Here is a 47,693-nt window from a genome sequence, read left to right on the forward strand (position 1 = left end):
TTTCTGTTGTGTATTATACTGTTTCATAGATATTCCTTTTTGTTTTTTTTAGCAATTTAAATTATAAGGAATATCTCATTTTTTTTAAACTAAAAGTGTGCAATATCTATGGAACTTAAACAAAAAGTAAAAAATAATTATGTTGCTTTTTTTCCTTTTAATCGTTATAATTTTAAAAATTCATGATTTAGATTAAAGTATTGAAGGAGTATAAAATGAGAGTTTTACTAAAAGCTGAAGAATATGAAAAAGTGCTTCCTAGATTGGCTGCTGAAATTATTGAAAAAGAGGATATGGAGAAATTAGTTATAGTTGGTATAAGAAGGAGAGGCGATTTTTTGGGTGTGAGATTAAAAAAGCTTTTAGAAGAGAAGATTAAAAAAGATATTCTTATTGGGGCAATAGATATTAATCTTTATAGAGATGATTTATCTATTCTTTCAGAATTTCCTGAAATTAAAGAAACTGATATACCTTTTGATATTACTGGTAAAACTGTACTTCTTATTGATGATGTGCTTTATACTGGAAGAACTATTAGAGCAGCTCTCAATGCTTTATTTGATTATGGAAGACCTAAAAAAGTATCTTTACTTGTTTTGGTAGATAGATTCGGCAGGGAATTACCTGTATCTGCTAATTATGTCGGAGTTGCTCTTAATGTACCGCAGGATCAATATGTATCTGTAAGGGTAAAAGAGCTTGAAGGGGAGGATTTGGTTTTACTTAAAGATAGAAATTAAAAAATATCGATATTTTTGATAATAAAAAAGGGACTTTTTTGAAGTCCCTTATTCATATTTAATCTCCAAATTTTCTAAACAGAGATGAATACATATCATAGAACTCTGTTTTGGAGAAATCATTTAAATCTTCAGGAGACATTTTTTCAACAATATTTTTGAAATATCCAAATAGTTTTTTAAATTTATTAATTTCATTTTCTGATAATAATAGATCTGGTTTATTGCTGTAATCATTAGTATTTTCATTGGATTCTTCAGATTCAAATAATTTTATAGCATGATCTAAATCTGATTGCGTAATTTCTCCATCAAAATCTTCTTCATCAGGAAGTTTATTTTCTTTTTCTTCCATTAAAATAGATTCATTATCATCACCCAAACTAAATTCTTCTTCAACAGCCACATTGTCATCTAAATTTTCCTTTTCAATAGTTTTTAATTCTTTTTCTTCAGACATATTAGTCTCCTTCTTCAAAAGTTCATCCATAGAATCAAAATGTTCTAAAGATTTAGCTTTATTATTATCTTCTTTATTATCATTTTCATTTGTTTTATTATTTATTTGTATAAGTTCTATACCGTCTTCGCTATCACCCTTTATTATGTTTTCCAACATATTTAAGTCAGAATCTTTTATTTCATCTATCTGAACATTATTTATGTATACAAGATTTTCTAATTCTTCTTCACTTACATCTTCATCTTCAAATTTATCTACATCATCTTGATACATTTCTTTTTCTTCTTCACTCAAATCTTCTTCGGCTTGATTCTCTACTTTATTCAAATAACCCTCAAACATATCTTTATCTTCATCTGATAAATCTTCTTCTTCTTCAGCTGTATCTTCTTGTGTATCAGTTTCTTCTTTTATCTCTTCTAACTCATTATCATTAACTTCAGAAACAGAATAATTATTTTCTCTATAATCATCAGTTATGCCTTCTTCGTTTTCATTGATATATCCGTCATCTATCTCTTCTAACTCATTATCATTAACTTCAGAAACAGAGTAATTATTTTCTCTATAATCATCAGTTATCTCTTCTTCATCACTTTTTGAAGATTCATTATCATTTATATCAATATCTTTAGTTATTAAATCGAGTTCATTTCCTGATAATTGTATTACATTATCATTTTTATCCATTTCTTCATTTATAAAATTTGATTCATCTATATAATCAACATTATCTATATCAGGTACTATTACATTTTTATTATTATATTGTACATTAATTTCATCTTCTTTATCTTTTAAATTATCTTCTTTTATAAGATCTACTTCTTTAGGTTCTTCATCATCTATCTCTGGTAATTCCAAATCTTCATCTACAGTTAAAGAATCATTATCCTGTATAATTATAGAACTATCATCATCTAAATCTGGTATTTTAATTTCTTCATCATCTATTTTATCTTCTTCTATGTCTTGATTATTGGTAGACTGATTATTAAAGAAATCCTGTAAATTAAACTCTTCAACACAATCAAGAATTTCTAATTCTTCTTCTGTCAAACTATCTTTTTCATATACTTCTTTCATAAGAACATTTTGTTCCTCAGAATATATATGTTCAACTACATAATTTTGATCTTCAGAAAATACAGCATTTTCCAAATCTATATTATCTTTGGCATAAAAAGTTCTTTTTACTTTTGTTCCATCTTCTGTTTCTATTAATGTATATTTATCTAATGATAATTCTTCAGAAATATTTTCTTCTTGTACTTCCTGAGAGCTTTGAGTTTCTTCTTGTGTGTTTTCTAATTCTTCAGTACTTTCAATATCTTCTTCTTTAGAAATTTCCTGCTGAGTAGGATTTTCATTAAGATAATCTTCATCTAAATGATTAATATCCAAAAGCTCTTCATCAGAATATTCTTTCATTTCTAATTCATTTTCTTCTTGTATTTCTACTTCCTGAGAGCTTTGAGTTTCTTCCTGTGTTTTTTCTAATTCTTCGGTACTTTCTTTTTCTAATTCTTTTAAGCTTTCTTCTTTACTGATTTCAAAATCATCTAAACTAATACTTTCTAATTTTTCTAAACTGCTTTCATAATCTTCTGCAATGTTTTTTTCTTCAGAAGTTTTTGCTTTTTCTTGTATGTCTTCTAATTCTTCTAACCCCTTTTCTATATCTGTTTCTAAATCTTCAACAGTTTCTTCTATATTACCTTTTTCATCTGAATCTATATTTTCTTCTAGTTCTTCTAAATCTTCTATACTAATTTTATCTTCTTCAGTTTGAACTTCTTCCTGTATATTTTCTAATTCTTTTAAACCTTCTTCTATACTTGTTTCTAAATCTTCTGTGCTAATTTTCTCTTCTTCAGTTTGAACTTTTTCCTGTATATTTTCTAATTCTTTTAAACCTTCTTCTATGCTGGTTTCTAAATCTTCTGTGCTAATTTTATCTTCTTCAGTTTGAACTTCTTCTTGTATATTTTCTAATTCTTCTAAACTTTCTTCTATACTGGTTTCTAAATCTTCTAAATCTATACATTCTTCTATATTAATTATATCATCTAAATTTATATCATCTACTTCTTCTTCATTACTTTCCAAATTCAAATTAATGTTCTCATCTACAGTATTTTCATCATTTTCTTTTTTATTTATATTAGATAAACTTTCCTCTAAATTATCCAATTCTTCCAAATTCAAACTTATTATTTCATCGGAAGAATCAGTTTTTATATTATTTTCCTCATTTGATTTATCTTTGGTTGCTGTTTCTGTATTAATTTCCTTATCTTTTTCATCTTCATCATTGTATAAGATATGGTTAATGTCTAGAAGTTCCTCATCTGTATACTCTCTCATTTCTAAACCATGAGCATTATCTTCTTTTACATCTTCATTATCATCATCTAATTCATTTTGCTGAATATCATCTTCATTTGTATCATCTTCTAATAAATCTAATAAATCATCATCACTATAATTATCAACATCATCATAATATTCTTCTACAGATTCATTATCATTATCATCATCATCATCTAAAGGATTAACTTCTTTAAAAGTACTATCTAAATTAAAATCTTCAACGGTTTTAATATCATCAAGTTCATTTTTTAGTAGAATTTCTTCATCTGTTTTTTTATGTACATCAGAATGTATTTCATTAATTATTTCAGACTGTTCAGAGGATAATTTTTCAGAATCATTAGCCTTTTCAATTTGCCCATCAGTTTTTATACCATCAGGAAATAGTTTTGACATGTCTATTTCAGAATCTGTCAATTGATTTGCAACTTCTATATCGCTGTCTGATAAGCTTAAAGTTTCCTGAAGATTTTTATATTTTTTTGTTTCTTCTTCTGAATATGTATCGCTTTCTAACTCTATTTTCTGTTCATCTTCAATGTAATTATTAATATTGGCAATATTTTCTTTTTTATATTCTTTGGATGTGATTTTTCCATATATTTTAGGACTGTCTTTATCTGTATTTCCAACTGATATTACTGGGAATTCATTTTCATTGATTTCTATAGTTCTATCTATAAGTTTGTTTATATCATACTCATTGAGTGAGATGTCTTTATTATATTCAAAAATACTAGCGAATTCTTTTTCCACTATCAGTTCTCTTCATAATTTTTTCTTATAGTTGAATATCTTTTTTGTATATTAATCGTAGTATCATTTGTTATTGGTGTGTTATAGTCAAATTCAGCAGGTAAAAAACCTAGTTCGGTCATTCCTCCGCAAAGCTCCAAAACTTTTGATACAGAAGTTCCATATTTACAAAAATATACTCCCTGATTAACAACCGCTCCTTTTACTGTAATACTAATCAATGTATTATTTGTATCTGTATTTTTATAAAAGAAATTTAATATTATACCAAATACAAATATTAATAATGTAAAAGATAAACAAAGTATTCTATCTCTCATAATATTATCGGTTATTTTATTATATAACTAAACCATTTTATTTAATGATATCATTCTTTTTATTTGTAGTCAAGATTTATACAATTAATATATAATTCTTTGTATATTATTATATAAAAATCTTTCTTTTTTGCTTGAATATTTATATATATAGTAGTATACTGTTAAAAATATTATATTTATTTCCGATAATCATGCGTAAATAAAAATTATATGGTGTTATATATATGTTTGACTTAGATGTAGTAAATGCTTTTAGCAAAGGCACAGTAATTATATTAAAAAGTTATTTCAATTCAAAAGTAGGCAAGGGCGATGTGAGAATATACAGAAATGCCAATCATGTAGGTGGGGTTATTGTTTTTGTAGGTATTACAGGAGATTTGAGTGGAAGACTTATGTTTAATATGAGTAAGGCTACTGCTTTTAAATTAGCTTCAGCTCTTAATATGGAATCCATAACTACAATAGATGATATATTTATTGCTACTATTAAAGAATTCGTTAATATGGTTGCAGGAAGTGCTATTAATGATTTATCTACAAAACATATAGATTTGGATATGACGCCTCCTGCTATACTTATGAGTGAGCAGATGTCTATGCTTGAAAAAGAAAATGATAAAATATTATCTATAAATTATAAAACAGAACTTGGTGAAATATTTATGAATTTAATATTATTCAATCAAACTAAGTGATAAATTTGTGCCTAAACTTATACAATATTCCATACTTATTTTTATCTTTTTTTTATCTTTAAAAATTATCATCACTAATATAATGATCTCCAAAAAGGCTAATGCTTTTTTGAATAAATATTTCAAAGATGAAGATAAATTATATTCTCTTAAAGAGGTATCAGATGCATTTATATTAGAAGAAGATCATTTTTTAAAACTTTTATCTACTTTAGAAAAATACAATTACTTTTCTTTTTTTAATAAGAGAGGTGTAACAATGGTAAAAGATTTCTATTCAAAATATGAGTTGAAATATTTAGTTAGGCTTTTATGTAAAAAACAAAAATTAAAGATTTAATTACATTATTTCTTTTATAAAGATATCGTTAGAAGTAGATAAATCAACTATTTCCAAGCCATCGCTTACAGTTCCATCCAAATGTTTAACTATAGAAAGTACTGGTCTTAATGGTAAATTCGGATTTTGTTCTATAACCCTTGCAATGCTTCCATTAGAAAGCTTAACTCTTGTATTATTAGGATAAAAACCTACAGCTTTTTGAAATGCTTTAACAACATCACTGTCAAAATCTTTTTTGGCAAGCGATATTATTATTTTTACGGCTTTATCAGCAGGACAAGGCACTCCATGTTCTCCTTTTGTTATTAAATTATTAAATGTATTGCAAATAGATACTATTTTACTGTATAAACTTATATCTTTATTATCTTTTTGAAAAGGGTAACCGCTTCCGTCATATTTTTCATGATGTTCCAATACTATATCTGCAATATTATCATCTAAATTATCTCTTTTTACCAATTTATATCCCTGAGTAGGGTGCTTCTTTAAAATATTCTCTTCCTCTTTTGTTAGATTTGATTTAGTAAGAAGACTTTCCTGAATAAGTACCTTTCCTATATCATGAACTAATGCCCCAAGCATAATATTAGCCATATCTACTTTAGTAAGATTTAATTCTCCTGCAGTTATTGCAGATAAAGTGGCTACATCTACAGCATGCTTATACATTGTTTCATCTTTTCTCTTTAACATAGATAGATATGAATGAGCATCTTTATTTTCTACAATAGATGAAAGCATACTATTGACTTCTTTTTTCATCGAATCAAAATCTATACTTCCCCCACTTCTTGCAGTTTCATATAATAATTTAGTTTTTTCTATGGTAATTTCTTTATTTTTTGCAACTTCTTCACTATCTATTTTTAATATTTTTTTACCGTTTTCTTCTATAACACCTCTTAAAACAGCCTTACTACCATCTCCAGATGTATTTACATGATTTTCTTTTTTCAAATCTAAAAGTTCCAATACACTAATAGTTGTAATAGAATTTCTTTTTAAAGTTTCTATGATATCTTTTGTGATTATAGTTCCAATATCTACTATTCTTTTATCATCGCTATTATATATATTACTTGCTACTTTCATTCCTTCTTTTACTTCATTTAGTGGTATAGTAATCTTTGGCATTTAAAATATCCTCATAATAAAATAATAAGTCATCATATTGTTCTATATAATATCATATAGTTGTATATTATCAAGTAAAATTATGTTAATTTATTAATATAAAAATTAATTTATGTAGTTTTACCAAATCTTATAGAAGTTACATTATATTTATTAAGTCTTAATATGAACATTGCTAATATTACAGCTAAAAAGAATGCTGATATTATAAAATAATTAGCTATTGATACACTTGTTTCATTTTTTATACTATTTAATCTTTCTGATTTTAAATTTATACTCTCATCTACAGCATTAGCAGCAGATATATTTCCGCTTTCCATTAATGAACCTTTTCTCATTCTCAAATTATCTATTTCTTGAATAATATTATCGGCTTCTCTATCTTTTTTTATTTTTCCATATAAGCTGTATCCCCAAGTACCTATTCCTATAATTGATAAAATAGATGTTATTATGATAAGTACAAATATGGCAAATTTCCTTTTTTTTATGCTTAAATTTGATATATTTAATGATTTTGATTTTATTTCTTCAATATGATCTATAAGTTCTTTAGATTCTGGGTATGTTAATCTAGCTTCTTCCATGCATGATAAAAGATTTAACATAGATTTATATCTTTCTGATCTTTGAAAACCTAAATATAATTTATCTATTTCTTTTATCTTATCTTCTACAGTATGTTTAACAGTTTTAGGTTTTAAAAAGTATGATTTTTTATTTTTTTTCTTTTTGCTATTATCATATTCTAAAGTTTCTTCATTTTCATCTTCATTTTCTAAGAGATTAATATTATCATTTTCATTATTTTCTATGAATCCTTTATCTAATTTTCTTATTCCACCTAATGTACTTTCCTGACTTACCGTATTTCCATTCTTATCTTTTACCTGAACTCTTATTCCGAATGTGTTTCTGAACATAGCTTCGGCACTTTCTACACTAGTATCTTTATTTATAACTATAAAAGCTTTTTGATTTTTTCTAGGATCTGCTATTTCAAATAGTTTAATATTATCTGATTTATGTGCACCTTTATATATACCAAGTGATATCCCAAATTCTCTATCAAAAGCATCAAGCAACTTTGATATTGACATATCTAATGTAATCTTCATAATAAACCTCATTAGTGGCTATTTTATAATATTTTACAATAAATAAAACATATAATTGTAAAAAAAGAAAAAATATATAACATAATACTTGATTTTTATTTACTATAATTTATAATCTAAGCTATTAAAAAATTAAAGTAATTGGTTTTGATAATTACATATTGCCGAGATGGCGAAATTGGTAGACGCAGCAGACTCAAAATCTGCCTGAGGCAACTCAGTGAGGGTTCGAGTCCCTCTCTCGGCACATTAAATTACTATAAATGAGTGTGCCTTATGAATTACTCATCTATAATAATAGACGATGATAATAACAGATTGAATAAAGTCAAAGCTGCTTTAGAAAGTTCATCTGTTGATGTTTTTATAGCTGAAAATTTATATGAACTTATAAGTAAAATATATAAATATAGTATAAAAAATTTGGTGTTTAATCCTAATTTAGCTTGGATTAATGTTATAGAATTTATTTCAGAACTTAAAAAACTTCCGAATTTCGATGAATTTACAATCTTTTTCCTATATGAAAATATGGGGATTGATTTAAAAAAAGAAGCAAAAAAACATAATATTATATGTATGAAATATCCTTCTCATATTAATAAATTAGCTACAAAAATAGTATCTTTATGATTGAATCATAAACTTTATAAAGAAAGTAGTACCTTCATTAATTATGGATTCTACATCTATAGTTCCATTATGTTCTGAAATTATTTTTTCTACTGTTGAAAGTCCTATACCTGTTCCTTTTTCCTTTGAAGTGAAATACGGCTCAAATATTTTATGCAAATTATTTTTTTCTATACCAATACCTGTATCTGTTACGCTTATTATAAAAAATTCATTTAAATCAATAATTTCATGATATGATGATATGTAAATAATAGAACTTTGAGATTTTTCCATAGCTTCTACAGCATTTTTTATTAAATTTCTGAAAGCCATCATCAATTTTTCCCTATCCATATTAATAAAGTAATCATGTTTACTTAAAACTACATTAAATTTTATATTACCAGTGTTTTTAAAAGATTCTAACACTTCTAATAAAGCTTCATTTATAGATTGTTTATTTTCTGATAATTTTATGGCAAATGAAAATTCAGAAAAAGATTTAGTTAAACTTGCAATAGCATCAGCATTTTTTATTATAAGCTTTGCCGATTTTTTAGCTTTTTCAACATCGATATCCGTCATATTTGTAGATATTCTTCTGTCTATTAGTTCTGCATTCATTATTATGGGCATTAACGGATTTTTTATTTCATGAGCTACTTTAATAGCAGCTTCCCTCCAAGTTTCTAGTCTTGCTCTAGTGTTTTCTCTATCTCTATGATATTTTAATGCTCTAGCCATTACATTGAATCTATGTATAAGATTTCTCATATCATGAACACCACCAAGCTTCATATCTATATTAAAATCAGCATTCGTTATAGAATTTGTAGCATTTAGAACTAAACTTATAGGTCTTGTTATAAGTCTTGATAAAGCTATACCAAATATTATAGAGAAAAAAGTTGATATACCCAATACAAATATATATAGTAAATTAAGTATCATAGAGAATTCGGTTGTGAATATATTTACAGAATTATATATTCTAAATGATTCCAAAGCATTATTTCTTATTTCTATATAATTTTTGGGCATAACTTCAGACCATACAACATAATTATTACTATATGATAATGGTATAATAGCATTTACATAGAACAATTCATTATATTCACTATTAATAAATATAGTATCAGTATTATTTAATTTATAATTAATATCAAGTGGTATATAATTGGTCGAGTTAAAAAATATTATATTGTTGCCATTATATGAATTTGATAAAAAAACTATATTATTAAAATACTCTGAATTTTTTAATATTTTATTAATATCGTTATAATCCATATTTTCAGTTTCTAAATTATGAAATATATTATTAAAATATCCTACTCCTACTTTTTTTATGGTATCAAACATAAATTCTTGTTTATCTATTATTTCTTTATTTGAAGCATCTATTATATATTCTACTGAACTATTAATATTCTGATTCAAAAATAGATTTAAATTTGTTTTGATAATATATGTAGATATTTTACTTATAAATATACTTGGAATAACAGTCATAAGTCCCATAATAAGTACTATTACCAATTTTAAATGTGATCCTTCTTTTTTCATTATAGCATCAACTATGAATTTTATTATGATAATTATCCCTATAACTATACTTGTAAATGGGAAGAATAATACAGAAAATATATAAAATTTATTTGTGATATTAGGTTCATATATAAAACTGCTTGCCCAAATAGCTGCGATTAGATTTATTATAGTAAATATGGATATAAGACTTGGGAATAATATACCATATCTATTTTTTATTTTTTGAATTAATTTTTTAATTATATTCATGATGATTATTATTTTTTTAGTATATCTTTTAATATAATTTTCATATCATCTATTTTGTTTAATTGTACTGCATTTATACCCATTTCTGCGGCACTATTAACATTATTGATATTATCATCTATAAATAGACATTCTTCTGCTTTTAAGTCAAATTTTTGCAAAAAATATTCGTATATATCTTTATTTGGTTTAATCATTTTTATATGTGCTGAAACAACCCCTCCAATACAAGTATCATAAAAGAAGTTCGTTTCTTTTCTCAGTATTTCAAATGTTTCAGATGGCATATTTGAAAGATAGTATATATCATATCCTTTATCTTTATATTTTTTTAATAGTGAAATATTATTTTTATTTTTGTTTAAACATAATGTTAAACCATTATCAAACAAATCATTTATAATTTTTTCATATTTTGGATTTGTTTTTATGAATAATTTTCTAGCATCTTCAAAAGCCAAATCGCCCTTATCCATAAGATGCCAATTTTTATTTTCAAAAGTATTTTCTATGAATTGTTTTTTATCTATTTCATCTATATTTTTATTGATGAATCCTTTCACATTAAATTCATAGAGTACATTTCCTATATCCGATATAATATTCTTAATCATAAATAAATACCTTAAAAAACTATTTTATTATTATATTTTTGCTGAAATGTTTGTCAAGTAATATTATTATTTTTATAAAACAATAATAAATATTATGTTAATTTTAATTACAGTATTGACAAATAATGAAAAAGAATTTATATTGTAATTACTCTGCTGTTCTCGTTAAGCGATGTTACATTCTTGCGCCAGTATAAATTAATGCATAAGGGATCTAGAGTGAAGCATTAATGATAGGCTCGCCGTTATCGCGATACGGTTTTGAGAAATCAAGGTCATGTTTCTGAGGAACCCACCTGACGCGAAAGCTCAGGCGCATTTATGTCGTGTACGACTCAGCGGAGCTTTTTTATTAATTCAAATAATTCATTTCCATAATAATAAAAGATTTCAAGTAAAATTTAGTTTAGCCGATAACTAATAATAGTTTTTTATATCTTTTTAGAAGATAATTATTATTCAAAGGCTATGTTATGAATGAAAATAAAAAGCAAAAAGTAATGAAAACAATTTTAAGTTTGATGATATCTTTTCTTATCATATTTATAGTGGCTATGTTCACACGTGCTGCAAGTAATACAATATTACCTGAAAATAATTCTGTAGCAATATTGATAAATGATTATTTAGATATGATGATGCAAAGAATGGATAAAATAGCGGTAAAAATGAAAATAAAAAGAAATAGTGTATCTGAATATCAGGTTAATTTGATAACTCAGTCTATATCTGATTATGTGGGTTATAATATGTATCAAACCGCTGATTCTTTAAAAGATTTTGATCCAAATAATATACCTGTAAAAAAGGAATTGGATAAATATAAAAATAGTTATTATAAAATGACAGTTGAAAATCCATATTTAAGAGGAATGACTATTTTTAATATAGATGGAAAAATGCTTTTTAATTTATATTTATCAAGAAATAAATCTTGGCCTTTAGAATTACATAATAATTTAATAAATGAAATTAAGAATAAAGGTTCTTTAGTTTTAAATGCTACTAATGAAAATGCCTTTTATATAATGGAATATATCAAAAACTCTCATGGTGAAATAATATCAGCAACTAGAAATGATTATGCTTATGTATCTGATATTGCTATGTACTATCAAGTTGCTGATAAAAGACTTTATGTAAGCGATGCTAGAAATTCTGTTTATAATGTTAGAGAGGCAGTTGGAGATAACAATATAGAAAAAGTTTCAAGCCTTATAAACAGATATGCTTATTATAAAAAACAGCCTAGTTTTATGGTTAATGATTCTCTTTCTGTTTCTATGATAGGTAAGGAATATCCTAATTATTTTGAGCTTATAGTATTAGCTTTAACTGCATTACTAATATTGATTTGTCAATTATTAATTAAAGCTGTTGCTCATTTCTTTAAATATATTATACAGATTAAAAGAAATAGAGATTATGTTGAAAGTGTAATGGGAAGTGATGAACTTATAAATAAAAGTATAGTGAATAATGAACTTCCTAAATCTAATGCTATTGAGGATATGCCACCAATTATTCAAAAGGTATATTATAAAGTGCCTGATGAGTATTTAAAAGAACATAATGAGGATAAAAAATTTAATATAGGTAATGATATATTAAATATAGTTTCTTCTATCAAAGAGGAAATAAAGATGTCCAAAAATAAATTTGCATTTTCAAAAGAAGATCTTTTAGAAGATACAAATTCTTCAGAAGAGATTAAAGAAAATACAGAGAATATAATAAAAGAAAATACAGAAGATATAGAAAGTAAAAATGATGTTCCTGTAATAGTAAATGAAAATAATGATATTGAAGATTCTAATAATATGATAGAAGATGAACAAATGAATGATGATGATATAGAAAATGCATTTGCTTCTATAAAAAGAGATTTGCAAGAAGAATATGAAATGGCTATTGAAGAAACATTTACTGATGATGGCATATATGATATTGAAGATATGATACAGGAGAATTCTATAGAAGATGATAATTTAGTAAGTGCAGAATATGAGGCGGATATAAAGGATGCAAATGAAGAGATAGAAAACATAAAATATGAAAAGTTTATGTCTATATCAAATGAGCAATTGAATAATATATCAATAAATAATCAATTTAAAACCATTGATGAAAATGATTTAAAAATCAAAAATGAATTTAATAGAAAAATAGTAAAAAATGATTTATTGTCAATTTCTAAAGATGAAGAAGATAGAAGTTCATTATTTGAAACTAAAAAAGAGGATAATTATATAAATAATGATTCTCATAATATTAGTATGAGTATATTAAATTCATACAATAAAGCTATCGATAATATAAAAAATGAAAATAAAGTTAATGAAGAATATAAAGAAAATAATTCTGCAAAAGAAGAAATAAAAAAAGTTGATAATTCAAGAGCAGATGATGTATTTGCTGCTTTTGATAAAATGCTTTCTTCTATAATAAACAAAGCAGAGGAAGATGCTAGAAAAAGTATAACAAAAAAATAATAGTTGTTTAGAGGTGATTATATGTCTGACAAACATAATAAGATATCTATCTTTGTATATGTATCTATATTAATGAATTTAATAGTTTTGGCCCTATTCATTACATTCGTATTTGGGCTTAAAAAAGATGCTTTTGATGTTGATACAAAAAAGCTTGATAGAAATGCTTTGATATGTCAGAATAGTATAGTAAATCTTGTAAAGGATTATGATAATAGACTTAATAAGATAGTAGATAGTTACCCTTTTATAAACTTATTACAGCAAGTTATATTGAATGGTATAGATGAAGCTGAGAGAGATAGAATTATATCAATATTTAGAAGTGGTAATTATCCTTTTGATACTGTAGCATTGTATTTAGCCGATGGAAAATCAGTATTTTCTTCTACTGTAAAGACTAAACCCGTTGATTTGGAAAATTATAAAAAATCTAAAGCTATTGCATTTTTTGATAAAGATTATGATGGTGTATATTTTGTAAAGCCTATAAAAAATGATAGGGGAATAGAAGTAGGGTATATAGTAGCAAGTGTATTTAAAAAAATATTTGAAAATACATCTTATAATTTGAACTTTGCCGTTCTTCCTAATGGAGTAGTTTATTATAATCCTTCCATAGATATTAATAGTATATCCATAGATAGCTTAACACAGTATATGAATAAGGATATAGGAAGTTCTGGAAATATTGAAACTGATAATAGTACATTTGCCTTTTATTCAGGTAAGGTTAAAGATATAGATAATTTTAGTATTGGTATATTGGAATTAAGTGTTCCTATAGTACAGAGATATTTGAAATATATTATATTGGTACTTTTATCATTATCTTTTATATTTTTATTAACTTCTTCTTTAATAGGGATAGCTGCACCTGTCAATAATATTAAAAAAGATGATGAAGATGATATATATGATGAAAGCGATCTTCCTATAAATAATTATGCTAATGCTAATATTGTTAATGATGAAGAATTTAATATAGATGATTATGACAGCAATATAGAAGATTTAGATGATGATAGTATTAAATATTTAAATAAAAGAGATAGAATAACAAAACAGAGTAAACTTGATTTGCCTGATATAGATGATGTTGAGGATATAAAAGTAGAAAATAATACTTCTAGTTTGGATAGTATAATAGATTATGATGATGATATCAAATTGGATGATATATTAGAAGACGGAGGAGAATCAATAAAAAATGATGATGATGATGAAGTAATTAAATTAGATGATATATCCTCTTTAGACAGTGAATTAGATGAAGCAGACGAAGAAGATGAGAATATCAAATTAGATGATTTATCATTATTAGAAAATGTCGAAGAAGCAGTAGAAGATGAGAATATCAAATTAGATGACTTATCATTATTGGAAAATGCAGAAGACGATAGTGAATCAGAAGATAGTATCGAATCAGAAGAAGTACCTAATTTAGATGATGTATTAGAAGATGAGAATGAAGAAGAATCTAATGCAGAAGAATCAGAAGAAGAAAATACAGAAGATAATTATCCAGAGATGAAAGAGTATACTGATGAAGAACTTTTAGATTCAGATCATATATTGGAAGAAGAAGAAAATAATGAATCGGAAGATAGTATCAAATCAGAAGAAGTACCTAATTTAGATGATGTATTAGAAGATGAGAATGAAGAAGAAGCTAATGTAGAAGAATCAGAAGAAGAAAATACAGAAGATAATTACCCAGAGATGAAAGAGTATACTGATGAAGAACTTTTAGATTCAGATCATATATTGGAAGAAGAAGAAAATAGTGAATCAGAAGAAGTACCTAATTTAGATGATGTATTAGAAGATGAGAATGAAGAAGCTAATGCAGAAGATACAGAAGATATAAATGAAGAAGTTTTAGATGATGAAAATGATTATGATAATAATATATCAGAAGATACTGATGATGAATTGGAGGAAGTTGTTGATGATAATAATTCTAAAGAAGATGATATTATAAAAGGTATTGATGATATTATAGATGATAATAATGAGGGGGATATTTTGATAAGTCATGGATCAATTTTAGAAGATGAGATAGTAAAAAAAGAAGAAGAATATTTCTCTTCTAGTGATGCTTTTAATTTCTCACTTAATAGAGATTTTTTATTAGGTGAAAATGAAGATGAAGAGATTGATAATAATGCAGATAGTAATGATATATCACATAGCTTTAATAATGAAGAATATGATGATGAAGAAGTTATAAAGCCTGCCAATGAAAATGATAGTTTTGATACAGAAGATTTAATAGATAAAGACTTGTATGATCCTGAAGAAGTTCCTAAAGCACCTGATGATTTTTATAGAGAGGCAGAAGAGAAAGTAAAAGAAAATATGACTGCTAGTTGGAGAAATGTTTTGAAATCTCTTAGAGGTAAAAAATTTATTAACAAGAATATGAATGATATGTTGGAATGGGTGAAAGAACAATCAGGACTTGATATTAAGCATGCTGCTATGCTTGAAAGAAGAGATGATGGAAATTATTCTATAGAAGACTCTCAAAATATATCTGATGATACAAAAAATAAATTGAATATAAATGAAAATGAGGCTTTATTCAAAAAGATATTGTCACATAAAAAAACATTGTATGTATCTGATCCTTTCGCTTCAGATTCTATTAAAAATAAATTTGGTGTTTCAGATAGAGAAGATATATCTCATATGATATTCGTACCAATAGAAAATGATGAAGGAGGATTAAAATCATTTTTTATAGGACTTTCTAGTAATTGATTTAATTAAAGAGAGGTTGCAGTAAATAGATGGAATATTTTATCGTAGTATCAGCTTTTATAGTTATAGGAATAATAGTTAGTTTAGTTTTCAGCAATGTATTGAAAATAAAAGTATTCGGCGGTTGGATTATGATGTTTCTTATAGCTACTGTTGGTGCTTTGCTTGGTTCTTACTACTTACCTAGAGTTAGTAATATACAATATATTAAAATAAATTTATCATCTGCTATTTTAGGATCTATTATATTGGTAATTCTTTTATATATATTTACTCCTAAATCTTTGAAGTAAGAGGGTATATCAATATGTTTATAAAAGAAGTTAAAGAAATAATAAAGCCAAGCATAAAAGATGAAGAGGCTATATCTAATATAAGAAAAGCAGCCGAAATAGCACAGGATTCTATAGATTTAGCTTTTAAACTTTGTATGTCTGGTGTAAGAGCTTCTAAAATTGATAAAGAAGTAGAAAAATATATAAAAAGTAAAAATGCTTATCCAGCTAATTTTGAAGTCCCAGATTATGGATTTGCCACAAGTATATCAAGCGGAAATGAAATAGCACATGGAAGACCTACTAATAATAAAATACTTGTTCATGGAGAACCTGTATGCGTTGATGTAGGAGTAAAGTATAATGGATGTTATGCTGATTGTGCTAGAACTATAGTTATAGAAGGTGGTATGGGATCAGTTAATCATAGAGCTTATAAACTTATAGAGGCATGTAAAAAGTCTTTGGAATATGCTATTTACAAATTAAAGCCTAATGTTCTTTTAAGCGAATATGGAAGAACTGTTGAAAATAAAGTTCATGAATATGGATTTAAAGTTATAAAATCTCTTACAGGTCATGGTGTTGGTTATGAATATCATGAAGCCCCTTATATATTTAATTTTTATCATCCTAATAATGATGTTTTATTAGAGCCTAATATGGTGCTTGCATTAGAGCTTATGATTACGAATGGAACAGACAAGTACGAAAAAGAGAAAGACGGCTGGACTTTATCTACTCCTGATTATTCTTTAGCTGTTCATTTCGAGCATACTGTTTTAATCACTCAAACAGGTGTTGAAATATTAGGTATAAAAAAGTAATTAATTTAATACATCATTTTACTTTACAGTTCTATATGGAAAGTTTATAAAAGATAATATATACTAATATAACATTTTTTAGGAATATATTTATGGGAAGCGTATTTGGAAATAATATTAAATTAAGTTTATTTGGGGAATCTCATGGCGAAGCTATAGGATGTGTCATAGACGGTTTTCCTTATGGTATTAATATAGATAATGAATTTATAGAAAAAGAGATGAATAGAAGAAGGGCTAAAAATGCCAAGATTGCAACAGCAAGAAATGAGGCTGATAAGCCAGAAATATTATCTGGTATACTTGAAGGAAAAAGCACAGGAATGCCTATTGCTGCTGTAATAAAAAATGAAAATAAAAGAAGTGGAGATTATTCTAATTTAAAAGTCATTCCAAGACCTTCTCATAGTGATTATACTGCTATGCTGAGATATGATGGATTTAATGATATAAGAGGAGGCGGACATTTTTCTGGAAGACTTACTGCTCCTTTGGTATTTTCTGGGGCTTTATGTAAATTGGCACTTAAAGAAAAATTTGATATTACTATAGCTGCTCATATCAAACAAATATACAATATTAAAGATAAATACAAAAATAATACTTTTCCAAGCTATGAAGATTTTATAAATAATTATGATAAAGAATTGGCTGTATTCGATGATGATGCTATGAATAAGATGCTCAAAACTATAGAAGAGTCTAAAATGAATATAGATTCAGTGGGAGGAATTATTACTGCTGCTGTATTTAATATGCCAGCTGGATTTGGCGAGCCTTTTTATTCATCTATAGAAAGTAGAATAGCCCAATCTTTATTTGCTATACCAGCAGTGAAAGGTGTAGATTTTGGACTTGGATTTGATTTCGTTAATTATAAGGGAAGCGAATGCAATGATGCTTATACTATAAAAAATGATGATAATATAAAAACTATAGAGACAAAAACTAACAATAACGGCGGAATATTAGGCGGCATATCAAACGGCATGCCTATAATAGTTAATACAGTTATCAAGCCTACTCCTTCAATATCAAAAGAGCAATTGACATTAAATATAGAAACTAAAGAGGAAGAAGTCCTTATTATTAAAGGGCGTCATGATCCATGCATAGCAGTAAGGGCTGTTGCTGTTATAGAAGCTGCTATTGCCTTTTCTATACTTGATTTATGTATAGATATGAAGGGCAGATTAATTTAATGTTAAGGAGTATATAGAATGAAAATAAATTAATTTCTTTTATTAAAAATAATAGAAAAGAATTATTAACTATTTTTATAATATTTATAACATCAAGAATATTATTCATTATTTTACTATATGTAGGTTTATATCATTTACCAAATAAAGGAACTTATGATATAAATAATATATTAGAGATATTTTATAGATGGAATGATGCTTCAATTTATATAGATATTGCTAGATACAGTGTGCATTTGTCTTATTATGCTTTTGCTCCAATATATACTATATCAATAAAATTTTTTTCATATATATTTTTAGGTTCTTATGAATTTGTGGGCTTTTTTGTTACAAATATATCATTTATATTATTTATGATACTTTTTTATTATTATATAAGTTTTTATATATCTAAAGAATTTTCTATGTATGCTGTTATAGCATTAATAATTTATCCTGCTTCAAATTATAATACTATACTTTATACAGAATCTTTATTTTTTTTAAATGTTATAATATCTTTAATAGCATATAGAAATAAGGATTATATGATAGCAGCATTATTTTGCGGACTATCAACTTTAACAAGAATAACAGGTATTGCTTTATTAGTATGATATGGTATTGACATGCTTATTACATATATAAAAGCTAAAGATTTTAGTATTAAATCTATATTAATTCTTTTAAAAGAAGGATTAAGTTTTTTGGCTGTTTATGGCTTATGTTTATGTATGCCAAAGAGGGAAATGCCTTTTATTTTTTTGAATCTCAAAAAGCATGGGATAGAGAAGTTCCTAATCCTTTTATTATACCATTTGTGATAAAATTATTAATTCATATATTTCAATATCCTTCTTTAAGAACATTTTTAGAATTTTTATTACCTATGGTAATGATTACATTTGCTATTTTTAGTATAAATAAAATGCCTATTTGTTTTACTGTATATTCAATATTTACAATTATAATGCCTTTAACTACAGGAAGTACTTGGAGTTTTACAAGACTTCCTATGGTAGCATTGGCAGCATATACATTTGTAGGCATTCAATTTGAAAAAAATAAAATCTTTAAAATAGTTTATTTTTTAATATACTTTGTTCTGTATATTATATTTTCAGGAACTATGGGGCAGTTAAGAGGAACATACATATAAAATATTATTTATGCTCTAATAATTTTTTATATGAAAACTCTATTGCAAAAGTTCCAAGAGGTGCCGTTATGAGTATTGCAAGTACAGCTATTACTAGTATAATTTCTCCTGATGCAAATCCAAGAGATAGAGGAATAGAACCTATTGCAGCTTGAACTGTTGCTTTAGGACAATATGCTAACATAGAAAATAAACGTTCTTTTTTATTTAAATTAGTTTTTATTAATGATAAAAATACTCCGAACATTCTGAAAATCAAAGCTCCGAATATAAGTACAATTCCAAAAAATCCAGCTTTTAAAGCATAATTAATATTCATAGCAGCACCTACAAGCACGAAAAGAATAATTTCAGCAGCCACCCAAAGTTTAGAGTATTTTAATGAAAGTCTTTTAGATAATTCCTCTTTTGACTTTTTTAAATATGCTCCTATACTCATAACCGCCAAAAGTCCAGAAAAACCTATTATTCCTCCGAATATATTAGATATAGAATTTTCTATGGTTACAAGTATAAAAGATATACTTAATATTATAACTACTTTGGCACTATCTCTTATATGAAATCTTGTAAAAAATTTGGATAGTATAAAAGCTATTAGTATACCTATTATCAATCCTAGAAGTATAGAAGTAGGTATTTTTATAAAGTTGAGAAGAGAAATGTTTCCATCTTTGAGTAAAGATGTAAAAGAGGCAAAAAGTACTATTACAAATATATCATCTACAGAAGCTCCAGCCATCAATAATTGAGGTATGCTTTTGTTTGTGCCGTATTTTTCATCTATAAGTTTTAACATTTTTGGTACTAATACAGCAGGAGAAACAGCGGCTACAACTGAACCCATTAAAGCAGCATCTAATATTGTAATATTAAAAAGTTTCGGAGCTATTAGAATCATTCCTATTATTTCAAGACTTGCAGGAACAAAGCACATAAGTATAGCTGGTCTTCCTACCTTTTTTAAGTCTTCTATATCAAGATTAAGTCCAGCCCTTGTGAGTATTATAATGAGTGCCAATTCTCTTAAATCTGCTGATATTGAAAGTATTGAATTATCTAGCAAATTAAAACAATAAGGTCCAAGAAGTATTCCTGTTATTATAAGTCCCAAAAGAGATGGAAGTTTTAAAAGTGAAAATAATTTTCCTAATATCATTCCACATAAAAATATCAAAGCTAAACTAAGAAGCATAAGTATGAATCCTTTTATTAGTATTTGATTTTTATATGAATTATGATATTAAAAGAAATAATATAAAAACTTATTCTGCAAATCTCTTAATAATTATATAATTCATAAAAAAATCATAAAAATTTGCAGAAGTCATCAGCTTTTATATTAAGCGGTTTAATTATTTATGATTATAAATAATTTAAGGAGACCTCATTCCTTATTTATAAATAATATTTTAACAAAAAATATTTTTATTTCAAGTTATTTTTGTAAATCTTTAAAACTCAAAGCAGTATTGGATTTTTTATCCACTTTTAAAGTCATACCCAAAACTTTTTTATAATGTTTAGCTGGTATTCCTACGCATGGTCTTAAAGCAATTAAATCTTTTTCTGTAATTACCTCTCCTCTAAGCATAGCATGATTGAGATAAATACCTCTTTTGGCATATACAAGTTCTTTTTTTTCTTGCTTACTTAATACATGTTCTTTTTTATTTGCCAAATTGCCACCAAGCATAATTAATGTTTTATCAATAGATCTTATCATTTCAGACATAGCATTTTTTTCTAAACTAATAATATGATCTCCAGTTTCTTTTTCTGGATTTACTGTAAAATGTTTTTCTATTATTTTAGCCCCCAAAGAAACGGCAATAATAGGAGCTTCTATTCCTATAGTATGATCTGAATAGCCTATTATATTATTTTTAAATATATTTTGCATAACTGATATTCTATTAAGTCTGGCATTTTGTATTGGGGTAGGGTATTCTACAGAACAATGAAGTAATGCAGTTTCATTATTTTTTAATATTTTTAGAGCTTCTTTAATATCTTTATTTAAAGCCAATCCAGTAGAAAGTATTACAGGTTTATTTGTTTTGGCAACAGCATGAAGTAAAGGTATATTATCAATATCGCATGAAGCTATTTTTATTATAGGTATATTATAATTAACTATGTCTTCAACAGATTCTACAGAAAAAGGAGTTGTTATAAACATAATTTTATTTTTTTTTGCTTCTTTTATTAGAGGTTCATACCATTCTTTTTTTAAGATAATATTATCAATACCATCGAGTGCATCATCTTTTAATTTTAATGCTTTTGTATATTCTTTTGAAGCAAATAGAGTTTTTTGTGTAAAGCTTTGAAATTTTACAGCATCGGCACCTGATTTAGAAGCTTCTTCAATCAATTTAATTGCAGTATCTAAATCACCTTCATGATTGCATCCTGCTTCGGCTATTACGAAATATCCTTTCTTATTTATTAAATCTTTTAATTTAAACATACCCATTTCCTAAATATATTATCGAAATAGAATTGACTAATTATAAGTATTTTTTAATATAAAATGTTATTATGGAGAAGTTTTTTTGAAAAAATAAAAATGAGCTGGTGATGGGACTTGAACCCGCAACCGGCTGATTACAAATCAGCTGCTCTGCCAATTGAGCTACACCAGCAAAGTGATTACTATTATACAATAATCATAAAAAAAGTCAATAGTATAAACGGAATTTTTTATATATTTTTGTTTATTATCTCTTCATAATTAGGTATAGAATCTATAGTTTATTCTATACACAATTATAGCATTCCCTAAAAAGGTATTTCCATATACTACCTTCACTTTGTAGGTGTTTTAACTATATTATTTTCTTTTTTATTAAATAAGAGCCATTTGAGTATAAAGTAATTATTATATTTTTTACATCGCAGTCAAGAATATATTCAACATGCCTATGATATTTATTTCTGTTTCATTAGGTATTAATATATCTGCAGAACTTAAAAATTCTTTATCTATCTTTACCGCAGGAGAGGGATTTAATACCACAGTTTTATTTAATTTTTTGCTGTAATGACAATATACTTTGCAATATGTAATGGTATTTACAATTGCAAAATATAATATCATAATTGTTTATTAAATCTTCTTTATATCTTCTCCTCTTATAAGGGCATTAGCATTTTTCAAAACTACTATATTGTTATCCCTTTTTCAGTTATAGTTATTAAAGCTATTTCTCTTGAGGTATTTTCTTTTATTATAATATTATCTGTATTTACATTATTTTTTGATAAAGTATATATTAATTGCTTTGCAAAACTTTATCTACAACTGTAGCTAATATACTTGCACCAAAGCCTAGTTAAGCTATTTCTAAAGCCTGATTTACTCTTTTGCATCTAAAAATCGATTCCTAATATAGTTTCTCCATCATTTGGAAATCTAGGAGTTTTTACAACTAAATCTTTCTTTATACTTCATATTACTAATACATTTTTATTCATATATAATAGTTTACTCTTCCCTATCTTTTAAACCTTCAACCATATCAAGTTTATTTATATAATGCGTACTCATAATGGATACGAATGATATAATAGTTACAAGAAGTATCATAGCAAGTATATAGCTGGATTCATATACATGCGGAACGAATGAAAATAATTTGCTTGAGAACGGTTTTTTTACCAAATATAAAATTCCATATCCCGCAGCTATACCCAATGGAATTGCAATTATAGCCTGAGTAATTGTTTCTTTAAGAGATGCTATCATAATTTCTTTTGTAGTGTATCCCATAACTTTGAGCAATGTAAACTCATATCTTCTAGTGGCAAGAGTAATAACACCAACACCATATAGAGAAGTTGCTCCAAGTAAAAATGCTATGAATATAAGTATTTGCACCAATAAATATATTGTTGCTATTTGATTTTTATAAGCTTCATATTCATCATTTCTAAAGCTATAATATGAAACTTCTTTACTATCATCTAATATATTTTTCATATTATCTTTGGTAATATCATCTTTTGTAGTTATAAAAATATTATTATAAACATCTTTAATATCAAATGTCTTTTTAGCAAAATCTTTATCCATGTAAATATAGAACATACCCTGCTGATCAACAAATTTACTTACCTTTACTCTTCTTGATATACTATTTCCAAGTGTATATAATTCTATTCCTATATAATCATTTTCTTTAACATTTAATTTTTCAGCCAAATATTTAGGAATCATCACAGTATCTTCTTTTTCATCATTATTAGGTATATCAATAGATGAAAAACTATCTTTATATATAAGAGTAGGTATATATAAACTTTCTGCATTATCTCTGAAAGCAGGATATAATCTTGATTGATAAATAGCCACTTTATCATAATACTTAATATTATTATTTGTTAGTATATCAGAATTATTTTCCCATTTTGTAGGATTTATAGTAACTGTAACATCATATAATGCAAATTTCTCATATAAATTATATAAAAAATAATCAAAAGAATTATTAAATCCTTGAGCAAATATAGTCATACTAATAGCAGCAAACATTCCCCAAAGAGAAGCCAAATATCTTGTTTTGCTTCTTGAAGCATTTTTAATTGCATATCTTGTATTAAAAGAAAATTTATTCCAAATTTTTAATTTTTCTATTAATATTTTTCCAGAACTTTTAGGAGGCTCTCCTCTCATAGACTGTGCAGGATTTAATTTTAATATTGATACAGCAGCCAATAGATTAGAGAATATACATACAAACAATATAATAAATGCAGATATAATCCATAAGTCTATATAAATATTATAAGTGAAATTAGGCATATCGAATATATTTCCTAATGCCTTGAATATAGGAGGAAGAAGTAATTTACTTATAATAAAAGCCAATAGTATACCAAAGAATGAAACTAAAAAAGAATATTTGATATACATAAACATTATAGAAAAATCTGTGAGTCCTATTGCTTTCATAATTCCTATCTGTTTTCTTTCAACTGCCACATTTCTTCTTTGAATAATATACAGAAGAAGTATAGCCATCAAAAGAAGTATAGAAGGACAAATATATGAAAATGAATCTATTTGAAGTAAAGTTTGTTCATAATTCACATAGTTTACAGATTGTTCTCTGTCTGTGAAGAAGAATATTTTTTGTTTTAATTTAGTTCTTATTAAATTTTCAATATTTCTTTTATTAACATTTTCTTTATATTTAATATATATTGAATTGTAAGGCATATAATTAAAATGTTCTTCGCTTACTTCTATAACAGCAAAGTCTTTAGCTTCGGATGCAGTACTAGCACCGTCTTTAAAAAGAAATACATAATTAGGATATGATACCAAAGCAGCTATTACAAAAGAATTTGTTTTATCATTAAAAATTAATTCTACAGTATCACCTATTTTTAACTTATTAGCATCTGCAAAATTTTTATTGATAGCTATTTCATTAGTTTCAAGGCTAGATTTACCTTCATATATAAATGGTTTATTAATAGTATTTGCAGAATTATCTGTACCATAAACAATAGCATCAACATCATCTATTTTTCCTTGAAATCTATGTTTAGCTACTACTTTATCTACTTCCTTTATATCTTTCAAAGTTTCTACATCATCATTATTAAATATACCGAATAGTACTAAATCATCTAATACATTTTCTTCAAAATAATTTTCTGCAGAAAGTTTAAAATCTCTATATACAGTTTTAACTGCAACAAAGAAAAGTACAGCCAAAGTTACTATGAATACTGCCGACATAAATATTGCAAGCTGTTTATTTATTTTTCTGAATAAAAGTTTAGTTTTTATATTTATCATTATTTATCCATTCACTTTATTTTACCATTCTATATCTTCAGGATTAAGAGGATCGTCTACATCATATTTATCCAATACTTCACCGCTTAATATTTTTACTACAGTATCAGCCATTTTAGCTATTTCTTTACTATGAGTAATTAATACTATGCTTGTACCGAAATTTCTATTTAAATCTCTAAGTATTTTAAGAGCCATAACCCCCGTTTTATTATCCAAAGCCCCAGTAGGTTCATCGCATAATACCACTTTAGGTTTTTTTGCTATTGCTCGTGCTATACTTACTCTCTGCTGTTCTCCTCCTGATAATTCTGTAGGATAATGTTTTATTCTATTCTCAAGTCCTAATAATTTTAAAGCTTCTTCAGCATTATCTCTGGAAAGTCCTGTTATTTCTGTTGAAAATTCCACATTTTCTATAGCAGTAAGATTCGGAAGCAAATTATAACTTTGAAAAACGAATCCTATATTTTCTCTTCTGAATTTTGCAAGATTTTTATTGCTGTAATGCGAAATATCCTCTCCCAAAAATAATACCTGTCCGCTTGTAGGTTTATCTAAAGCACCTAATATATTAAGTAAAGTACTCTTACCAGATCCGCTTGGTCCTAATATAGCGGTAAGTTTTCCCTCTTCTATTGTAAGGTTAACTGATTTTAATGCCTGAGTAGCACCTCCACCATGACCATATACTTTACTGATTTCTTTTATTTCATAAAGATAACTCATTATTAAAATCCCGTAATATTATTTTTTTTCTTCCATTCAGAAACAGCCTCAATTACTATTTCTTTGGCACATTCTTTTTTATTTAAAGTAGGATAGGCTTTAAATCTTCCGTCTTTAAAAAAGATAGTTATTTTATTAGTGTCCTTACCTACAGAGTCTTCTATTTTATTCGCTACTATCATATCAGCTCCTTTTCTATTCATCTTATCAAGAGCATAATTTTTAAGCTCCTCATCATTTTCTGCAGTTTCAGCAGCAAAAGATACTATTAATGTACTATTTTTCTTTTTCTCTTTTGTAGAAGCTAATATATCAACATTTGCTGTTAATTCTATAGAATTAATATTTTGTTTTTTTACTTTCTTATCAAAAAATTGTGAAGGTCTGAAGTCCAAAGGAGCAGCAGCCATTAAAAGTATATCTGTATTATCAAGTTCATTCAATACATTATGCTGAAGCTCTTTAGTTGTATCTATTTTGATTTTTTTATCGTTTTTATTTACCATTAAAGAATTATTAACCTGTCCTTCTATATATACAGATACTCCTCCATTTGATGATATTTCTTGATATATAGCAGCCCCCATTTTACCGCTGGAATTATTAGTTATATATCTTATAGGATCTATCCATTCTCTAGTTGCTCCAGATGTGATAGTAAAATAAATATTATTGTATTTTAAAGAATTAGATGATAATGAGTTTATCGTTTTTATAATAGTGTCAATATTAGCAAGTCTTCCAACTCCATTATCCTTACAAGCCATATCACCGCTTTCTGGACTTATCAATTCATATTCTAATTCTTCTATTAAATATTTAACATTTCTTTGATTTGCCTTATTAATCCACATATTAGGATTCATAGCAGGGGCAAAAAATTTTTTTTTCGTATATGCACATGCTATTGTACTTACAGCATCATCGCATATTCCATTAGCTATTTTTCCTATGATATTTACATCAGCAGGAGCTATAAGCAATACATCAGTTTCTTTATTTATATTTATATGTCTTAAAACATCATCTTCTTGCCAAAGGTCTGTTATTACTTTATTTTCACTCATAGTTTCAAGTGCTTTGACTCCAACCATATTTTGGGCATTTTGTGTAACTGCACAAATAATGCTATGCCCTTGTTTTTTCAGCATACTAACCAGCATTGGAGTTTTGTATGCGGATATTGAACTTGTTATTGCAAGTAATATTCTCATAATAATCAAAACAAATAAGTTATTAACTTATACCCTTCAATTAAACTTTATTCTTAAACTATTATATACTACTATAAATAAAAAAAATAGCTATATATTTTTTTTAATTTTTTATCATTATTTGTTTAATAAAAATAAGAGTAAAGATTTTTATAAATAAATGCTCTTTATTTATTTTATACTTTATGATTTATTCCTTGCTATCATAAGTAAATTTATGCATAGGTGAATCATCATAATAAACATCTTTTAATTCGGGATTAATCAATAAAGGTTATGTATAAAAATACATAGGTATTATAGCATAACTACTAAGCAATAATTCTTCAGCATTATGCATAGCTTCTATTCTTACCTTCTGATCTTTGTAGTAAGTTCTGTTTGTATATAAACATCATATTGAGCATTACTATATGAACTATAATTATTTGTAGAATAGCTTGCATATAATACTAAAAACTTTATAGTAGCATTGAAATTTACAAACCCATAGTAAAATTTTTATCATATCTAGTTTGAAGAAATACAAGCAATTTTTCATAAACTATTTGGCATATCTACTGAACGGCTTCAAATATTGATATATAAAATCCCTGATCTGCCTTGAATTCAAATACATAGAACCCTTTACCATCTGTATAATTTAGTTTGTTATTAAGTATTTTCAAATTTCTGCAGCACCTCCTACTATTTTTTCATCTTTAGATTTTATAGTTAAGCATTCAAATGTATGTATTATGTAAAGTAGCTGTATGATGCTGTATTGAAACTTGGAACTATTGTTTTAGACTGAGTACTGCATTAATTATTATTACATTTTTAGTATTAGTTCTTACAGATTTGCAGGATATAATAATAAATGATATTTAATAAATAATGTAAATATTCGATTTTTTCATTTTATCTTACTCATAATTTTTTATTGTATAGATTATATGTTTATATAGTAATACTGTCAATCACATTAAATTTGTTATCTTTATATGTATTTTTGTTATATTTAAAATAGAGAATTATATAGATTAAAATTATGATATTTTTTTTAGTCTGTATTGACAATAGATATAATTTTATATACTATTATAGTTAGTTTGATTTTATTAAAGGATTTTGTTTATTAATAAAAAAACATTTGACAATAAAGTAAAGTTTAAAGATAATGAATCTTTTATTTCTATATGTGGTATTAATGATTCAAATATCAGCATATTGGAAGAGAAATTTAATGTTGCTATATATCCAAAGGGTAATGAATTAAATATTGAGGGTGATTCAAGCAAAGTAGAAGATACTATTAAGGTTTTGTATATATTAAAAGATTTATATAATTCTTCATCTGAGATTAATAGACAAAAGGTTATAAGTATAGCGGATAATATTAATAATGAAAAAGAAAATAAATTAATATCAATGCGTATAAAATTGCCTTATTTAGGAAGAAGCATACAGATGAAAACCATATCTCAAGGCGAATATTTCTATAAAATGCAAAAAAGTGATATTATATTTTCTGCTGGTGCTGCGGGTACTGGTAAAACTTTTCTTTCAGTAGCCTATGCCATAAATTTACTATCCGAAGGAAAAATAGAACGTATAATTATAACCAGACCTGTTGTTGAGGCTGGAGAGAGTTTAGGTTATTTACCGGGTGATTTCAAAGAAAAAATATCGCCTTATATGCGTCCTGTTTATGATGCTTTATACAGTCTTTTATCCAATGATATGATATTAAGGTATACCGAAGAGGGTAGAATAGAGGTTGCTCCTCTTGCCTATATGAGAGGCAGAACTTTAAGCAAATCTTTTATAATTCTTGATGAAGCACAAAATACTACTATATCACAAATGAAAATGTTTTTAAGCAGAATAGGAGAGAAGTCTAAAGTTGTAATTACTGGGGATATTTCTCAAAGCGATTTGCCTAAAAATATTGAATCGGGACTTGAACATGCTTTAAAGATATTAAGAGGCATTAATGGTATTAGTTTTCATTATTTTGATAAAAAAGATGTTATAAGGCATCATTTGGTTTCTAAAATATTAGAAGCCTATGAAAATGATCATTCTAATAAATTATAGAAAGGTATATTAAAATGAATACAAATAAAAAGATAATGAAATCGGTTATGAATAAAACCCCTAATATAGAGCGGGCTGTACAATTTGGCATTGCAGTATTGCTTTATATTTTCACTTTGTTTTTAGTTTTTCCTAATTATGTACAAAGGGTAAACATACCAGCTGTAGGAGATATAGTTAAAGAGCCTCTAATAGTAAAGAGAAATGTAAGGTATGAGAATAGGCAGGAAACTCAGAAACTCATATATTATGGAAAAGCTGCTGTGGCACCTATATTTGATATGCCTAGAAATATAGAATATGAAACTATATCTAAAATCAGCAATATATTTTCTTTTATGAGAATATCATATGATAATCAAATTCCTATTGATGAAATATATAATCAATTTCTACTTTTATATAATGAACCTATAAATAAATCTATATTTTCTAATGCGATTGTTAATGATCTGAGTATTGGCTATGAAGCGAAAATAATAGAAACTATTAAAGAACTTTTTGATATTGGTATTATATCTAGAGGCAATTTAAGTTCTGATACTTTAAGTTTGATACTTGATAATGGAGTATTCATATATAGATTTGATGATTATATGGTAGAAGAGAGAATACTTCCTAGAAATAGAGTTTTCTTTTTGGAAGATTTGAGAATGGAATTGCCTTCTATTATAGGAGCTAAATATAGAAATCTTAATGTTATTCATATTAATACTATATCAGCTATAGTTAATTCTTTTTTAAGGGATAATTTAATATTTAATTCTGTTAAAACTAAAGAGAGAATAAATGAGGTTTCTTCTTCTATACCGCCTGTTTATAATACAATAAAAAAAGGATTTGCTATTTTGAAAGTAGGGGAGAGGGTAACAGAAGAGAAAGCTGAATTGATTAGAACATTATTTGGAAACAATTTTGAAACTTATAATATATCTATTTTTGCAGGTCAGGCATTATTTATACTTCTATTATTTATATTTATTGGATTTATTATAATGAAGTATAAGATACCTTTTTATATAAATTTTAAGAATTTTTTACTATTTTCTATAGAATATACTGTAATCATTGGAATAACATATATATTCTATAATCATATATCATATAAAATATTGGATACTTATATACCTTTCTATATTTATACATTTATTCCTATGTTTGGTATTATAAACTCATTACTTGGTGCTAGAAGGGGTATATCATCTATAATTACATTATGTATAACTTTGCTTGCAGCAAATATTGCACAGGCTAATATATTTGAAATATCTTCATTATTTGTTATATCAACATTTGTATCAATATTATCAAGAAAAATTAACAGTAGATATACTATTCTTCGGGTAGGTCTTTTAATAGGAGCATATTTAAGTGCAATGTCTTTGATAGGAATGATGCTTAATAATGATATAAAAATTACATATTTGACTTTTATATTTTCATTTGTAAGCGGATTTGTTCAAGCTATACTTGTTATGATATTCCTTCCTATTTTTGAATATATGCTTGAAACTGCTACTATATTCAGACTTCAGGAATTATCAGATTTGAATAATCCCATACTTAGAAAGCTTCAGATGAATGCTCCTGGAACTTATCATCATTCTATAAGTATGGCAAATTTGGTAGAAACTATAGCCGAAGAAATAGGGGAAGATCCTAAACTTGCATGCGTATCAGCATATTATCATGATATAGGTAAGATGGAGAATCCTCTGTACTATATAGAAAACTCCAATAGAAATGAAAACAGACATAATAAATTAAAACCTACTCTTTCGGCATCAATAGTAAAAGCACATGTTCGTTTAGGAGTAGAAATAGCAAAAAAATACAGACTTCCTAAAGAAGTTATTGCAGCTATTAAAGAACATCATGGAACAAGTTTAATAAAATATTTTTATGTAGAAGCTCTAAAAGAAAATCATGATGTTGATATTAGTCTTTTTACTTATCCAGGACCTCGCCCTCAATCTAAAATCACAGCTATATTGATGATATTAGATTCTATAGAGGCTGCAAGCAGAACTTTGGATTCGCCTAAAAGAGAAGATTTGGAAATGCTTATAGAGCATATCGTAGATGATAAAATGTCTCATGGCGAATTAAATGACAGCGGATTAACATTGAGCGATATTGAAGTTATAAAGAAAATATCATTCCAAAAGATCATAGTTTCTTTGCATGAAAGAATTAAATATCCTGAACTTCCTGATGAAAAATCTGAAAGTAATGATGAAGTATCTGATAAAGAAGAAAAACAATCAAAGGATAATAAGAATAATAAAGATACTAAATATTTATCAAAGAAGCCGAAAAAAGATGAAAAAATTAAAGAAAAAAATAAAGATGATATAAAAGAAAAAATAGCTAAAAAAATACCGTTAAAACATAAAAATGAAAAAGATGATAAGGAATTAAAATATAATAATAAGGAATCAAAAGAAACGATTAAGAAATAAATATTATGAAAGTTAATATTTTTAATGAAACTGATTATGATATAAATTTAAAATATTATAGATATTTTTTATATTTTTCATCGAAAACAGCAGGCATTAAAGGAGATGTCAATTTAGTTTTCTGCGATGATGAATATATAAAAAAACTTAATAATGATTTTAGAAATAAAGATAAAGCAACCGATGTACTTACATTTCCTATGGGAGATGCAGAGGAAGGAGGCGATATAGTTATATCATATGAATGGGTAAAAACAAGATATAGTGAAGAAAAAATAAATAAAACAATATTAAAATTGATAATTCATTCTGTACTTCATCTTATAGGAATACATCATAATTATACTAGAAAGTCATTAATGAAAAATAATGAAAAAATGAAAGAATTATACAGTAAAGTAATAATGGTTATAAAAGAAAATAGAGATAAAAAAAGATTATAAACTTTGAGGATAAATATCAATGCCTATGAAAAAATTAATATCTAAAATAGTTAAGAAAAAAAATAATGAATTAGAAAGTAAAAATTATGTAAACCTTTCAACATTAACTGAAGCAGAGAGAGAAATTATAATAAATACTATAGAATTAAAATCTAAAAGTGTAAGAGAAATAATGGTTCCTAGAGTTGATGTGATTATGCTTCCAATAGACTCTTCTTATGATAAGGTTATAAAGGCTTTCAATAAAGAGAGAAATTCAAGGATTCCAGTTTATAAAGATGGTATAGATGATATAGTAGGTGTTTTGTATGTGAAAGATTTGATTGATGCAGAAGAGAAAAATTTTACTCTTAAAAAAATTCTTCATAAACCATTATTTGTACCTATATCAATATCATTAATGGAATTATTAAAAAATTTCAGAGAGAAGCAGATTCATATTGCTATGGTGGTTGATGAATACGGCGGATTTTCTGGAATTGTTTCTATGGAAGATGTACTTGAACAGATTATAGGTGATATTAGAGATGAGTATGATGAGGAAGATGAAGAGGTAAAAAGTAATGATGATGGTACTTATTTGGTGGATGCCAGAACTAGAATAGATGATTTTAATAAATATCAGATACTTCCACCTATACCTGATGATGAGGCAGATACAGTGGGAGGATTTTTATTTTCATATTTGGGAAGGCTTCCTAAAAGAAATGAAGATATAGAATATAATAGTTATTCATTTACTGTTGTTGGAAAAAGTGGAAATATTGTTACAAAAATCAGAATAGAAAAACTTAAAAATCAAGCATCTTTAAATTCTGTAAGCGATAGAAATAAAACAGAAGAATAATTTTTATTATATATGTTAATACAAAAAAGCCCCGTCTTATTATTAAGTCGAGGCTTTATTATTTATTTTATTATTTTATCAGTATATTACTCTAAATAAGCATAATGGAATTGATATTCTTGCAATGGAGTTAATACATAATCTTTTAATCTTTTACTTATTAGAGTAGGGTTGGAAGGATTATATATTGGTATTATTAAATTATCTTCAGCTACTAGAAGTTTTTCAGCCCCATGCATAGCTTTCATTCTTATTTCTTGATTAGCTGTATTTCTAGCTGCCTCTATATAATTATCAAATTGCTTATTACTGTATCCAGAACTATTTTGTGTTCTATAGCTTAAATAATTCTCTAAGAAAGTCATAGGATCACTATAATCGCCTATCCATAAAGTTCTTATAAGCTGATAATTTTTTTCGCTTCTCATTTGCTGATAAGCAGCCCATTCTAAAGAAGATATTTGTAAGTCTATACCCAAATTTTCTTTCCACATCTGCTGAATAGCTTCTGCAACCTGTATATAAACTAAATCTGCAGTGGTTTTATATTCCAATACAGGAAATCCCTCGCCATTAGGATATCCCACTTCAGCCATTAACTGTTTAGCCATTTCAACATTATTAGAATAAGCATCTTTGGATAAATCTATATATTCTCCTCCATTCTCTCTGAAATCTCCTTTAACATCATAAGCACCCACAGGCACCCAAGCACTTGTAGGACCTTTAGCTGTAGGTACGATATTTTCCACTATATAGTTTCTGTCTATTGCTAAAGATAAAGCCTTTCTTATTCTAGTATCTTTTAAAACTTCATCAGCAGCATTTATACCAAAGGCAACAGTAGAAAAATAAGGAGCAATATTAACTATTCCGTCAGCTTTTAATTTTTCTAAATCCTGTTCTATGATATAAACTGAAAAATCTAATGAACCATCTTTGATTCCAGCCAATGCCAAAGTAGGATCTTTCATCATAACGAAAGTAATTTTGTCAGGAACTATATTATCCTTATTCCAATAATTAGTATTTTTTACTACTACTATCTTTTCATCAGGACTTCTTTCAGTCATAACAAAAGCTCCGTTTCCAATATAGCTTTCAGGCTTTAAAGACCATTGATCCCCATACTGCTCTATTATATCTTTTCTTACAGGGGCAAATATAGGATAAGTTAAAATATCTAAAAAATATCCAGTAGGAGCCTCTAAAGTTATTTCTAATGTATAATCATCAATAGCTTTTACTCCTAATTCTTCTATAGGAAGTTCACTTGAAAGTATTTTAACAGCATTTTTTATATATTCTATAAATGAAGTATATTCAGCAGCACTTGAAGGATTTGAAGCTCTTTGTAAAGCATATACAAAATCATTAGCAGTTACATCTTTACCGTCGGACCATTTAGCATTTGTTCTTAAATGAAAAGTGTATTTAACTCCGTCTTCAGATATATCCCATCTTTCACATGCTCCAGCCTGAAGATTTCCTGATTTATCTTTTGTAATTAAAGTTTCAAATACATGTCTTGGATATACAAAATCATTTCCAGACAGAGTAGGGTCTATGGTTTTAGGCTCTTCTCCTGCATTTATAAATAATTCTTTATTGTTTCTTGTTTTTGAAGATGAACATGACAATATAACAATAAATGTCATTGATAGGAGTAATATTTTTTTTAACATGAGTTTATCCTTAATTATTATAGTTAGTTATCATAATACTATAATAATTTATATAATGCAATATTATCAGTAAATTAATTTTTACATAGTAGCTTTAAAAAAGTTTTATAAGTAAAATAATAAATAGGAGAAAATGGTATGAAAAAAATAATTTTTATTCTTTTTATTTTAGTCTTATCTATTCCACTTTATTCTCAAACTTCAAGATTTAAAAGACTTACACAGGAACAATTAACCAATCTTGCAAATCCTAGAAGACTTTCACACAGAATATTTTATACCAACCCTTTTCAAGGACCTGATGCAAAATGGTTTGATTCTGTGAAAGAGGGAAATCTTGCTGAGATAAAAAGAATGGTTGAATCAGGGCAGGATATAGAAGTGCAGGATACTTATAATTTGAAGCAGACTGCTTTAGGCTGGGCAGCTTTTATAGGATATTTAGATGTAGTTCAGTACTTAGTATCTAAAGGAGCTAATATTTATGCAGGAGATACAGCTGATGTTACAAGTGCATTCAAATCTGCAATACTTGGAGGAAATATTGAAATTATAGAATATTTATATCCTTTATACGGTGGTAAATTGAATCTCAATGAACAGGATAAAAGAGATGGTGAAACTATGATTATGGTAGCTGCTGGAAATAATAGAGAAGCTGCTGTTAAATTTTTACTTGATAAAAAAGTTGATGTAAATATAGTAAGTAAGCAATTAAATAAATCTGCTTATACTTATGCATGCGAATCAGGAAATAAAAATATTATGAAAATGATATCTGATGCAGGCGGTATAAATGTACGCACTGGAAAAGCTACTTGTAAATAAAATCAAATAATAAATAAAAAAAGAGAGAGTTTTTATACCCTTCCTTTTTTTATTTATTATTAATTAAATTATTTTTTTCTTTTTATTTTTACCCTGAAATGTTCTTCTGCTAATTCAATTAATTCAGGTAATTTTTGCTCAGCAATCATTTTTAATTTTTCTCTTTCCATATTTTGTGCAGGAGTACCAAGCATTATAGAGTTTGAAGTTATTTTTACATTTGACATAACAGCAGTTCTTCCTCCCAATATAACCCTATCTCCTAATGTTACATGATCGGCTAAAGCAGCCTGTCCTCCCAATATACAATGATGTCCTATTTTAGAACTTCCTGCAATTCCCACTTGAGATACTATTATAGAATGCTCTCCTATATCGCAATTATGTGCTATTTGAACCAAATTATCTATTTTTACGCCTTCTTTTATTATTGTAGAACCTAAAGTAGCTCTATCAACACAAACATTCGCCCCAATTTCTACATCATTTTCTATAATAGCATTTCCTCTTTGAGGTATTTTCATCTGTTTACCGTCTACTTCAAAAAAACCAAAACCGTCATTTCCTATAACAGTAGAAGAACCAATGATAACCCTGTCTTTTATTATGCATCTATTATGAATAGAAACATTAGCATATATAATACAATTCTCTCCTACAACTACATCATCTCCCAAAAATACATTAGCTTCTATAACAGATCCTTTACCTATTATAGTATTTTTTCCTATATGGGCATTATCTCCTATATACACATTATCCGCTATATTTGTATTTTCTTTTATTACGGCAGTTTTTTCTATTGTTCCTAATGGATATTTTTTATCTTCAAATAATATATAAAGTAGTTTAATGAATATTTCTTTAGGATTATTATGTATTAATATAGTTTTGTTTTTTAAATCTTTCAATTCATTTGCAGTTTCTTCTCTTAATACCAATGCATTTGCCTTGCTATTTAAAGCTGTTTCAAGATATTTATTATTATCTATGCATACTATAGAGTTTTCTATTATATCATTTATTGGAGAGAGCGTGGATATTTCTATATTTTCATCGCCTATGATTTTTTTTGCCTTAATAAAATTATTTATAACATTTACTTTCATAATATATTATTCTCCTAATTAAAAAACTAAAATGCACTAAAAAAATTAATGCATTTTAGTTATTTTTAATTTTATTTAATTATTATTTTTATTATTTTTTCAAAGAATTTCTAACATTAGCTATAACAGCATCTGTAATATCAAAATTTCTATCAGCATAAAGTATTGAATGTTCAGTTCTTTCCAAGATTAAAGTATATCCCTCTTTTTTTACTATAGCAATAAGAGCAGCAGCTACCTGTCTTTTTACCTCTCCTCTTAATGAATAATCTCTATTATTATTTTGAATTATAGAAGTATCTTCATTATTTGCTTGATTTTCCTGAGATCTATACTGTTCTAATTTTTCTTTTAATTTATTATTAAGTTCCTGATCATTAGTGATTTCTTTAATAACTCTTTCAATATCAATATATCCAACTTTTGTAAGTCTATATGATTGTGTAAATACATTAGGACTTATAATTGATACTGTAAGTACTGCTATGAATAATAAACTCATGATATAATATTTTTTCATTTCTATCTCCTTAAAATTTAATATATTAATAGAATGGATGATTCATAGTAAATGCTATTCCCCATCCTCTTCCAAACCATTTTCCTAATGGAGTAAATCCGTCACCTTCAAAATCTTGAAAACCTTTACCAAAACCAACATCATTTTTATTGTATACGAATCTCTTAGCAACATAGAATCTTATATTAAATATCGGTATTGTAAGTCTTAAACCAACACCAACAGAATATATATATTGAGAAGGATCAAATATATCTTTAATATCCATAAATTGAGAAGGATAAGTTTTAGCATCTCCGTCCTGATTCCATCCAGTACTTCCTGGCATCCATAATTGACCTGCATCCAAGAATGTAACGAATCCCATAGTTTTTGGTATGATAGGTATACGAAGTTCAGCAAAGAATCTTACTTTTGCCCTTCCGTAACTCCAAGAATCGATAGTTGCTGTTCCATCGGAATTAGGAGTTCCTTTCATATCATATGTTGATAAACCTCTGTTTTTCTTAAATATAGTATATTTAGAAGTATCCCATCCGCGTACATCTTCAAATGGATTAAGATAATAAAGTACATCGGCATCATTTTGTAAAGGAAGACCAGGTGTTGCTATGATTTGTCCTATTTCCCCATAGAATGCAAATGAAAGCCATTTTGTAGCAGGTACAGCCAAGAATCCTGTTAAATTAAGTCTTGTTAATTGTGTATGTCCGAAGTATAAATCAACCATACCTCTTAAGAAACTTCCTTTTGTAGGATTTAAATAATCATTTCTACTATCTCTAAGAAGAGAGTATGATACAATGAATGTAGTAAACCAATCACTTTCCCATCTTTGGAAAGAACCGTCTTTTTTATTAACTCTATGTATTAAATATTTTTTAATATCATTAAGTACATAATTAGGACCATTAGCATTTGCACCCTGATCATGCCATTGCTGATACTGCTGTACTATAGTATCGAATGTTATGAATGTAGAGTAATAATCTGCAAAATAGTAACCAAGTCTGATTATACCTTCAAAACCATGCCTTGTATAATATGAATATTTAGGTTCTCCAAACTGTCCTTTTCCTATAGTATATCCTGTGTTTATGCCTTCATTAAAGTATGATAAATCAACCCCCAAATATATAGGCAAATTAAGTAAATAAGGCTCAGCAAAATTAACAGCTATACGTTTTTGAGTTTCACCGAATTCTCCGCTTAATCCAAGCTGAAGTCCTCTTCCCAAGAAGTTATTTTCTCTTATAGAAGCAAATATTTTGAAACCTGAACCTGTAGAGAAACCGCCTCCTCCAGAAACCATAGCTGTTTTACCCTCAGAAACATTTAAATTTAATTCCATAAGTCCTTCAGCAGAACCAGGCTTTACTCCCAAATTAAGATTGTCAAAAAACTGAGTATTATATAGTCTTTCCTGAACTCTTTGTATTTTTGTAGTATTAAATACTTCTCCCGGTTTTATATCTATATATCTTTCTATAACGAAATCTTTTGTTTTAGTATTTCCAGATATTGTTATATTTTCTATATGTGCTTTATCATTTTCTACTATATCGTACATTATATTCACTATTTTATTTTCTTCATTAACTGTTATTACAGGTATAACTTGTCTGAATATATATCCTCTTTCAGAATATTTATTTTGTATTCCCTGATAATCTGTCATATGATAGGTATAATTATATAATGCACCTTTTTTTGCTTTTATGTCTTTTTGTATATTTTCTGAAGGTATAATAAAGTTTCCTTTAAATCCTATATCTCCAAAATAATATTTATCTCCTTCAGTAACATAAATATCTATTATCAAATCCTGTTCATTTTTAATTTCTGGATTACGCCATTGATATGTAAATTTAACATTATCTACTTTAGCTCTATAATAACCTCTATCAGCATAATATTTTACTATTTTAGTTTTATCTTCTTCAAATTTAAACTCATTGAATTTACCAAGAGCCATAAATCCGTTTTCTTTTGTAGACATCTGCCTTTTAAGTTCATTTGCTGAGAAGTGAGTATTTCCATGAAATCTTATATTTGCTACTTTTACTTCATTTCCTTCAACTATATTCATCTGTACTAAAACATCTGAAGTATCAGGATTTTCTATAACTTTAGGCTCAACATAAGCTTTCAAATATCCCTTATCCTGATAATTGGTTATAATAGCATTAACCGCATCATTTAATTTTTGAGGTATATAAGGGTCTCCAGCTTTCATTATAGGTTTAACAGCATCATTTAAAGCCGTTTTGCTTAAACGCTTATTTCCATTATATTCTATATCTTTTATTATAAATCTTTCTGATACTACAATATTGAGTACAACACCATCATCTTCTCTATTGGCATCAACTGCAACTCTGTCAAATAACTGAGTTGCAAACAATTTTTTTACAGCTTCATTGATTTTTGTTCTTTGAAATTTACTTCCAGCCTTTATTGGGAAATTATTTTTTATTTGATCCTCTGTAAGTCTTGCTGCTCCTGTAACATCTATACGATTTATTACAAGTCCTTCATATACAGCTATGTTTTTTGCTGTTTGTAAATTTGCAAAATCACTTTCAGCCGCTATTAGTAATACAGCAGTAAGTACAAAAAAAGAAAATAAAATAATGCAATTTTTCCTAATAAACTTCACTAGAATCTCCACCGAGTAACTATGTTAAAATCTTGTCCTTTTCCAATTATATCGAAAGGATTTATTTTATACTCAAAAACAAAATTTGCAAGCTTATAATTTTTTAATAAAGACACTTCAAAGCCGAATTGATGGTCAAAATAGTAAGGATCTATAGGTTTTCCATTCAAACTAGGTTTTGATGTATCATTAACTCTATAAGTAACATCGTATTTTAAATATAAATATTTAGAAACATATTTACCTACACCAACACTTGTATTATCCCAAACAGATGTAGGGCTTATACTATTATTATTTGTTACAAATAGAAGGTTATTTACAACAGTAGGGCTTAAGTTGATATAATCTATTCCTAAGAATTGTCTGAACCATCTTTCTACTGGTCTTAACACTGTACTTCTTAATAGTAAGTCACTGTAATTCATAGTAAGCTGCTGAAGTTGATCATTATTTACGGTATTTCTATTTGCTGTACTATCTGCAAACATCTGTTCTTCTCTATTTCCAAAAGTTCCTTGAGGTATTCCTGCAAGCTGATTTACTTGATACTGTCCTAAAGCAGGTATAGTATAGAATTTTACAGGAGATGATGTTCCGTCTTTAGAAGATATCAATTGGGAAAGTCTTGAATTCATTTCCATATACAAAGTAACATTTTCACCTGTTAATTCATTTTCAAAAGACTGCGAACTTGCATTGGCAGTTGTAGGATAATATTTCTTGTATGTATATGCAGTTGCCGCTATTATAGGATCTAAACTGTTATTAGGCGGGAATGTAACAGAGCCGTCTTCCAATTGATAAATATTTTGCAAGTAATATATACTTCCCCTTTCTACATTTACAGTTCCTGCAAGTTCTATCCCTTCCATAAGAGTATTATAAACTCTAATTTTAGATCCTTCTTCAAGATAAACATCTCCCACTAAGTTATGAGCTACTCTTACCTGTCTCCAAGCCTCTATTGTGAAATCCCAATAAATTTTACTTAATATACCATAAACTCTTTCTTTATATGTATTTTGCGATGATATAGAAAGCTGTACATCACTTTTCATTAATGTTAATATTCCACCGATTCTAGGTGTGGCTATATTTCCTCCTACAGTGATATCCACATGCACAGGACCTTTTACTTTAACAATTCCCAAATTAAGATTACCGTCTAAAAGTCCTAACTGTTCATCAGAAGACAATAAATCAAATGCCATATAGTTTATAGTATTTTTGAAAATTTCTGCTTCGCCTGTTATACTTAAATTCTTTTTTTTCTTTGAAGTGAAAGTTAAATTATTAACATTAAATGTATGTCCGTCAAAATTAAAATCTACTATTGTATCATCAAATATATCATTAAAGTATGCTATTTTTATCTTTTTGCCATGTCCCAAAAATCTTCCGTCAATAGCAACATTATCAGAATCTCCATGTATATGGGCGTATAATGTATATGGATTTCCATCTACCATGAAATTTGTAGGAGATGAATTTATTTCTGTAAATAATACATTGAATATTTCAAAAACTTCTACATTTATTATGTCTGATGTAACTAATAAATCAACCTGATCTTTTCTAGTATTTCTTATTACTCCATTTATATTAAGCATATCATTATTATCATAAATATATTTTATATCTGTTTTAGTGTTTCCATTTTCTTTATATAAGAAGCCATTTATACCATGCTTTTTCGTGTTTGTAAATACAATGCTTTCACCATCATATGTAACAGTAGTACCAAATTCAGGAATTTTTCTTTTATTTATTTTGATAGGTGTAGTTTGTATCCTATATTCCTGTTTACCATCTGGCAATTTTCTCATATTATAATCTATGGTTCCAGAATATGAACTTAAAAATACAAGATTATTTATTTCTACTTTCATATTTTGAAGTTCTTTTGAGAAATAAGCATAAGGAATTTTTACCTGCTGTTTTTTTACAAAAGTTTTTGCAGCAAGAATTCCAAATTCTCCAGTTTTGGTTATTAAAACATCTTTTACTTCCAGTTCATTTTCTCTATAATATCCAGTTAAAGATATATCAAATTGCATTCCCGGTATTTGAAATTCTTTTACATCAAATTTTTCAAGATATATTACAGGATTATTCATCAAACCTATTATAGTAGCATTGGCAGTTAATATACCATAAGCCTTTCCGCTAATATCAAAAGGTAAATGATTAATAGTTATTTTTCCATATATATTATTTTTATTTATTGAAGTATCTATAGCAAATATACCATCATTATCTATATCTTTTAATAAAGCCGTGAATTTCGCAATACCATCACTAGAACTTAATATTCCATCTCCAGATACTCTGTTCTCCCCATAATCTAAAATAATATTTGTAAACATTATACTTTGATTAGATAATTCAAATTGTGTATTCAAAGCAAATATAGGTGCTAAATTTTTATTGGCTTTAACATTACCATGCATATATATAGGACTTTGAGTGTAATTATTTATATCTACATCTACATTAATATCAATATCTTTTATACTTAATATTTTAGGAGTTTTAATATTCAAATCCATCAAACCATTTGTAGTGATTGATCCGCTTGCTATTAATTCTGATCCATCAGTAGATGCATATATTATTTTATTTCCATTTGTGGAAGTAGTTGTAAAACCATTGAGTCCATAATCGCCTGCTGGAGTATTAATATTTCCATTCATTTTGATATTGAAATTTTTATCGTATTCTATTTTAGCATTAGCATTTATACCTCCGCTTTCAGATAATCTGTAATAAATATCTTCAATATCTATTGTATTTTTATAGGCAGATATTCCTATTCTTATTAAATATTCCTCTGTATATATTTTTTTAGATGATGCTTTTAATACATGAACATTACCTTTACCGCCTGTATATGCCGCATTACTCATGCTATAATCAATATTTAATGATGATAAATTATCTATTATATTCTGTCCTAATAGTACTACGAATATTTCTTGAGGTATTATTCCTCTTGCTGTTGCTAATACGGGTTCTTTATCATCTAAACAGTAGCTTGCATAAAAAGGCTGTCCATATCTATTATCCACTAAATTTAGAGATATTCTTTTTTCAGGTTTTCTATATGAAAATTCAAATGTTAATGGATTTTCCATAGAATTAGCATAGCTGAGAGAAGATATTGTGAATCTTGATTTTATTTCATCATTATCTGCACTTACAGGTTTCAAATATAATTTTGTTGATAAATAATTAGCACCAGCCTTTATATCATTAACATTTAAAGAAAGCTTGCTAGATATAGGGTCATCTAAAGGTATTACCCCTCTTGCTATAATATCACCTTCCAAAATATTAATATAAGCATTTGAAAGAATTATACTATTATTTGTAAGATTGGCATCTACTAAAACATTGAATAATTTATCTCTTACATTCAAATTAAAATCTATATGAGAAGCTTCTTTTCTATCAAGTGAATAATATCCGTATACATTTAATTTGGCATCTCTAAATGTATTTATTGAATTGCTTATAGTTGTTATTGTTTTATTATCCAATTTCACAAATTTATAAATAATAGGTGTATCCAAAGCTATATTCATTAATTTGTATATATTGTCTTTGGTTATTTTTACATTTGTTATAGAGAAATATGAATCTCTGCTGTTATAATTGTATTGAAGGTTCATAAGGTCATTGTTATTTTCATTCTTTATTCCTGCTTCTAATACATTATATTTATTAGTGATATAAAGTTTATAATCAAATAAATCGCCATGTTCATCTTGTGCGTATATTTTTGAATTGATTTCTGATAAATTAGTTGTACTTTGTAAAGAGAAATTTATTAATGTTTTATCAGGTAAGTTTAAATTATATGAAAGAAAATAGCCATAATCTTTAAAATTACCATTTAAAGAATTTAGAGATACTTCTGTAACATTATTGTCATCAACTATTTTGGCAGAGAAATTATTTATTTTAATATTTTTATCAATAAACATAGCAATAATATTATTAACTATTTCAACCACATCCTGATTAGAAGTTTGATTAGTATTATTGCTTTTGAATATTGATGTATCCATAAGTACTGGATAAAAATTGGCATTATTTATATTTATGTCGCTTAGAAGATATAATGGATCTCTTTTTATAAATATTCTAAAAATATTAAATCTTAAAGAGGCTCTATCCATATTGAAAAATTCTTCTGGGTTATTTTTAGAATATAATTTAATATTATCCAAAACTAATTCTAATTTATAAGATATGCTTATATCTGATATATATATATTTATAGGGCTTACTTTATTTATATATGCAATCACATTATCCAAATATTTTTGTTTATTAGATAATACCAATGATACACTAAATAAAGCAGGTATTATAAAAGCTAACAAAGTTGTAGCTATATACATTCTAAATCTGGAATATCTATTTTTTTTACGCAAATACAATTCCCATTTATAAATATAATTTACATTATATAATATAACCTATATTATGTCAAAATTGTTATATTTTAATTATTAATTCTCGGAATTTATACATCTGTATATTAAAGTATTGATATCGTTTTTTTTTTGAAACTTTTTAGTACATAAAAAATATTCATTTTTATATGAAATTCCAAAAAATCGTAAGTTAAATAATTTCTTTGACAATTTTCTATTTTTTTGATATATTTTTTAAGTTAGGAGTTTAATTATGCAGGTGTATCATGAAAAACTATTAAAAACTTTGGAAATGTATCAGAATGATTTTGATAATATAGTAAATAATTTCTTTAATGATAAAGAGAAATATGATTCTTTAATTAATAAATATTCATGCGATACTGAAGATGAAGTTGATAAAAATTATCTTCTTAGAGCAAGACTTTCTTTTTCTATTATATATTATAAAAATTTAAATGCTTTAAATAAAGAAGCTGTAAAGAATATAATTATACATTTATTTAATGAAGAATTAAAAGACAGAAAAACTTCTAAATATAAAGGTATAGGAATAGCATTAGAATCTTTAACTTTTCTTCTTAATAAATATAATAAAGATAATAAGTCTTTATTTGATGAGGCTAAAAAAGCTAATTCTGACTGCAGTATGGGCTATGACAGTAATGTAAGGTTTGAAACTGATATTGAAAAATTAACTATTCAGTATTGTATGCATTATGCTTTGGAATTGGGTTTTAAAGATTTATATTATGAGCTTATAGATATATGGAAATCAAGCATAACTAATTGGGACAGAATAAATTTAGAGAGATTAAGAGATTTGGAAATTGAGATAGGAAATAAAGATGGGGAGCTTGAGGCAAATAAAAAACTTTACAGCATTGCTAAAAATGATTATGATAAAAATAACCAAAATCAAATGCTTGCAAAAAAATATTTATTTTATTTAATTTCATATTTGAGCAATTATATAGAAAATTTAATAAAACTTTCAAATTATGATGAGGCTATGAATATTATTTTAATGAATATTGATGAGATAAAATCTATAAATAATAATGCTTTCTATAATATTCATGCGGGATTATCAATAACAGATAATGCTTTAAAAATCATAATCAATACAGATATAAATGATAAAACTAATTCATTATGGGATTTTATAAAATTAGCATTTGTAAATGAGCATAATCCTTATTCAAAAACTGTTTATGATAATTGTATAAAAGCTTCCGAAAAGATGAATGATTTAGAATTGAAAGACAAGGTTTTGAAAGAAATCAAATAAATTATTTGTATTAATATAGAAATATCATATAAAATATACTATCATTTAAATATGAAACCAGAAGAAAAAGCAAGAGAAGAAATAGATAAACTGCTAATCAGTTCAGGTTGGGAAGTTGTAAATAAAGAACAGCTTGATATAACATCTGATAAAGGTATTGCATTAAGAGAACTTGGAATGTCAGATAATGGAAGAGCTGATTATATACTTATATATAAAGGAAAAGCATTAGGTGTTATAGAAGCTAAAAAATACGGAACTTCTTTAAGTATTGTAGAAGAGCAGTCTAAAAGATATTCTAATAAATTACCTAGTTATATAAAATCTTATTCTGAAGAACTTCACTTTATATATGAAAGTAATGGCAAAGAAATATACTTTAGAGATACAAGGGATATTGATTACCGTTCAAGAAAAGTATTTGCATTCCATAAAGCAGAAACATTATTAAAATATATAAAAGAGGGTTCTACTTTAAGAAATAGATTAAAAAATAATATGCCTTCATTAGAGATTGTAGATTTAAGAGAATGCCAATTTAATGCTATAAAAAGCATAGAAAAATCATTAAGTGAGAATCATCCTAGAATATTAGTACAAATGGCCACTGGAGCTGGTAAAACTATAATGGCTATTAATTTATTTTATAGGCTTATTAAATATGCTGATGCAAAAAGAATTTTATTTTTAGTTGATAGAAATAATTTAGGTGATCAAACAAAAAATTCATTTGATGATTTTTATATTGAAAATAGAAAATTCTCTGAATTATATGGAGTACAGCATTTAAAAAGTAATGTCATAGATTATAAGAACAGCAAAATAGTAATAACAACAATACAAAGACTTTATTCTATTTTAAGTAATGAAGAGGAATATGATATTTCAAATGAAGAAAAATCTTCTTTTGAAAATGCTGACAGTGATATAATCCATGATGTTTCTTACAATCCAAATTTACCTATAGAGCTTTTTGATTTTATAGTAGTTGATGAATGTCATAGAAGCATATACGGAGAATGGCAGAAGGTTTTAAATTATTTTGATGCATTTGTTATAGGGCTTACTGCAACACCTTCAGCAAATACTATAGCTTATTTTAATGGTAATTTAGTTTATGAATATCCTCTTGAACGTTCTATAATTGACGGTATCAATGTAGGTGAAAAAGTATTTAGAATAAAAACTGAAATAGGAGAGAATGGAGCAATACTTGAAGAAAAAACTTATGTTCCTATTGTAGAAAAGAAAACAAGACTAGAAATATACGAAACACTTGAAGAAGATATTATTTATGAGAAAAAAGATTTAGATAGAAAAGTAGTATCTGTCAATCAGATAAGAACCGTACTTGAAGCTTATAAAAAATCTTTATTTACTCAGCTTTATCCTTATAGAGAACCAACTTTTGTACCTAAGACTCTAATATTTGCTAAAGATGATAATCATGCAGAAAATATAGTGAGAATTGCAAGGGAAGTATTTAATAAAGGAAATGAGTTCTGTAAAAAAATAACCTACTCTTCAGATAATCCTCAAGGTTTAATAGTAGATTTTAAAAATGAGCCTAATTTCAGAATAGCAGTAAGTGTAGATATGATAGCCACAGGAACAGATATAAAACCTTTGGAAGTATTGATATTTATGAGAAATGTTTCTTCTTCTGTATATTATGAGCAGATGAAAGGACGCGGAGTAAGAATTATAGATAATGAAACTTTAAAAACAGCTACACCAAATGCTAATAGCAAAGATTTTTATTATTTAATAGATGCCATAGGAGTAACAGAAACAGAAAAAACAATTTCTCAGCCCTTAGAAAGAAAAATCAGTTTAAGCACAGAAAAAATTATAGAGATGGTTAAATACGGCGGA

General features: G+C 26.5%; 34 protein-coding genes, 2 tRNA genes and 1 riboswitch. Of the genes, 19 read left to right on the forward strand and 17 right to left on the reverse strand.

All coding sequences use genetic code 11. The features are described 5' to 3' along the window. Nucleotides 1–215: 215 nt before the first annotated feature. Complete coding sequence (pyrR, locus tag Q1J76_RS00100; protein WP_300365023.1) at nucleotides 216–743, forward strand: bifunctional pyr operon transcriptional regulator/uracil phosphoribosyltransferase PyrR; 528 nt, start codon at nucleotides 216–218, stop codon at nucleotides 741–743. A 58-nt stretch (nucleotides 744–801) separates the two neighbouring features. Here pyrR and Q1J76_RS00105 read toward each other — a convergent pair whose 3' ends face one another. Further along, nucleotides 802–4,335, reverse strand: coding sequence for a coiled-coil domain-containing protein (locus tag Q1J76_RS00105; RefSeq protein ID WP_300365026.1), 3,534 nt, complete (start codon nucleotides 4,333–4,335; stop codon nucleotides 802–804). Between the two features lie 2 nt (nucleotides 4,336–4,337). Then, nucleotides 4,338–4,655: an SLBB domain-containing protein gene (locus tag Q1J76_RS00110; protein WP_300365030.1), complete on the reverse strand. Its 318-nt coding sequence runs from the start codon at nucleotides 4,653–4,655 to the stop codon at nucleotides 4,338–4,340. A 227-nt stretch (nucleotides 4,656–4,882) separates the two neighbouring features. Here Q1J76_RS00110 and Q1J76_RS00115 point away from each other — a divergent pair, with 227 nt between their 5' ends. Further along, nucleotides 4,883–5,356: a chemotaxis protein CheX gene (locus Q1J76_RS00115; protein ID WP_300365033.1), complete on the forward strand. Its 474-nt coding sequence runs from the start codon at nucleotides 4,883–4,885 to the stop codon at nucleotides 5,354–5,356. Nucleotides 5,357–5,363: 7 nt separating this feature from the next. Further along, complete coding sequence (locus tag Q1J76_RS00120; protein ID WP_300365037.1) at nucleotides 5,364–5,696, forward strand: hypothetical protein; 333 nt, start codon at nucleotides 5,364–5,366, stop codon at nucleotides 5,694–5,696. Here the strand turns inward: Q1J76_RS00120 and Q1J76_RS00125 are convergent, their stop codons facing one another. Next, on the reverse strand, nucleotides 5,697–6,836 hold the full coding sequence (locus tag Q1J76_RS00125) for an HD-GYP domain-containing protein (protein WP_300365040.1): 1,140 nt from the start codon (nucleotides 6,834–6,836) through the stop codon (nucleotides 5,697–5,699). Nucleotides 6,837–6,946: 110 nt separating this feature from the next. After that, nucleotides 6,947–7,957, reverse strand: coding sequence for a hypothetical protein (locus tag Q1J76_RS00130; protein ID WP_300365042.1), 1,011 nt, complete (start codon nucleotides 7,955–7,957; stop codon nucleotides 6,947–6,949). Between the two features lie 163 nt (nucleotides 7,958–8,120). Here Q1J76_RS00130 and Q1J76_RS00135 point away from each other — a divergent pair. Together Q1J76_RS00135 and Q1J76_RS00140 are read left to right on the forward strand one after the other, a co-directional pair. Continuing rightward, nucleotides 8,121–8,204 (forward strand) — tRNA-Leu (locus Q1J76_RS00135). Nucleotides 8,205–8,233: 29 nt separating this feature from the next. After that, nucleotides 8,234–8,590 (forward strand): response regulator, encoded by a 357-nt coding sequence (locus Q1J76_RS00140; protein WP_300365045.1) that lies wholly within the window; start codon nucleotides 8,234–8,236, stop codon nucleotides 8,588–8,590. Here Q1J76_RS00140 and Q1J76_RS00145 read toward each other — a convergent pair. Together Q1J76_RS00145 and Q1J76_RS00150 are read right to left on the reverse strand one after the other, a co-directional pair. Beyond that, nucleotides 8,585–10,375: a sensor histidine kinase gene (locus Q1J76_RS00145; protein WP_300365048.1), complete on the reverse strand. Its 1,791-nt coding sequence runs from the start codon at nucleotides 10,373–10,375 to the stop codon at nucleotides 8,585–8,587. The genes Q1J76_RS00140 and Q1J76_RS00145 overlap by 6 nt on opposite strands. Before the next feature lie 8 nt (nucleotides 10,376–10,383). After that, on the reverse strand, nucleotides 10,384–10,989 hold the full coding sequence (locus Q1J76_RS00150) for an HAD family hydrolase (protein WP_300365051.1): 606 nt from the start codon (nucleotides 10,987–10,989) through the stop codon (nucleotides 10,384–10,386). Nucleotides 10,990–11,462: 473 nt separating this feature from the next. On the opposite strand from Q1J76_RS00150, the gene Q1J76_RS00155 reads away from it, so the two are divergent. The 7 genes from Q1J76_RS00155 (at nucleotide 11,463) to Q1J76_RS00185 (ending at nucleotide 19,695) form a co-directional block, all read left to right on the forward strand. After that, nucleotides 11,463–13,481, forward strand: a complete 2,019-nt coding sequence (locus Q1J76_RS00155; protein ID WP_300365054.1) for a ring-infected erythrocyte surface antigen domain-containing protein — start codon at nucleotides 11,463–11,465, stop codon at nucleotides 13,479–13,481. Between the two features lie 21 nt (nucleotides 13,482–13,502). Next, on the forward strand, nucleotides 13,503–16,247 hold the full coding sequence (locus tag Q1J76_RS00160; RefSeq protein ID WP_300365057.1) for an AAA family ATPase: 2,745 nt from the start codon (nucleotides 13,503–13,505) through the stop codon (nucleotides 16,245–16,247). Between the two features lie 29 nt (nucleotides 16,248–16,276). Continuing rightward, entirely contained in the window at nucleotides 16,277–16,540 is a 264-nt protein-coding gene (locus Q1J76_RS00165) for a hypothetical protein (protein WP_300365060.1), read from the forward strand. Between the two features lie 14 nt (nucleotides 16,541–16,554). Beyond that, nucleotides 16,555–17,349 carry a type I methionyl aminopeptidase gene (gene map / locus Q1J76_RS00170; protein ID WP_300365063.1) on the forward strand — a complete coding sequence of 265 codons (795 nt, stop codon included), beginning with the start codon at nucleotides 16,555–16,557 and terminating at the stop codon, nucleotides 17,347–17,349. A gap of 92 nt (nucleotides 17,350–17,441) precedes the next feature. Then, the gene (aroC, locus tag Q1J76_RS00175) at nucleotides 17,442–18,551 is read left to right on the forward strand and encodes a chorismate synthase (RefSeq protein ID WP_300365065.1); all 1,110 of its coding nucleotides are present in this window, start codon (nucleotides 17,442–17,444) and stop codon (nucleotides 18,549–18,551) included. A 233-nt stretch (nucleotides 18,552–18,784) separates the two neighbouring features. Next, complete coding sequence (locus Q1J76_RS00180; RefSeq protein WP_300365068.1) at nucleotides 18,785–19,153, forward strand: hypothetical protein; 369 nt, start codon at nucleotides 18,785–18,787, stop codon at nucleotides 19,151–19,153. A 113-nt stretch (nucleotides 19,154–19,266) separates the two neighbouring features. Further along, nucleotides 19,267–19,695 carry a hypothetical protein gene (locus tag Q1J76_RS00185; RefSeq protein WP_300365071.1) on the forward strand — a complete coding sequence of 143 codons (429 nt, stop codon included), beginning with the start codon at nucleotides 19,267–19,269 and terminating at the stop codon, nucleotides 19,693–19,695. A gap of 4 nt (nucleotides 19,696–19,699) precedes the next feature. Here the strand turns inward: Q1J76_RS00185 and Q1J76_RS00190 are convergent, their stop codons facing one another. The 6 genes from Q1J76_RS00190 to coaBC all read right to left on the reverse strand — a co-directional run bounded on the left by Q1J76_RS00190 (nucleotide 19,700) and on the right by coaBC (nucleotide 27,450). Beyond that, entirely contained in the window at nucleotides 19,700–20,890 is a 1,191-nt protein-coding gene (locus tag Q1J76_RS00190) for a cation:proton antiporter (RefSeq protein WP_300365074.1), read from the reverse strand. Between the two features lie 119 nt (nucleotides 20,891–21,009). After that, a riboswitch (Fluoride riboswitch) is annotated at nucleotides 21,010–21,099 on the reverse strand. 34 nt (nucleotides 21,100–21,133) lie between these two features. Continuing rightward, nucleotides 21,134–22,168 carry an N-acetylneuraminate synthase family protein gene (locus Q1J76_RS00195; RefSeq protein ID WP_300365077.1) on the reverse strand — a complete coding sequence of 345 codons (1,035 nt, stop codon included), beginning with the start codon at nucleotides 22,166–22,168 and terminating at the stop codon, nucleotides 21,134–21,136. A gap of 102 nt (nucleotides 22,169–22,270) precedes the next feature. Beyond that, a tRNA-Thr gene (locus Q1J76_RS00200) sits at nucleotides 22,271–22,343 on the reverse strand. An 842-nt stretch (nucleotides 22,344–23,185) separates the two neighbouring features. Then, nucleotides 23,186–25,507 (reverse strand): ABC transporter permease, encoded by a 2,322-nt coding sequence (locus Q1J76_RS00205; RefSeq protein WP_300365080.1) that lies wholly within the window; start codon nucleotides 25,505–25,507, stop codon nucleotides 23,186–23,188. Between the two features lie 21 nt (nucleotides 25,508–25,528). Beyond that, nucleotides 25,529–26,236, reverse strand: coding sequence for an ABC transporter ATP-binding protein (locus Q1J76_RS00210; RefSeq protein ID WP_300365083.1), 708 nt, complete (start codon nucleotides 26,234–26,236; stop codon nucleotides 25,529–25,531). 2 nt (nucleotides 26,237–26,238) lie between these two features. Further along, a complete protein-coding gene (coaBC, locus tag Q1J76_RS00215) occupies nucleotides 26,239–27,450 on the reverse strand; it encodes a bifunctional phosphopantothenoylcysteine decarboxylase/phosphopantothenate--cysteine ligase CoaBC (RefSeq protein ID WP_300365086.1) in 1,212 nt (403 codons plus the stop codon). A 1,110-nt stretch (nucleotides 27,451–28,560) separates the two neighbouring features. Between coaBC and Q1J76_RS00220 the strand changes: the two genes are divergently transcribed. From Q1J76_RS00220 to tlyC, 4 genes are read left to right on the forward strand one after another with little or no spacing between them, the layout of a single operon-like run. After that, complete coding sequence (locus tag Q1J76_RS00220; protein ID WP_300365089.1) at nucleotides 28,561–29,529, forward strand: PhoH family protein; 969 nt, start codon at nucleotides 28,561–28,563, stop codon at nucleotides 29,527–29,529. Nucleotides 29,530–29,543: 14 nt separating this feature from the next. Beyond that, nucleotides 29,544–31,991, forward strand: a complete 2,448-nt coding sequence (locus Q1J76_RS00225; RefSeq protein WP_300365092.1) for an HD family phosphohydrolase — start codon at nucleotides 29,544–29,546, stop codon at nucleotides 31,989–31,991. 5 nt (nucleotides 31,992–31,996) lie between these two features. After that, nucleotides 31,997–32,434 (forward strand): rRNA maturation RNase YbeY, encoded by a 438-nt coding sequence (ybeY, locus tag Q1J76_RS00230; RefSeq protein ID WP_300365095.1) that lies wholly within the window; start codon nucleotides 31,997–31,999, stop codon nucleotides 32,432–32,434. A 19-nt stretch (nucleotides 32,435–32,453) separates the two neighbouring features. After that, the gene (gene tlyC, locus Q1J76_RS00235; protein WP_300365098.1) at nucleotides 32,454–33,281 is read left to right on the forward strand and encodes a hemolysin C; all 828 of its coding nucleotides are present in this window, start codon (nucleotides 32,454–32,456) and stop codon (nucleotides 33,279–33,281) included. An 86-nt stretch (nucleotides 33,282–33,367) separates the two neighbouring features. On the opposite strand, the gene Q1J76_RS00240 is transcribed toward tlyC, so the two are convergent. Continuing rightward, nucleotides 33,368–34,966, reverse strand: a complete 1,599-nt coding sequence (locus tag Q1J76_RS00240) for a peptide ABC transporter substrate-binding protein (RefSeq protein ID WP_300365101.1) — start codon at nucleotides 34,964–34,966, stop codon at nucleotides 33,368–33,370. A gap of 138 nt (nucleotides 34,967–35,104) precedes the next feature. Between Q1J76_RS00240 and Q1J76_RS00245 the strand changes: the two genes are divergently transcribed. Then, nucleotides 35,105–35,794 (forward strand): ankyrin repeat domain-containing protein, encoded by a 690-nt coding sequence (locus Q1J76_RS00245; RefSeq protein WP_300365104.1) that lies wholly within the window; start codon nucleotides 35,105–35,107, stop codon nucleotides 35,792–35,794. Nucleotides 35,795–35,862: 68 nt separating this feature from the next. Here the strand turns inward: Q1J76_RS00245 and lpxD are convergent, their stop codons facing one another. The 4 genes from lpxD to Q1J76_RS00265 all read right to left on the reverse strand — a co-directional run bounded on the left by lpxD (nucleotide 35,863) and on the right by Q1J76_RS00265 (nucleotide 44,491). Then, complete coding sequence (gene lpxD / locus Q1J76_RS00250; RefSeq protein ID WP_300365107.1) at nucleotides 35,863–36,903, reverse strand: UDP-3-O-(3-hydroxymyristoyl)glucosamine N-acyltransferase; 1,041 nt, start codon at nucleotides 36,901–36,903, stop codon at nucleotides 35,863–35,865. 91 nt (nucleotides 36,904–36,994) lie between these two features. Continuing rightward, entirely contained in the window at nucleotides 36,995–37,423 is a 429-nt protein-coding gene (locus Q1J76_RS00255) for an OmpH family outer membrane protein (RefSeq protein WP_300365110.1), read from the reverse strand. Between the two features lie 25 nt (nucleotides 37,424–37,448). Then, complete coding sequence (gene bamA / locus Q1J76_RS00260; protein WP_300365113.1) at nucleotides 37,449–40,082, reverse strand: outer membrane protein assembly factor BamA; 2,634 nt, start codon at nucleotides 40,080–40,082, stop codon at nucleotides 37,449–37,451. After that, nucleotides 40,082–44,491, reverse strand: coding sequence for a translocation/assembly module TamB domain-containing protein (locus tag Q1J76_RS00265; protein WP_300365122.1), 4,410 nt, complete (start codon nucleotides 44,489–44,491; stop codon nucleotides 40,082–40,084). Before Q1J76_RS00265 ends, bamA begins: the two co-directional genes overlap by 1 nt. A 289-nt stretch (nucleotides 44,492–44,780) precedes the next feature. On the opposite strand from Q1J76_RS00265, the gene Q1J76_RS00270 reads away from it, so the two are divergent. Next, complete coding sequence (locus Q1J76_RS00270; RefSeq protein ID WP_300365116.1) at nucleotides 44,781–45,818, forward strand: hypothetical protein; 1,038 nt, start codon at nucleotides 44,781–44,783, stop codon at nucleotides 45,816–45,818. Nucleotides 45,819–45,869: 51 nt separating this feature from the next. Next, nucleotides 45,870–47,693 (forward strand): type I restriction endonuclease subunit R (locus Q1J76_RS00275; RefSeq protein ID WP_300365119.1); only part of this gene is annotated, 1,824 nt, incomplete at its 3' end.

The organism is Brachyspira sp., from assembly GCF_029258575.1.
Taxonomy (GTDB): Bacteria; Spirochaetota; Brachyspiria; order Brachyspirales; family Brachyspiraceae; genus Brachyspira.

Coding starts and splice junctions, on each gene's coding strand:
- Q1J76_RS00265 (WP_300365122.1), bottom strand. CDS start 44,491: ATGTATATAGCTACAACTTTGTTAGCTTTTATAATACCTGCTTTATTT.
- Q1J76_RS00160 (WP_300365057.1), top strand. CDS start 13,503: ATGTCTGACAAACATAATAAGATATCTATCTTTGTATATGTATCTATA.
- Q1J76_RS00255 (WP_300365110.1), bottom strand. CDS start 37,423: ATGAAAAAATATTATATCATGAGTTTATTATTCATAGCAGTACTTACA.
- Q1J76_RS00155 (WP_300365054.1), top strand. CDS start 11,463: ATGAATGAAAATAAAAAGCAAAAAGTAATGAAAACAATTTTAAGTTTG.
- ybeY (WP_300365095.1), top strand. CDS start 31,997: ATGAAAGTTAATATTTTTAATGAAACTGATTATGATATAAATTTAAAA.
- Q1J76_RS00190 (WP_300365074.1), bottom strand. CDS start 20,890: ATGCTTCTTAGTTTAGCTTTGATATTTTTATGTGGAATGATATTAGGA.
- Q1J76_RS00225 (WP_300365092.1), top strand. CDS start 29,544: ATGAATACAAATAAAAAGATAATGAAATCGGTTATGAATAAAACCCCT.
- Q1J76_RS00150 (WP_300365051.1), bottom strand. CDS start 10,989: ATGATTAAGAATATTATATCGGATATAGGAAATGTACTCTATGAATTT.
- aroC (WP_300365065.1), top strand. CDS start 17,442: ATGGGAAGCGTATTTGGAAATAATATTAAATTAAGTTTATTTGGGGAA.
- map (WP_300365063.1), top strand. CDS start 16,555: ATGTTTATAAAAGAAGTTAAAGAAATAATAAAGCCAAGCATAAAAGAT.
- pyrR (WP_300365023.1), top strand. CDS start 216: ATGAGAGTTTTACTAAAAGCTGAAGAATATGAAAAAGTGCTTCCTAGA.
- Q1J76_RS00140 (WP_300365045.1), top strand. CDS start 8,234: ATGAATTACTCATCTATAATAATAGACGATGATAATAACAGATTGAAT.
- Q1J76_RS00165 (WP_300365060.1), top strand. CDS start 16,277: ATGGAATATTTTATCGTAGTATCAGCTTTTATAGTTATAGGAATAATA.
- lpxD (WP_300365107.1), bottom strand. CDS start 36,903: ATGAAAGTAAATGTTATAAATAATTTTATTAAGGCAAAAAAAATCATA.
- Q1J76_RS00145 (WP_300365048.1), bottom strand. CDS start 10,375: ATGAATATAATTAAAAAATTAATTCAAAAAATAAAAAATAGATATGGT.
- Q1J76_RS00125 (WP_300365040.1), bottom strand. CDS start 6,836: ATGCCAAAGATTACTATACCACTAAATGAAGTAAAAGAAGGAATGAAA.
- Q1J76_RS00240 (WP_300365101.1), bottom strand. CDS start 34,966: ATGTTAAAAAAAATATTACTCCTATCAATGACATTTATTGTTATATTG.
- Q1J76_RS00195 (WP_300365077.1), bottom strand. CDS start 22,168: ATGTTTAAATTAAAAGATTTAATAAATAAGAAAGGATATTTCGTAATA.
- Q1J76_RS00205 (WP_300365080.1), bottom strand. CDS start 25,507: ATGATAAATATAAAAACTAAACTTTTATTCAGAAAAATAAATAAACAG.
- Q1J76_RS00185 (WP_300365071.1), top strand. CDS start 19,267: ATGTATGCCAAAGAGGGAAATGCCTTTTATTTTTTTGAATCTCAAAAA.
- Q1J76_RS00110 (WP_300365030.1), bottom strand. CDS start 4,655: ATGAGAGATAGAATACTTTGTTTATCTTTTACATTATTAATATTTGTA.
- coaBC (WP_300365086.1), bottom strand. CDS start 27,450: ATGAGAATATTACTTGCAATAACAAGTTCAATATCCGCATACAAAACT.
- Q1J76_RS00210 (WP_300365083.1), bottom strand. CDS start 26,236: ATGAGTTATCTTTATGAAATAAAAGAAATCAGTAAAGTATATGGTCAT.
- Q1J76_RS00245 (WP_300365104.1), top strand. CDS start 35,105: ATGAAAAAAATAATTTTTATTCTTTTTATTTTAGTCTTATCTATTCCA.
- Q1J76_RS00270 (WP_300365116.1), top strand. CDS start 44,781: ATGCAGGTGTATCATGAAAAACTATTAAAAACTTTGGAAATGTATCAG.
- Q1J76_RS00130 (WP_300365042.1), bottom strand. CDS start 7,957: ATGAAGATTACATTAGATATGTCAATATCAAAGTTGCTTGATGCTTTT.
- tlyC (WP_300365098.1), top strand. CDS start 32,454: ATGCCTATGAAAAAATTAATATCTAAAATAGTTAAGAAAAAAAATAAT.
- Q1J76_RS00115 (WP_300365033.1), top strand. CDS start 4,883: ATGTTTGACTTAGATGTAGTAAATGCTTTTAGCAAAGGCACAGTAATT.